Here is a 57,671-nt window from a genome sequence, read left to right as displayed (position 1 = left end):
CACGAAGAAGAAGAATGGATGGATTTGGTGTCTACTAAAATCGCCGATATTGGTGACTGGTTAACAGCAAAAGCCTTCGCAAATCTTACTCAATACCTGCGTACAGGTAATGAAGCACTTCAAGCAGAAATCCTCAAACTGACAATAGCGGCAGGCAGACAATATGCAACAGTCTGTGATTATCGCTCCTACGTTCTGCTCAACTCTATTGGCAAATATTTACAAAGTTTAATCGAGCATTCAACACAAAAGCTTGTTAGTGCTTATGTTGATGATATGAACGACGAATGGAAGCTTTACCTGCGCTTTCTGTCCACACTTGGTAAGTTTCCTATGATGTCAATGTGGAAATCACAGCAGAAAGCTTTGCAGGAGGGTTTACTAGAGGATAAATCTCTCGTTATTGCTATGCCAACAAGTGCAGGTAAGACTAAAACGGTTGAACTGGCAATTTACCATTCCTTGAAGGATAAGCCGGATAAAGTTTGTGCTTACGTTGTTCCGACAAGAGCTTTGGCGTATGAGGTAGAAAGTAGCTTATCGATAAGCTTATCCCGTGTTAATATAAATGTTTCTATCCTCTATGGCGGGTATGATTTTAGCCAATTGGAAGAGGATATTCTAAAAGATAACCAGGTGTTTGTTTTAACTCCTGAAAAATTAGATTTGCTCACCTGGAACAGCGAAGAGTTTAAAAGTAAGCTCGCACTTCTTATCATTGATGAAGCCCATGATTCAGCTGCTGCAAATCCTAGAAGTCTTAGACAGGAATTAATCTACTCAAGATTACTGGCTATTGCAGAAAAAAATCACGTTAGAGTAATTGGAATTTCAGCGGTTATTAACAATGCTGGTGATTTTGCTAAATGGCTCTCTGGAAACGAAAAGAATGTTGTCAAAATAGATTGGAGACCAACAAAACAACGATTGGGCTTCTTTGAATGGAGTCAAACTACAAGAGCAAAAGTTTGTTATTTGCCTCAAATGGGAGATTATCCATCTGATAACTTCTTCGTGCTATTGCCTTTCTTAAAATCAGGATGCAGTATAAAGAAGCCAAATGGCAAATTTCATCAGCAAAGTGTTGTTGTTGCAGCGCATTTGGCTATATATTATACGCAAACTGGCTCTACCTTAGTTTTTACAACAACCAAACCAATTGTTGAAACTATTACTGAGTGTTTAATCTCGCTTTTGCAAAAGCAGCCTTTAGCAGTTTCACCAGAAATACAACAAATTGTAAATGAATGTACTGAACTGCTTGGCTCTGAGCATTTACTTGTAAAAGCTGTTACTCTCGGATTTTGCTATCACCATGCCGAACTCCCTAATGTTGTTAGGCGGCGTATCGAGAATGCAGTGCGCGATAACATCATTCCACTCATTGTTTCTACAACCACGTTGTCACAAGGCGTTAATCTTCCAATCAAGAATGTAATTGTGCATTCTTTGTCAATGCACAATAAGATTAGCATGGCTCAGTATGCCAATGCTGTCGGGCGTGCAGGTCGGGCAGGCTCTGAGACAGAAGGACATATTATCTTTTGTGACAAGAAAGATTTAGAACTGGTTGAGCAGGAAGCGCCAACAGAAGTATCAGAAAGTTTTATTGTTTCGGGTATAAGGCATTTAGCACAGTCTAGGTTATTCTCGCTTGAGACCACTGAGGATTTTCTCTTACTGTGGGCATTGGCTTCAACAAGCCAGTTCAGACAGGCTGGTAATGAATATGAAAATTGGACACAGCAAAAGAAAACTTTAGCAAGCAAGAAGCAGAGAGAAATTTTATCTTATTTAGATTCGCAACTTCTAGCATGGATTCTAGAATCCTGTCTTGATGAAGTTGATGAGGAAAAAATTGAATTCATTTTTAAGAAGCTGCTGTGTCATGTGCAGTCTCTAAATATAGAGGATGTATTGTTTGCATTTAAGACTGCACTGAAAACAAGAGCAATTTTGCTCAAAGATGAAGTAAAAGATATTCAACAGCGTAAGTTATTTAACCTGACAGGATTAAGCGTAGTTAGTAATCAAGTGATAACAGCTTATGCACAAAAACTGGTGGGATAAATTGATAGCTATACAGATGTAAATGACTTGCCTATCACTTTTTGGCAGGATTCTTATGATGTATTTAAAAAACTCCCAGAACTAACAGAAAGTTTAAATCGTGACAGCATTGATCCACTCATAGGATGGCTTCAGGGTAAAGAATATAAAGAATTAGCCGATTTATATTTCGATGGTAAAACAGAAATTGTTGTCAAAAAACTGGAGAAAGTGACTCATGCTTTTTCTTGGGGATTTAACTCACTTATCAGGCATCTTACTTTTTACCTGAATCGTCAAAAAACACCTAAAGTTTTCAATAACCTAACCTCATTTGTAACTCATGGTGTGTCAACTACAGCAGCAGTCTATGCAATGAGTTTAGGCGTATATGACCGCCAGTTTGCTATTAGTATAAGCAAAGCTTATCAAATGATTCATCCTGAAACAGAATATTCAACTTTTAAGGAATGGCTGTTCAATCTAGACTTCGGACAATGGGTTGAAGTTCTTCAAGTGCATACGGGAAGTAGTCGAAAAATAGAAGAGTGTTTTGATAATATCCAAAATAAACAGCAAACACTACAATCTAACCAGAAAACTTTTGATTGTACATTTATTGATGTTGACAACTCTCTAAATATGGATGACTCAATTGAGCTAGACGAACTGCTTATTATTGAGTTTGATGACCATTTGTGGATTACAACCTATGATTATCAAAAATATTGGCAGTTGTCTGGAGTAAACATTGATAAACTCAAGCAGTTCAATAGACAGATGCAAGATATAATTGTGCAACAAATTGATTTCCAATAGTCAACAGCCAAAATTTCAGTACATTAACGGTGTTTAATTGTAGCGATCTGCCCAACTAAGCTGCTCTGTCCTGTGAATACAAATACTGCTGAAACCCGATAAATACTTCACTGATATTCGTAACGCTTCCTAGTTCTTCAACGGCATCACGAACAGTATGATATTTCAACTCTAACAGTTGAGGTAATTTAGTGCGATCAAGTTCTCCTACCCCAGCTTTGATGTATTGCTCCAGTACAAAATTGAGAAATTCTTGCTGTTTGCCGAGATATTGCCAGAAGATTAAGGACTTGTGAGCTAGGACACGCTCTCGGCGGCTAATGGGTGGAGAGGCATAGGCGATATAAGCTAGGACATCATATAGATCGCTTTTCTCGGCATCAATTAGGCGGCTAATTTCTGTGAGTTGTTCTTCCCCGTAGCTTTTCTCTGCCAGCCCTTCTAATAAAGCTCTACGGGTGTCAGGGCGACTCCAGATTGCTCTTAATTCGTTTTCATCAATAGTTCAGGAATTTCACCAAACAGACGTTGCACAAATTCTGTAGCGCTCATGGGTTTACCGTCTGGACTCCAAAAGGTGGTAGACATCTGATGCTGAAAGAAACGTTCTTTGCCATCAGCGAGTTTGATTTTGATTTTTTGAGGGCGGCGTTCTTCTGGTGTTTCCACGCTACCTTTGTTAGTGTCTTTTATGAAACCTTTGGTTGTATCTGTACCTCCAGGCTTTTTGATTACTACAGGTTCTTGGGGTTCGCCATCCCATTCAGGATCGTTGAAGTGTTCGTAAGCTTTGACAAAATCATAAATAGTGAAGTAGTCTTTCCCCTCAAATAGGCGAGTGACCGCGACCAATTATTTGCTTAAATTCAATCATCGAGTTGATGGGACGCATCAGCACAATGTTACGAACGTTTCGGGCATCAACCCCAGTGGAAAGCTTTTGAGAAGTGGTGAGAATGGTGGGAATAGTTTTCTCGTTGTCTTGAAAGGTGCTGAGGTGCTGTTCGCCTAGTTTCCCATCATCAGCGGTAACGCGGACACAGTAATTAGGGTTACTGCTAATCTTCATTTGGTTGATTAAATCCCGCACAGCTAAAGCGTGGGGTTGGTTGGCGCAAAACACCAAAGTTTTTTGATTCTGGTCAATTTCTTCCATGAACAGTTGCACTCGGTAACGTTCGCGCTCTGCAATTTCAATGATGCGGTTGAAGTCGGCTTCAGTGTAGGTTCTGCCTTCGTCTACCGCACCTTCGATTAATTCATCTTCGGTGGTGTAAATATATTCATCTAGGGTAGTTTCGATTTGCCTGACTTTAAAGGGAGTAAGAAACCCGTCGTTAATGCCGTCTTTGAGGGCGTACTTATAAACTGGCTCACCGAAGTAGGCGTAAGTGTCTGCGTTGTTTTCTCGTTTGGGAGTAGCAGTGAGTCCCAGTTGTACTGCTGGGGAAAAGTATTCTAAAATGCCCCGCCATGTGCTTTCGTCACTGGCTCCGCCTCGGTGACATTCATCAATGATGATGAAGTCAAAGAAGTTGGGGGGATAGTCGCTGAATTTGGGCGTAGGATTGCCAGCCTCGTCCCGTCCAGTCATAAAAGTCTGGAAAATCGTAAAAAAGATACTGCCATTTTTGGGAACTCGACCACGTTTTTTGATAGCTTCAGGGTCGATGCGGACAAGAGCATCATCGGGGAAGGCAGAGAAAGAGTTATAGGCTTGATTGGTTAAGATATTGCGAATCCAGTTTTTTTGCCAACAGGATCGCAGCTAGGTTTGTGATTGTCCAACCATGTGCTGTTGGTTTAATTAACTGTTGGCTCTGCAATCTTTCTAGGACAGCATCGCGGGTAGTTGGATAGGGAATTTTTAGCAGTTCAAAGTATGTTTGGCTATCTAGGAGGGCGATTACATCGTCCGGGCTAGCGTCACATCGAGCAGGTTGGCAAAACCAATCTTGTTGGTCTTCTGCAAAAATTTTCTTGAGTACATCTGGTGTCATCGGGCGTAAATCTTCACCAGATCGCATCAAGTATGCACCATCAAAGGTATATGCTTGTCCTAAAGGACGAGGTGGTATTTCAAAGACTAACACTCGACCATTGGGATGGGCTAATTCTGTTACGTCTACGCGGAATCCGAGTTTTTCTACAATACGGGATTTAATTTCATTCAGGGAAGTCTGTGATGGAAAAGCTTGGGAACCTACAATTTGACATTGCATAGTTTGTGAAATTTCGACTCATTAGAAGATGGAATAAGAAATCTCGGTTTAGTTGTCCATTATTAGGTAGTAATGGATAAACATCTGCACTACAAAGCCCACTAAATTCTGGTCTACAAGATTTCATCAAGTAAGGGCGAATTTTACTATACAGAACCATAGTTTCATCAAACAGAAATTTTCCAGATTTCAGTTGTTCTTCTCTTGCAGTTTTAACCTCTATTAGTTCGCCAGTCATGGAAATCATATTACCTGCACCAACGTGGGGTAGATCAAGGAAATCTGGTTGGCGAGGATCAACGAGTTTAGATGTGATGCTGCAAATATCCTCTAACTTCTTTTCTTCCCATCCGTCGGCTTTCTGGGTAAAGATGGCGTTTAGATAGCTTTCAAATAGTTCGCGGGAGTTGGCGAGGTTTTTTTCGGTGTTTGCGATCGCTCTATCAATCCCCTCAAACGTCTCATCCAAAATCGCCACAATCCGCTTTTGTTCAGTGATACAAGGAACAAGAATTTTGTTAGCCAATATCCTGTTAGGAGCAGTATGCCGAACCATTGTCCCTGTAGCTGTTTCTTTAATTTTGTCGGCAAAAAATCTTGTGCGCAAGAAGTAATAAAGGAACAAGCACCATCGTAAATGCGATCGCCAATCTTCGGCTTCACCACCCGAATCATTGCGCGAATCAACGGACGCGGTGTGTAATATTCCCCACCATTACTTCCTTGAGCATTTCTTGGAAATAATCGTTTTTAGTCTTTCCCTCCTTTTTGTCGTATATTCTCTAATTTATTGGTACTGAATTCCCATGCACATCACTGTAATACAGCGTGATTAAATTTATTCCTTTGATGCTCTTATGATGTTTCCCGGACCAAAAATAACTGATTAATTCTGCATTGTTTGGGTCAATAGACAATTTTTCTACTACTGTATCATCAACATTTAAAATCCCCCCTACTATATTTATGATTTCCTTGACTGTATCGAATAAATCTTTCGGTTCGTATCTCTCTCTAAGCAAGAATCTGTTCACACTCTCATGTGACAGGTTTTCTAATATCTCTGCTAATCTACTACATCCCCCATGTTTTGGTTCTGATAGCAGAAACAGGGTGTAGTGTTCCAGATTGCATTGTGCTGTCGAGGGTTTGCTAATTTCTCTGATTATCTGACTATCTGCTAAGTAGATGATACTTTTGATCAATCCACTTTTTTACTACTTTGTCAATGCGTAAGTCCTAAGTGCCTAAAATATTAAAATAATCTTTTTCATCTAAGATTCGTGGGGCGCTATCTATTAGAGAATTAATAATTTTTTGAGTGGCAAATAACTCCTCTTCAGTCTTGATATGACGAAGCAAAAATGCTTTCATTAGCTTAATGTAGGTAGGTCGTTTATTTAAACCAAGGGTCATTTTTTATTTGTCAGTATCGTACTTATACCATTTAAAGCAATGTATGAGTAATGATTCTAGAATTCCCTGCTTTCCTGAATTAATGAGGGATAGCGATTTTAATTTACTAGATAAGTGTCAATATAGGCTTATATGGAAGCGAAAAAATCAAGTACAACGAATTAACGATGACAGAAGCTAAAAACGTAATAGGTGGAAATTTAGAAGTCTGCTGCACTTCTCCCATAACTGGGTTTTACCGCGACGGTTTTTGTCGCACCGGTGGTCAGGATTTCGGGTCGCACGTCGTATGTGCCGAAGTGACATCAGAATTTCTGGAGTTCACCAAATCCCAAGGGAACGACCTGAGTACACCTGTCCCTGATTTTAATTTTCCTGGACTAAAGCCTGGCGATCGCTGGTGTTTATGTGCTTCTCGCTGGCAAGAAGCTCTTGATGCTGGCGTTGCTCCACCCGTGATCCTCTCTGCAACCCATGCTAGAGCTTTGGAAATGGTTTCTTTAGACGAATTGAAAAAACATGCTTTAACTTAGTCTTGATTGGGCATAGGGCATTGAGGCTGAGTTATTCTGTCCTCTTGTCCCCCCACTCCCCATTCCCCAATTCCAAATCAACCCACTGGAACTTCCACAGGTAGCTTTAATACATCGGCAACCATAGCAATCAATTTATTGGGGTCAATTGGCTTAGATAAATGCTGCTGAAACCCTGCTCTTAGCGCTTCTAGGCGGTCTTCCTCTCGCGTGTACGCTGTTAAAGCGATCGCTGGGATACGTCCGCCTTTTTCTGGTTCTAAAGAGCGCAGTTTCCGAATCAGCGTATAGCCATCTTGCTCTGACATGCCGATGTCGCTAATCAAAATATCTGGTTTTGCTTGTTCAAGTACTGTTAACGCTTCATCAACTGATGCTACCGCAGTGGCAAACGCCCCATATTCCTCAAACATAAAACTGAGAAAGTTACGGGTGTCTGCTTCATCATCTACAACTAAAACTCTTAATCCAACCAGGGGTGTCGATGCTACAGAGGAAGAAATTTCTCCTGTAGCTTCTCTACTCCCCCTACTAGCTTTATTGTCTTGTAGGAGTGGTAGCCTTACAGTAAAGGTTGCTCCTTGTCCAGTGCCTAAACTTTCCGCAACTATTGTACCCTTGTGCAGGTCTACTAAATGACGAACGATCGCTAGTCCTAATCCTAGTCCATTGTGTGATCGGGTTGTGGTGCTGTCTGCTTGCCGGAAACGCTCAAATACTTTGGGCAAAAACTCAGAACTGATGCCAATCCCTGTATCGATAACTTGAATTTGGGCGTATTTGTGAGTTGTTTGTTGTTCTTCACCACAGACTACTGAGAGATTCACATCTACCCTGCCACCCTTCTGGGTAAACTTAATGGCATTAGTTAGTAGGTTCCAGACGACTTGCTGTAAACGAGCTGGATCGCCATAAACTGACCCGACCGAAGTATCCAAAACAGTATTTAATTTTATCTCTTTTGGTTCTGCTAGGGGACGCACTGCCTCTAAGGCTGCCTCCGTTACTGTGAGCAGATTTACCGCAGATACATTTAACCGCAACTGACCACGGATAATCCGGGATACGTCTAAGATATCTTCTATTAGTTGCATCTGAGATATGGCGTTGCGTTCAATGGCTTCGAGGGCGCGGGAAGTGGCTTTTTCGTCAAGTTTCTTAGAGCGGAGAATTTTTGACCAGCCCAGCATTGAGGTTAGGGGTGTGCGGAGTTCGTGGGAGAGAACGGCGAGAAACTCATCTTTCATCCGATTTGCTGCTTCTGCTTCGACTCTTGCTGTCTGTTCTCGAATCACTTGGGCGCGGACTTCTTCTGCTTGTTTGCGTTCAGTAATATCTTCGAGAGTACCTACATATCCCAGCAATTCTCCTTGACCGGAAAGCATGGGTGATGAGCGAACTTGAACCCAACGGACGATGCCATGAGCAGTTTGAAAGCGAAACTCTTCTGAGTAATCACGACCTTCACAAATGTAGTTAGACCAACTGGCGATTGCTCGTTCTCTATCTTCTGGATGAACAGATTCTAACCATTTTTTTTGTAAACTCTCTGCCGCTTTCAAGCCACAAATTATCTGATAACGAGGATTAGTATATCGACATCCTCCTTCAGTATCAATTTCAAAAATACCAACGGGTGAACAGGTACTTAGCGATCGCAATCGTTCTTCGCTTTGCCTGAGTTCTGCATTGACAGTTACCAGTTGCGCTGCTTGTTGCTTGACGGCTTCTGTTTTCTTAAATAATTCTACAAATACTGTTACCTTAGAAGTCAAAATATTGGGATCTAATGGTTTGAGTAAATAATCAACTGCACCCAAGGCATAACCTTTAAACAACATTTGGTCGCTGGTGCTAAAGGCAGTGAGAAAGATTATTGGAGTGTGACGCGATCGCCCTCGATTGCGAATCAAAGTTGCAGTTTCAAAGCCATCCATCCCTGGCATTTGCACATCTAGCAAAATCACTGCAAAGTCTTGATGTAGCAGACACCTCAAAGCTTCTTCGCCAGAAGTAGCTCTTACCAGATTCTCTCCAAGTTTTTCTAGAATTGCTTCTAGTGCTAGCAAATTTTCTAGTTTATCATCCACTAGGAGGATGTTTACTTTGGGTTCCATCTGCATGGGTTTATTTCCGTAATTAATCACAAAGCTTGACCATTTGGGAAGCAATGTTTGAGAGTGTCAAAATCCAGTCTACTGCAACAGCAGAAATTGCTGCTTCTGGCATAACATCGCTCTGAGCTGTGGCAGGTTCTTGTACGATAGTAAGTCCTCCCCGCGCTTTTATTTTCTTTAGACCTTGCATACCATCTTGGTTTGCTCCTGTCAATATTACACCAATAACTTCCTCACTGTAGACATCGGCTGCTGACTCAAATAGCACATCGATAGATGGTCTGGCATAAGAAACAGGCTCATCAGTCGAAAGAGCAAAATGACCTGCTTCAACCAACAAGTGATAATCTGCTGGAGCTATGTAGATATGTCCTGGTAGTATTTCGTCTTTGTCTTCCACTTCACGAATCGGCAATGAAGTATATTCTTGTAATAACTCCTGAAGTGTGTTGTTAGACTCCTTATGACGGTGTTGCACGATCGCGATCGGCACTAGAAAGTCTGCTGGTAAATTACCAAGGAGAATTTTTAAGGCTGATAATCCACCCAAAGAAGTACCAATTACCACAATTTTAAACGCCACTTATTTAGTCCTCACATCTATAGAATGTGGGTTTGAATCTTAGTGTGACTTAATGCTTTATAAAAACCTTTCTGCATTCTCCAGTTCCACCACAGCTACTAACTTACCTTGATTTGCTTCTATCCCAACTCTTGAATAGTATATAATTTTGTCAGTTATATTACAATTAAAAATTTTCTGATTGTGAAATACTTTACAGACAAATATTATATTTAGAGGTTTTTCAAAACTTACTTAATGCTAAAAACGCTACATTATAAAAATGTTTTTTTGATAATTGCTAACTTTTAAAATTTTAATTATTATTGTTTTGACAATTCATAAAAATTTACTTAAGCTAAAAGATAGGTTAAGCAAATCAACAAACTACAGCAATTTGGTTTAGCTATATCAAAAATTGCTGTTACAGACTATTGGTATGAGGAAATTAATCACAACCGTAAGAATTCAGAATAGTTAAAAAATCAGGAGAGCATTTGATGAATAAATATACCAATTATTCTAGATTCCTGAGAAATTTTGACTCCTGACTGGAGCTTCGGAATCTTCAGCTTTGCTCCTGGGTGCTGAATTCTTATTCGCAACCAAGGTCATTCTCTAAAGGCAGGTTTACTAAATTTGTCTACAAAAAGCTAAGACATGATTAAGCGTATTACACCGGGCACATATTGAACAGATTCCGGTCAATTATGGATAGATACTTATAGTGATTTTAGTGAGTATCTATCAATCATGGAAGTTTGACTAACGATTTTGGATTAAGGTCTTCTGGTTTATATCTTGTTAGGGACCGGATAATTCTAAAATCCAAAATTGGGCAATCCAAAATTGATTGACCACAGTGCAGTATATATGTCCAGGAGAATACAATGCTTGAGTATTTTACATCTTTGAACGACCACAATTTGCCCTATCCAGATACGGTTCATCCCATCGTTGTCCACTTCGTAATTGCGATGGTATTGTTTTCCTTTTTCTGTGATGTAGTTGGCTATTTTACTGGTAAATCCAGTCTTTTTGAGGTGAGTTGGTGGAACATGTTAGTAGCCACGATCGCCATCTTCGTTGCGATTATTTTTGGTCAGTTTGAAGCGGGATTAGCACAGCCTTACAGCCTAGCGAAATCAGTACTAAATTTGCATACGCTAATTGGTTGGTCGCTTTCGGGAATCATCACAGCAATTACAGCTTGGCGCTATGTAATTCGTGCCCGCAACCCGCAAAAAGTATCAATTTATTATTTGGGAGCTGGACTAGTTTTAACCTTGATAGTTGGCTTGCAAATATATCTCGGAGATGAACTTGTTTGGGTGTATGGATTGCATACAGTACCAGTTGTGGAAGCAGTAAAGGATGGTCTGTTGCGATGAACTCAGAATTAATCGATCAATTGAACGGCTCTCTAGGCGCAAACGGATTACCTTACACAATTCCCATTCATCCTAACTTAGTCCATTTGACCATAGGTTTGTTCATCATTGGGATGACATTTGATATTGTCGGTGTTCTATTCCCCTTTGAAAAATGGGTCTTCAAATTTTTGGCAATTACTGTGGAACGTGACAACTTATTTAATGTTGGCTGGTATAACATGCTAGCTGCCAGCATCATCACATTTTTCACAGTGGCAGCAGGCTTTTACGAAATGCTGTTAGCAACACCACCAGCTGATATGAAAAGTGCCTGGGGATTGCAGGCAATGGAAACTATGCTTTGGCATGGTGTGGGTGGTGTGTTCTTATTAACGCTGATTGTTGGCATGACCATTTGGAGAGGATGGCAGCGCTTCGTTTGGGGCAAACAAGAATATAAACAGACAGATAGAGAAGTGCAATGGCTCTATCTAGTCGCGGGTATAGCAATCATATTGATTATGTACGTCCACGGGACATTAGGGGCGCAAATGGCTACCGAGTTTGGCATACACAATACAGCAGATAATTTGCTGCGATCGCACCAAAACCTCAACACAACACTCAAATAGTCATTTGTCAATTGTCCTACCCTGCGGGAAGCCGCAGAAGCGTCTATGTCATTTGTTTAAAGTTACTAACCATCGACCAATGACCAATGACTAATGACTAATGACCAATGACTAATAACCAATGACCAATGACTAATGACCATGAAAATCCAGAAGATTTTAAATATTTTGACGCTGCTTACAGGCGCGATCGCAGTGACTGTTACGAGTCTCTGGATCGGGAAGCAGGCTTACTTTTGGCTTCCCCCCCAAGCAGCAGCCGAATCTCAATTAATTGATGATTTGATTAGCTTCTTAGTAACCCTGGGTGCTTTCATCTTTTTGGGAGTAACAAGTACTCTGATGTATTCTGTTATTTTCCATCGGGCAATCAAAGATGACTTCACTGACGGCCCCCCAATTGATGGCAATGTGGCAGTGGAAGTCGTCTGGACAGCAATCCCAATTCTGTTAGTGTTTTGGATTGCAGGTTACAGCTACCAAGTTTACGAACAAATGGGGATTCAAGGCCCATCGGAATTAGTTCACCTGCATAATCCGCTAGCAATACAATCGGCTCATGCAGAACCAGCTAACGCCTTAACTGAACCTGTAGAAAAAATCGACGTACTAGCTAAACAGTGGGCGTGGGTTTTTCATTACCCAGAAAGAGATATTACCAGTACCGAATTGCATTTACCTAGTGATCGCCGAGTGCGTTTAGCGCTGAAATCGCAAGACGTTCTCCACGGCTTCTATATACCTGCATTTCGCCTCAAGCAGGATATTATTCCCAACCATGCGATCGACTTTGAATTTACTCCCATCCGCCTTGGTCAATACCGATTGACCGATTCTCAATATAGCGGTACATACTTTGCGACGATGCAGGCCAATGTGGTTGTCGAATCTCCTGAAGATTATCAGCACTGGCTAGCACAAGTTGCAACCCAAAAGCCATCCTTAGCAAATAATCAGGCAGCTTCTGAGTATGCCCAAACATCCAATCAATCAGTCCAAACTGGTTGGGTTACAGTTCCACCTGCTGCACCTTTTCTAGTCAATTCACCTGGTTGAAAGGAAACTAACCATGACTAATGTTCCTATTGAAGGCATTCTTTTTCCTAATGAGAAGCCTAGCCACGAATCTACGAGTAACTGGAAAGAATACTTCAGCTTTAGTACTGACCACAAGGTAATTGGTATCCAGTATCTTGTTACCTCCTTCTTCTTTTTTCTCATCGGCGGTATTTTTGCAATGGTGATGCGGGGAGAACTGCTAACACCCGAATCAGATTTAGTCGATCGCACCGTCTACAACGGCATGTTTACCATGCACGGCACTGTGATGCTGTTTTTGTGGACATTTCCCTCACTGGTTGGTTTTGCCAACTATTTAGTGCCCCTGATGATTGGGGCGCGAGATATGGCATTTCCCCGCCTCAACGCCGTCGCCTTTTGGATGGTGCCAGTAGTCGGAATTATCATGATGGGTAGCTTCTTTGTGCCTGGTGGCCCAGCCCAAGCCGGCTGGTGGTCTTACCCGCCAGTCAGTCTCCAGAATCCCACAGGTAACTTGATTAATGGTCAAGTACTCTGGCTCTTAGCTGTGGCAATATCCGGCGTATCCTCAATTATGGGGGCAGTGAACTTTGTCACCACAATCGTGAAGATGCGGGCCCCAGGAATGGGCTTCTTCAAAATGCCCATGTTTGTCTGGGGAGTATTTAGCGCCCAGATTATCCAACTATTCGGACTACCTGCATTGACAGCTGGTGCAGTGATGCTGTTACTCGACCTCACAGTTGGCACGAGCTTTTTTGATCCAGCCAAGGGTGGGAATCCAGTGATGTTCCAGCATTACTTCTGGTTCTACTCCCACCCCGCCGTTTACGTGATTATTTTGCCCGTCTTTGCGATTTTCTCAGAAATCTTCCCGGTTTATTCACGTAAACCTCTATTTGGTTACAAAGTTGTTGCCATTTCATCCATCTTGATTGCAGGAGTGAGCGCCATTGTTTGGGTACACCACATGTACGTCAGTGGTACATCAGGCTGGATGCGGTTGATTTTCATGCTGACAACAATGTGCGTGTCTGTACCTACTGGTATCAAGGTATTCGCTTGGGTGGCGACCATCTGGGGAGGTAAACTGCGACTGCACACACCGATGCTGTTCGCTCTAGGTGCATTGATCATGTTTGTCTTCGCAGGAATCACAGGCATCATGCTTTCCTCCGTGCCAGTTGATGTCCACGTTAACAATACCTACTTTGTGGTGGGACATTTCCACTACGTCCTCTACGGCACTGTGACGATGGGCTTGTATGCTGCAATCTACCACTGGTTCCCCAAAATGACTGGGCGAATGTACTCCGAAAGCTGGGGTAAAATCCACTTCTGGTTAGCCTTCATTGGCACCAACCTCAACTTTTTGCCCATGCACCCCTTGGGATTACAAGGGATGTTACGCCGAGTTGCTTCCTACGCCCCAGAGTATCAATTCTGGAATGTCATCGCTAGCCTGGGCGGATTTCTCTTAGGAATGTCCACCTTACCCTTCATATTCAACATGGTGATTTCTTGGATGCAAGGCGAGAAAGCACCTAATAATCCTTGGCGGGCAATTGGACTAGAGTGGATGGTTTCTTCACCGCCCCCAGTAGAAAACTTTGAAGAAATCCCTATCATCATCTCTGAACCCTACGGCTACGGTAAATCTGAACCATTGACAGCTAACCTCCCAGAATAACCCAGGCTATCCTACCGTGTACACACAAATCTTTTAGAGTTACTCTGTAACTTAGGGTAAGTTAATTTTTGCAGGTCGATACAACAAACTTGCAAGTCGATACAGCAAACTTGCAAGTCGATACAGCAAACTTGCAAGTCGATGCAACAAACTTGCAAGTCAATACAACAAACTTGCAAGTCAATGCAATAAAAGTAAGGTCAAAAGACTTGTATATACACCATAGCGCAACAAGCTACGTTTCCTTTGCGTTTTAAATTCAACAGGTTGCAGCTAGGAGTCCCCCACCATACATAAAAAGTGGTGAGGAACAGTAGTTGCTCCACGCAGGTGAACCCTTGTCCCCACACTACCACACTGATGCTGCTCTGGGACTGGGGACACAATGACTGCGCTCAGTACATCACTGGGTACTGGGAAAAGTTTTTGAAAATTTAGTGCTGGGTAATGAGCAACTACTATAATTTTCGATTTGACACCCTATCCCTAATACTTCGGCTTACCTCGACTTTGCTCGGCATAAGTCGCGGTTCCTGAGCGTAGTCGAAGGGCAGTACAAGTCCCTAATCCCTAGTAAAAATTCCCCTTTACCCCTCACCCTAAAAGCAAAACTCCACACACAATGGACAGTTATATCAATTCCGATGAATTGCACCACGCAAGCGCAGAACATACCCACGACGAAGAAGGCAACAAGATGTTTGGCTTCATTGTCTTCTTACTGTCTGAAAGCGTCATTTTCTTGAGTTTTTTCGCCGGATATGCCATCTATAAAACAACAACCCCTAACTGGCTACCAGCTGGTGTTTCTGGGCTAGAAGTAAAAGAACCGACAATCAACACAATAATTCTTGTCGCCAGTAGCTTTGTAATTTACCTAGCCGAACGCGCCCTTCAACGCCATGACTTAGTGAAATTTCGCCTGTTTCTCTTAGCAACAATGGCGATGGGAACTTACTTTTTGGTTGGACAGGCGATTGAATGGAACAGCCTCGCTTTTGGCTTCACATCCGGGGTATTTGGTGGGACGTTTTACCTACTAACAGGTTTCCACGGTTTGCACGTTCTCACAGGTATTCTGTTGCAGTTGATTATTTTGGTACGTTCTTTCATACCTGGTAACTACAACACAGGTCACTACGGCGTCAACGCGACTTCGTTATTTTGGCACTTCGTCGATGTTATCTGGATTATTTTGTTTATCCTAATCTACGTTTGGCAGTAAATGAGAATGAGGGAGAAATATACTCCCTCAGACCATTTCCCTTTAAACTAAATAACTTGTATTGGGTACGATCGCAAAGAAGGCATACTCATACCAAGCAGTCCAAATGAAACTGCGAATCCATCGCTGGCGCTTTTCTAGACTCAATTCATATTCAAACGCCCCACGAGATACATCAATGGAAGATAGGTGAGAATTACAACCACAGCCGTGTTGATAAGTAAAACCGTATTGAGAAGCAATACTTTGCACCTTCATCTGAATTGCAAACACTTTACCTGCATGGAGTATGGCATCCCAAGCACGTTTGTGTTCGATATCGCGCTGATCAAATCTTAAAGCGCGTTCTTCAAAAATATGATCGCGGTAAATTGGTGCTAGATGCACATGATAGAAGCTGGCGGGTAGTTCATAGCCAAACTCGTTGAATAAATCTATGCCAATGCGAGCGACTTTTACTTCATCAGCATATTCTGTGCCCTTTGACTCCACATCACGGAGAATTTCTGCAAAGTTTGGATAGCTGTGTTTGAGAAAGTCTTGTCCAAAAAATTCTAGGGTTTCCCACGCCAGTTGTGTAAATAGCTGAGAGAATGACGGTATTAAGTGAGCTAATTGGGGGCGATCGCTAAATAAATCAACATCACCATGCTCTAATTTATATAGGAACAGCTGTGCCATCTCAACATAACTCTGGGGATCAGAAAGTCCGACACTCGTGCTTCCTCTAGCAATGTCTTGCCATGTAGAAGGTAGTTGAGAAACGTGAACCGCATTTTCTCCAGCAATGACTGCAACAGGAGGACATTCAAGAAGCTGCATCGACAATCTCCTTTAAGACTTCAATGTGTAATTTACCTTAAGCAAGCGCTGTATCTATCTTCTGAACACAATTAAAAATGTTTGACAGACTGTCTTTTGACAGCGACAGTAACCTTACTCATAATATTTTTTTTATAAAATACTTAGTGCTATTTAAAATACACTTTTAGTTAGATTCTCTCTATTTTTATGGTTAAATCCACTTAAATCAACGTGAGTTCGACGAGTCACATAGATAGTGTCCGTCTAGTTTGTCAAATCAAAAGACCTCTCCCTATTTTTACTACGCAAAATCTCTCTCTCCAAGTTGGAGATAAATACCTACTTATATTTTAATTACCAGCTATTTTCTTATATAGTTTGTCCTCTTTAACTATTTCTTCATAGTTCTGTTCATAAGGGGTGAATCTGATAGATTCTTGCTTTCCTAAACCCAGAATACCAAAGGTGCAAAGGCTATTATAAAACAGTTCGTGTACCCGGTTTTTAAGTACCTGATTGAAATAGATTAAGACATTACGACAAAGGATAACATTAAATTCATTAAAAGAGCTATCAGTTGCTAAATTATGCTGGGCGAAAACAACGTTTTCTCTTAGAGATGCTCGAAATATAGCGTTATCATAAGCTGCTGTATAATATTCTGAGAAAGATTTTTTGCCGCCTGCTTTCAGATAAAGTTGAGTATATTCTTGCATCAGTTTCAAGGAGAAAATCCCATTTTTGGCATTTTGTAATACTTTCTCATTAGTATCAGTAGCATATATGCGGCAACGATGGTAAAGCCCTTCTTCTTGTAATAAAATTGCCATTGAGTAGACTTCTTCGCCAGTCGAGCATCCAGCGTGCCAAATGCGAATAAATGGGTAGGTTTGCAAGAAGGGGATAACTTGATTTCTAAAGGTGTGATAAAAGCTGGGATCACGAAACATTGATGTTACATTCACCGTCAGAGCAAGCAAAAATTTTTCCAAATAGGCACGGTTGTGGAGTAAGCGTTCTTGCAATGCAGAAATATTTCCTAACCCCTCTAATTCCATGAAGCCCTGAATGCGGCGCTTGAGTGAGGAAAGAGCATAATCACGAAAGTCATAACCGTAGTACTGATACACACCTTCCAAAAGCAGATGTATTTCTATATCCTCCAAGGTAGGCTTGGGCAAAGTCATAGTACGAATTAGCATATATGTTGAGCCAGTTATTTAAATATGCTGGCAATACAACGAGTTAAGCTGGTTGGAGTTAGCCAAACAAATATTTTCCAAAATACTTGATAGATAAAAAATTATTCGCATTCTAAAGTGGTAGGATTTTAATAACCCAAATAAATCTTACGCCTAAAACAGCTTGCTGAATATATTAAATTTGATAATGGTGCTATTTATCGGTTTCAGTTTCACCTAGTAGCTGTTATTCCTAAAGCAGCGATCGCTATTATTGAAATTCCAACTAGCCATCTTACCTGATAGCGCAAATTTTTAATCTCTTGGCTCAGATTTTCTCTCTGTGGTATGGGATATGGTTGAAGTTCTGCAACTTCAACAGCTACTTGTTGGGGTTTCTTTTGAACACTTTCAAAAGTCACCTGTGTATGTAGCCAATTAGTAATTAGTTGAGGACAGTTTTTCTTAAACCAATTTAAAGCCAAAGTTCTAAAAACTGGTTTAGACATTCGCGCAATTAATTTCATCACCTTGTTTAGGGGTTTCACGCGAAGCTTTTGGTTGATCAGATTGACTGAGCCAACATCATAGAGACAATCCAGAATTAGTTTTACAGTGGCTTCTTCACTGTTAATCAAGTTTTGCAGTAAAAGCAGAACATCATGCATACGCTCTGCTTCTATAGCTTTTTCTGTCAAGGTTTCTGGAGAACTTACCGAAGAACTTACGGTTGTATTTAGGGCGTTTCGTCTTACTATTGTCATGTTAGTAACATAGCAGTTATAATAATTTAAGTACACCTGTCTACTGGGAGAAAGATTTTTTATCTAGAGAAAGAATCTAAAAGCCAAATTTTTTTCGTGAGACACATGATTATATGGTGTCTGTAAAAGGGTTATTTGTCTAGTTTCCTCAAAACTTTTATCTAATTCTGAGTAATTGAACCATAACTAAGAAGTAGAAGCTGCTAGATTCAATGGGAGCATCGATTTTGAATAAGAATTTAGCCCTGAGGAGTTAGAAGTCATAATTTATCAAAAGTTCAATATGATTGGAATATTCATTTATTAAATCTCCATCTGATTCTTTAACTATTCTGGCTCCTGAATTCTAACGTTTTGAAAAACATATCTTCATTTTTTATTTAGATGCTAATACGTCAATTTGTGCAACAACCCGTTCTAATTCGTCAATGATTACAGTGGTTCCAGTCTTTCTGAAAGCATCCACAAGCGCACGATAATACCAAAGAGTTCCTTCTTTACCTCCCTGAAAACGTTCCCAAAGTGATTCGCCCAAAACACGATAATCTTTGAGAATAGATTGGGCGTTGTAAAGTTTATCTGCTAATGAGACGAGCACTACTGATGGGGAAGCGTTAGGAATATGAGCAATATATGCCTCCTTACGCTGTCGCCAAGGCGGTTTTGGAGTTGTATCAGCATCAGTACAACCATTTACAATTGCTGTTACATTGTCACCAAAGCGACGGTGAATTTCTTCCCGTGTTGCAGCGCCACCTTGATCTTCGATCGCATCGTGTAACAGAGCTGCGATCGCTTCATCTTCATTTGCTCCATATTCTAAGGCAATACTGGTAACACCTAATAAATGGGCAACATAAGGAATACCTGAACCTTTACGAATTTGGTTAGCGTGCAGTTGGGTGGCGTAGGTAAGGGCTGTGGTAAAGCGTTCTGAGAGCATTGTTTTGAAAGAATAAAACAGCTTATAGTCAAATATTGCCTTGGTGTTAATGTCAATTTTATAACAAACTGTTCCAGACACAGAAAACGCAAAGCAGGAGACGGGTGTAGAAGTAATTGAATCTCAACCTAAAATTAAAATAATCTATCAAGTTTGCTATCGCATCATCATGACCAGCGAAAAATAATGGTGCAATCTTTGTATACTGTCACTGATAAAGAATTAATGCTAATGAGTTCGCAAAACCCAGAACTGCGGTTTGAACGCAATGCTAATGGAATGTTAGAAACTATGCCCCTGACTGGTGGAATTTCTGGTAATCAAGAAATAAAAGCAGGAGCTTATTTGTTGAATTGGGTAGAAAGTCAGGATTTAGGTGAAGTTTTTAGTTCAAGTACAGGTTTTAGATTAGCAAATACGGCAGTAGCAGCTTGTCGTTAGACATCGCCAGATGCTGCTTTTGTGAGTAAAGGACGCTTACCAGAAGGTTGGGATCAGCAAGAAGACAAATTTATCAACTTAGCACCCGACTTTGTAATTGAAATTCGTTCTAAAAATGATAGCTTGGCAAAACTCAAAGCCAAGATAGAAGAATATATTGCTAATGGTGTTAAATTAGGATGGTTAATTGATAGTAAAAATCAACAAGCTTTAGTTTATCGCCAGGATGGATCAATTACTCAATATCCCGCTACGGCAATATTAAGCGGTGAAGATGTTGTGCCTGGGTTGATGCTACCGTTGAAAAAATTATTGTAAAAGCAATGCCTGCGATGGTCACTGAGCTTCTTGTACTGAACGCAGTCTAAGTATGTCAAAGTACTGGCTACACCTACCCACTTTATACTCATTTGATATGAGGATGCGCCACGCCAAACAAAAATTTGATGCTAAAGTATGCTGAGAATTTTTTTATTAAACAGATTTTAGCGAAAGTTCATAAATAAACAACTTAACTACTAAATACTATATATTCAATCTTTCTTTTGAGTGATATCTGACAAAAAGACGTTTTGCATCTACTGTTTAAAAAATTTGGTTAGAAAAGGAAAACTATCAATCATAAATAATATAATTATCCTTTTAGATAGACAGCATTTAAATTTATATTCCATCGTCAGATAGATAAAAATATTATATTATCTACTTAAATTGATTAAAGAAAATAATATTTTATTTGGGAGTTAATTTAAATGGCAGACAATCCTGGATTAGGAGAGCAAGCACTCAATAAAGCAGCAGAAATAGGATTATCTAGCCAATTAGATGAAGTTGAAAATTTAGATGTAGACATCAAAACAGACCCACTGAAACTAGTTCAGGGTGAGGTAGATGAAGTCAGGATTGAAGGCGAAGGTTTGGTTATGCAGAAAGACCTCCGCATGGAGGAATTAAAAATGCAAATGAATACTGTTGCCATCAATCCTCTGAGTGTGGCTTTTGGCAAAATTGAACTCACCAAACCTACTGAAGCTAAGGCACAGGTTGTATTAACCGAAGCTGATATTAATCGGGCCTTCAACTCAGAATATGTGCGATCGCAACTGCAAAGCCAAAAAATCCACGTTAACGGGCAACTCACTACTATTGAACCCCAACATGTAGAATTTCGACTACCTGGCGATGGTAAAATAGCACTAAATGCCAGCATAAAATTAGTAGAAACTGGAGAAAATCAGCAAGTTGCTTTTTCCGCAGTTCCTAAAATCAGTGGCAATGGAAAAACTGTTGATTTGGAAAATGTCGAGTATGGCGAAAGTGAAGAGATATCGCCAGAGTTGACCAAAGCTTTGATAGATCAAACTAGCGAAATTCTAAATTTGAGTAACTTCGATTTAGAAGGAATGAGTCTGCAAGTTAACCAACTAAAAGTAGAAGTAGGTAAATTAACCCTACAAGCTGAAGCTTATGTTGAAAAAATTCCTTCAGCTTAAAAATAGAACACTAATAAATTCAGGATACTAAATAATGGAAACTACAGACAGAACGCAAACAAGTTCAACACCTTTTCCCAATATTCCACCAGTTATTGAAAGTAACGACAGTGAGTATGTCGATAGTGGTGTACCTAGCACAGTTGCGATCGCAGGACATCCCCTACATCCCTTAAGTGTAATCTTTCCCATCGCCTTTTTAGCCGCCGCTTTGGGAAGTGACTTTGGCTACTGGCTAACTCGTGATTTCTTTTGGGCTAGGGCTTCGCTATGGTTAATCGGACTTGGATTAGCTGGAGGCTTACTTGCTGCTGCTATTGGTCTGAGCGACTTTTTTAGAATTGAACGAGTTCGCAAGCGCACCGCAGGTTGGGCGCATTTAATACTTAACGTTTCTATCCTAGTTTTATCACTCGTCAACTTTCTCCTGCGTTGGGGCGACGCTGAATCCCGAATAGTACCTTGGGGACTGTTAATTTCCCTCATTGTCGGTACATTGACTAGCGCTTCCGGCTGGTTTGGTGCCGAACTCTCCTATCGTCATAAAATCGGTGTAGTGGGTGCTGGTAGTAAAAGATATCCATAACGAAGTAATTTGTAATTCAAATCAAAAATTACGAATTATTAAGAAATAGCATTGCAGAGGCTAAAATTTTCGTTAGTCTTTAACCTTGAGAAAATGCTCCAACATCGTAAACAGACAATATTTATTATTCTTTCTCTGCTCATCGTTATACCGATGGGCTTTTTGTTTAAGTACTACACTGGGCCTGCCCATCAATGGTTTAATGACTATGGAGCAGCGATATTTTATGAAATATTTTGGTGTCTATTCGCATTTTGGTTTTTCAGAAGTCGGGCGGCGATAATCCAAATTCCTATATGGGTTTTTGTCATTACCTGTATACTAGAATTCTTGCAACTTTGGCATCCACCACTATTAGAGGAGATTCGTGCCACCTTGATAGGTAAATTGTTACTTGGTACTACCTTTGCTTGGTGGGATTTTCCTCATTATGTATTGGGTTCTGTTTTAGGCTGGTTGTGGCTGCGACAACTACAGAAAATAGGTTATGCAAAAAAAAGTCAAGGTTAAACCTAATTCAAAACAGCAAAAAATTGAAGAACAACCTGATGGCAGTTTGACTGTGTATTTAAAATCGCCCCCAGTTGATGGTAAGGCTAATGAAGAATTAATTAAACTATTAGCAAATAAATTTAATATAGCCAAATCTGATATCAGAATTAAGTCAGGTTTGTCCTCTCGACAAAAGCTTATAGAAATTGATACAGACTAATAGTTGCTGCTTAGTAATACCTTATTGGAAAACTCTGCCTCCTGCTCAATGTGAGGCAATATCTCACCCAATACATCCTCTACCAGAGCCAAGAAATGAGAGACACAAAAAAGCCAAATCGAATTTTTATGCTTGTGTAATACTGATATACCTTGATTGAGCTTTAACTCTTTCTATCCAAGCTTGGATAGCAGGAAATTGTGTTAAATCAAACCCACCTTCATCAGCTACATGAGTGTACGCGAACAAGGCGATATCAGCAACTGTATAACGCTCTCCTACAAAAAAAGTGTGAGAAGTTAAGTGTTTTTCCATCAGGCTAAGTGCTGCATAACCTGGTTCACGTTTTTGCTTTATAGCTTCACTATATTCTTCAGTTTTACCTAAAATAGAAATCCAAAATCTTGATGTAGCAATAAAAGGTTCATGACTATACTGTTCAAAACATAACCATTGCAGTACTTGCGCTCGTAAAAAGCGGTCATAGGGTAAAAATTCTGTACCTTCACTTAGATATACCAAGATGGCATTTGATTCTGCCAGATATTTCCCTGGCTCGATTTCAATAATAGGTATCTTCCCGTTGGGATTTTTCCTTAAAAATTCTAGTGTTCGAGTCTCGTCTTTTAAAATGTTAAGCTCTACCCTTTCAAAAGGCATACCTAGTTGTGTCAATAAAAGACGTATCTTATAACCATTACCAGAAGGTAAAAAATCGTACAGACGCAGTAGTTCCATGCTAAAATGCAGTTAGGAATATGTTGATAATTAGAGGTTCAAAATACAATATCTTACCAAAATTTTCTCCCAAAACCGGATGATTTTTTTGAAGATTTAGCTTAGAAGGACTCATGAAATTATCTGAGAAAATAAAAAACATTATGCATTTATAGATTGAAATATTTAATTTAGTCAGTGGTCGAGAATAAAAGTATGTGTGGAAGATTTACTCTAAATCAGTCAGCAGAAGCATTAGCTCAAGTTTTTCATGTCGAGCCAGTTCTGGATTTAACAGGCGGATATAACATCGCACCTACGCAAATGGTGACAACAGTGTTACAAAATTTTGAAAGCGAAGAGCGAGAATTTAAGCAGTTGTATTGGGGATTAATTCCGTCATGGGCAAAAGATGCAGGGATGGGGGCAAAGCTGATTAACGCTAGGGCTGAAACTGTTGCCGAAAAACCCGCTTTTCGTTCAGCTTTTAAGCATCGACGCTGTTTAGTGATAGCTGATGGCTTTTATGAGTGGCAACGGCAACAAGGCAAAAAGCAGCCATTTTATTTTCGCCTTCAAGATGGGCAACCCTTCGGCTTTGCAGGTTTGTGGGAGAAATGGCGTTCGCCTGCTAACGAAGAAATAATTTCTTGTACAATTTTGACAACGGCAGCTAACGAATTACTCCAACCTATCCACTCGCGGATGCCAGTGATTCTAGAGCCAGAAGATTACGATTTATGGCTAGATTCCCAAGTGCAAACGCCCCAAACCCTACAGGAGTTATTGCGTCCCTATCTGGCGTCAGCAATGACTGCGTATCCAGTTAGTACCTTGGTAAACAATTCTCGGCATAATAGTCCAGAGTGCATCATTCCACTCAGTGAGAAGAATGCCCCCACAAATCAGTTAAATTAGCTATTAAGTGGACTGGGGATTAGACAAAGAAGGAAGAGTTTTTCCAATACCTAATACCCAGTCCCCAATACTTCGGCTTCTCTACGAGACGCACTCGCGTTCGCTCAGTACAAGTCCCCAATCTCCAATCCCCAGAGACAAATATGCCAAGAACACAAAAGAACGATAATTTTGTTGACAAATCCTTTACAGTGATGGCGGATATTATCCTGAAGATCCTGCCAACCAATAAAAAAGCTAAAGAAGCGTTTGTTTATTATCGAGATGGCATGTCAGCCCAAGCAGAAGGGGAATATGCTGAAGCATTGGAATATTATGAAGAAGCTTTAACATTAGAGGAAGATACCAACGATCGCGGCTATATTCTCTACAATATGGGGCTAATCTATGCCAGTAACGGCGACCACAACAAAGCTTTAGAACTGTATCACCAGGCAATTGAGTTAAACCCACGTATGCCCCAAGCTTTGAACAACATTGCCGTGATTTATCACTACCAAGGCGAAAAAGAGAAAGAAGCTGGAGATAACGAGGCTGGCGAAGCACTCTTTGACCAAGCAGCAGACTATTGGATACGAGCTATTCGCATGGCTCCCAATAACTACATCGAAGCTCAAAACTGGCTAAAAACCACCGGGCGATCGCAAATGGACGTATTCTTCTAAAAGTGATGGGTTAGGAATTATGAATCATTCACTCCTAACTCCTGTACAGACGCGTTAATCGCGTCTCTCCTAACTCCTGTACAGAAGCGATTAATCGCGTCTCTCCTAACTAAAAAATATGATTGACCAAGAACAAGTTCATAAAGTAGCTAATCTTGCTCGTTTAGAATTGACTCCCGAAGAAGAGAAACAATTTACTACTCAGTTAGGAAGTATTCTCGATTATATTCAACAGTTGGATGAACTCGATGTTAGCAATGTGTCCCCAACAACGCGAGCAATCGATGTCAGCAATATCACACGAGAGGACGAATTGCAACCCTATCCTGACCGAGAAAGCATCCTCAACAGTGCGCCCGAACAAGAAGGCGAATTTTTCAAAGTTCCAAAAATCCTCAACGCTCAATAGTCAGCCCCAACTCTTGGAGACACTGTGTTTCGACTCCGTTTAATATAAATTCGCATTCGAGTAAGTCAACTCCTTCCTTACGGGACGCTGCGCGAATGGGAAAGTCAAAAGTTAACACTAAGCGGAGTCGAAGTGTCAAAAGTTTTAGATTCTTTACCGTGCCAATTTTAGATTAAACAGTTAAAAATTATTTCGGTTCATGCCCCGCCGCTTGCGATACCCTAAGCAAGCTGTTGGCTGGGCGGAACAATCCAAAATCGTTCGACTGAGCGAAGTCGAAGTCCAAAATTTAAAATCCAAAATTGTTTGACTGTTAACTAATAATTAAGGAGATTATTATGGGCTTGGGAATTCTTAAGGATGGTCAGTGGATATCTCAAAGGGATCAAGAAGACTCAGAAGGTAAATTTGTCCGTCCATCAACTACTTTCCGCAACCACATTACATCTGATGGTTCTAGTGGGTTGAAAGCTGAAGCAGGGCGTTATCATCTGTATATTTCTTGGGCTTGCCCTTGGGCGTGTCGCACCGCCATTATCCGCCAATTGAAAGGACTTCAAGATGTCATTGGGTTATCAGTAGTTGCAGCAGAAATTGATCAAAATAGCTGGGAATTTGGTGATGAACCGGGGTGTATTCCCGATACAGTCAACGGTACTCAATATCTTTGGCAACTTTATCTCAAAGCTGACCCTAACTATAGCGGCCGGGTGACAGTTCCAGTTTTATGGGATATCCAAAATGGGACAATTGTTAATAATGAATCTCGCGAAATCATTCGCATGTTTGATATAGAATTCAATGCTTTCGCTAAACAAAATATTAACTTTTATCCTGAACATTTACAAAAGGTAATTGACGAGACGATTGATAAAATTTATCAACCAATCAATAATGGTGTCTACCGGGCGGGATTTGCTACCACTCAGTCGGCTTATGATGAAGCGGTAACAGAATTATTCACCGCTCTCGACTACTGGGAAAAAATATTGGCAAATCAACGTTATCTTTGCGGAAATCAAATTACTGAGGCGGACTGGTGTATGTTCACTACTCTGTTTCGTTTCGATGTAGTTTATTATGTGCATTTCAAATGCAACTTACGCAGAATTGTAGATTATCCGAATCTCTGGAATTATCTCAAAGAACTTTACCAACTGCCGGGAGTCAAAGAGACTTGCAATCTTGACCACATCAAACGGCATTATTACAGAAGCCATCCCCAAGTTAACCCAACTCGCATCGTTCCAAAAGGCCCACTGATTAATTTTGATGCACCCCATAACCGGGATAAAATATTTACTTAATTGTTTTGTTTGCTTCTCGCGTCATTCATTGATGAATATTACATGCAACCCAGAACTTAGTGCAATTCATCTGAGGTAAAAAATTTCAAAGCGTTAATTTTTACAAAATCTACGTCTTCAAGTATAAATACTCAAAATTACATTAATTCGATAAAGTTTAGAGGATATTTGAAAAGTCCTTTTGTCGAGTTTGAAAACAACTAGCAGTGCTGTGGGGTTATTCTTGTAAAAGAAGTTACAAAATTTTCGTTAGAGTGCCCAACATTAGAAGATGGTGAAGATCCCTAGTCAGCCGGATATGACCCCGTAAACATACTCAAAAGGGAGCCGTTGAATAATTAACTGGTGAGAAAGGTCTTCCTTCGTGAGTTTCTACGGTTATAACAGAAGGCGACATTAGGATACACTGGCTTTTGAATACACCAGAAGTTCAGCAGCAACAAACAAAATTGCTGCTGGTGACTTGCTGCCTAGTATCCTATTGCTTTTTGCTGTATGAAACTTACTCAAATCTACGGTGAGTCTCTCTCAAGAAGGTATCTTAGCATCTAAAAAGACTCCCACTGTTTTGAGGCTATAGCCTTAGAATATTTACAAGCTTTACTTACGAATTAGCTCTTTCTAAAGAAAGAAAGTACCATATTTACTGTCTAAGCTGACATTCTACCTGTTTCTATTGGTATCTGTATAGCTTAACAAATCAACGGATTCATTAATATTAAGCCTGTTTTACTATTTAGTTTCTTACCCCGACTTATTAGACAGTTAGAGTGTTCATTTCACTTTGTTCAATAGCTTTTAGCCCTTATCGCTCCCATGCTGACCCATCACCGCAAGCCCGTGTGCTTATCACTTATTTCCACTGACCTACCAATCTGGTCTGTTGTGGAAACTGCCGCGACATTGTATCAAAAAGATACTGATAGATTCCATTTGCTGCTAACCGCACCGCCTGTAATTAGCTGTGAAGTAGAGAGTGTCGTTAGTCCAGAGGATACACTTCCCCAAAGTAAGAGCAAAGCCTACGCCCCTAATAGTCCCAGAATTTTGTGGCTGGAGATTTCCCCTTATCGGGTCATCATGACTATGCAAGGTAACGCTCAAGTGAGTTATCGTCACTTTTGGGAACGGGGCGTTTATGGCATTAGTCGCTACTGGTTGCCAAATGAGTCATTGCAACCTAACAATCCGATTCGTTTACGAAATTTTACTAGTAGCCTAACTCTCAACGGACATCCCTTACCAGAGCATTTGCGACTGGAATATGAATTATGGGCAGAAAAAGTCCAATTAGGATGCTACATACTGAATTTGGAAATTAAACATTGATGGTTATGGGGAGTAGGGAGTAAGGAAAAGTTTTCCTGATACTCAATTCCCCATGCCCCATGCCCAATTCCAAATCCTTTTCAACCAAAATAACTGGGTTGGTTTCCAGGTTTCCATTTAATATTGCAACCAACACTCGGCTTTTGGTGGCTTGTAACGGGTTTATCAGCCAGCACTGCTTCAATGGCTGCGCGTAAATCTGCGCCTGTTACGGGTTTACCATTACTGGGGCGACTATCATCTAATTGTCCGCGATAAACAAGTTGGCGATCGCTATTAAATACAAAAAAATCAGGTGTGCAAGCTGCTGTGTACACCTTTGCCGTTTCCTGACTCTCGTCGTAGCATAAGGTAAAATTAAACCCTTGTTCTGTGGCAAATGCTTGTAACGACTCTGGCGCATCATCTGGGTAATTTTTTGCATCGTTAGCACTGATGGCAACGATCGCTAAATCACTTGTAAAATAATCTCTTCCTAATTGCACTAATTCTTGTTGAACGTGCTTCACAAATGGGCAATGCCGACAAATAAACATTACCAACAGCGCTTTTTTACCTGCAAAGGTGGAAAGTGAAGTTGCCTTTCCAGATACTACTTCCGGTAGATTAAAATCTGGTGCTTTTGTGCCTAGTGGCAACATAGTTGAAGCAGTTAAAGCCATAGTTTACCCAATATTTTTTCGCTGATAACGGCTTTTGCTATCAGTATATTTTTACTCTAGCATTAAAGTTTTCCATAAATTAAGAGACGGTAAATTTACCGTCTCTTAATTTTGCTGAGAGTTACGTTATAGGAATCAGTTTTTACAGACTTGTCAAAACACCAACAATGCCGTGTCCAGTCAATACTTCTAAAGCTATCAGAGAGACAAAACCAATCATTGCTAAACGACCATTGAGCAGTTCTGCAAAAGGAGTGAAGCCTGTACGATCGCCTTGCTCATCTATATAAACCCTTGGCTCGATCGCAAAGTTGTTCAGTTTGCCTTGGTCGTCAATTATAGCAGTGTTTGTACGCATGGATTTTTCCCTGTTTTTTCTTTATGTAAATAACTGTAACAAATTTATTAATATTTGTAAAGTATCTTAACCTGCTCAAGTAGAAGTCCCAGCCAGAGATATGATCGTGGATTGAGTTTAAAGCTATGTATAACAAACAGGCTCCGCTCCTTGTGCGTAAGCAATCTTAGTCACGGTAGTTTCTCATGGGGGAAACTTCCAAGACCCAACTACCTCACCAATCCATTCCCAAAAACTAATGCATCGATTTCGAGTAGAGGTTATTGCCAAAACACCAAACCCGCAGCAGGTGATTTATGCTGCGATGCACCAGGACTATACTGATGGGTTCGTGTTTGATGAGCGCGACTCCTGGCCCTCAGAGTCACAAAGCGGCGAAGTTATTGTTAAGCGACTTTTAGCGGGTGAGAGGGGACACTATGGGCCTCTAGAGCATCCCCAGATTGTTTTCAACTGTGGCTACTTTCCCCACAGTGTGATGCAGCAGGCGCGTACTCATCGTGTAGGCGTATCATTTGATGTTCAGTCTTTTAGATACACAGGCAACCAATTTATTAATGTAGTAGAAGGTCAGAAAGACATAGAAGATGTTTTTTACCTGCGTCCCGTTGGTTATTACACTGATAGACAAGGCAAAAAGTACCACTATTCACTAGAGCAACGAGCAGCAGATTTGGAGTGGTGTTTGGAAGCAGCTAAACGATATCAAGTTGATTTTGAAGCTGGGATGTCTGAAGAACATGCAAGAGGTAAAGTGCCTTTTGATTATCGCCAGCATTTTGTAGTTAGTTTCAATTTAAGGTCTTTCTTGCATTTTTGTGACTTGAGAAATAAGAAAGACGCTCAACTTGAAATTCAAAAGTTATGTGAAATGATGTGGCCTCATTTTGAAGATTGGGCACCTGCGATCGCACAATGGTATGAAAAGCAGCGTCTAGGTAAAGCAAGATTAGCACCTTAGATATTGGCGCCTCAGCCTCCTTATACTGTTATCCCCTTATGGCTACGCGTCTTGACATTTCGAATTTTGTGTTGGATTGAGAGCGATCGCTCCAACTCCTGCCTTAGAGATAGAATGTGATGAAGGTTTAGACTATCTCTAAATATAGTCATTTACAGGACGATGGATATTGAAAAAGTTCTATGCGATCGCGCTCCGATTTATTTCGTTTGATCCAGATCTTATGAGTGGTACTCCTGTGTTTGTTGAAACACGACTTCCATTGCAGACTTTTTTCGATTATCTAGAAGGTGAAGCCAGTTTAACTGATTAATTCTGTTTGATAGAGTAAGGTTACTAAATATAACAGTATAATATATGACAGGTTTTTAAGCTCGACAAAAAGATGAGTGTTATTCCGTTTATATTGGATGGTAGTAACAGAACTGTAGTGGAAACTGCGGAAGAGTATGAAAAAGCTGGTGGTCTTGAAGGAAACGTAATATTTATACAGAATCTTGATGCCAAACAAATTCGTAATACAGACTCTAGTAATGTAACTTACGATTTAAAAGTTGGCGATGAATATAGAGATCATAGAGAATCAGGTAAAACAGATTTATTAGATAATGGTAGAATATCTCTACAACCAGGATCTACTGTAATTATTGAGACGGCTGAAACTTTTAAATTACCTAAATCTAGATTTGGTCATATAGTTCCAAAAGTCTCTCTTTTACAAGATGGTTTATCTAATACCTCATCAAAAATAGATCCTGGATACGACGGAAAACTTTCCATCACAGTTTTCAATTTAGGCAAAAGAACCGTTCAACTTAAAAAAGGACAAGTATTTTGTACCCTTTACATACTTGATGTCCAACAGGGAGCTATTCCATATAAGAAACCTTCTAAAAGAATTGCTGGAAACACTAGAAAGGGTTTATTCAGTGAACTTAGAGATTTTATTGAGACAAATCAGACGTATTTTACTATTATCCTAACTATTGCAACTGTACTTTTAACACTAGTTCAAATTTTACAGCCTATTTTACAGCAACAAGCACTACAAACATCTCCCACACAAAACAGAGATAAAACTAAGTGATTCTTTCTCACCTAAATATATTTATTGCTATTAATTTAGTGTGACATTTACTGTAGCCCATAGCTTTTAAACAGTTTATTAAAAAGTTTAAATTAACCGTTTAAAAATTTTATAACTCAAATGTCTAATTTTGAAATTCAAACCCGAGCAATAGTGACTACATCTGGCTGGTCTTGATACTTTCCTTGACGTGCTTCATAATTTACATCACAAGGTGCTCCTTCCAAGAAGATTAACTGTACTATTCCTTCATTAGCGTAAATGCGGCAATCAGCGCTAGAAGCGTTAGATAACTCTAGTGTCAAGTAACCACGCCAAGCAGCTTCGGCTGGAGTTACATTTGCAATTATTCCACAACGAGCATAAGTACTCTTGCCTATACAAATTACTGTAATATTATCTGGTATTTCTAGCCTTTCAAGGGCAACTCCAAGCCCATAGGAGTGGGCTGGAAGAATAAAGTAGCTGCCGTTTACATCTGTGTGAAGTTTAGTTGATAGCAAGTTTTCAGGATTAAAGTTCTTGGGATCAACTACAGTTCCTGGAATATGCCTAAATATACGGAAATCTACTGGTGATAGGCGTATGTCATAGCCAAAGCTACCAAGACCAAACGAAATGACAGGTAGTTCCTCACTATGACGGATTAAACTTGGCTCAAAGGGCAATATCATACCCTTTTGAGCTTTTTCTTTAATCCAATTATCGTTTTTAATCACAGGTTCACAGACTAATTTACACGGAATTACGATATTAGCACAAACTGGGTATTTGGTGTTAAGGTCGATAACTCCGGCGGATTTCTGTAATTTGATCTGCTACATCTAAGAGAGATTTTGGCATCTCTGGCCCTGTGAGAATGATATCGACGTGGGGAGGGCGTTTGGCCAGAAACGCTAAAACTTCCGTTTCAGCAATTAAACCAAAGTTAATCGCTAAACTTAACTCATCTAAGACAACGAGAGAATACTTACTCTCACCCACTACCTGTTGTGTATACTGCCACAGCTTTTGTAAGGCTTGATTTTCCTTATCGTCTAAATGTGGTGTATCAATACAACGAGGCAAATCACAACGAATCCAATCTAAATTTTGTCCTAGTTGTATAGGTCGATCCTGTCCTTGACGAATACCTCCTTTGAGGAACTGCACTATTAATACTGGCGTTCCTTGCCCAGCTATCCTCAGTGCTTGAGCCATAACGCTCGTAAAAAAGTTGCGGTGGGAGCTAGTGAAAACTTGTACTAGCCCTTCCACTAGATATGGTAAGGTAAGGGGTGAATTTATACTTGGAGTTTCTAGTTGGGCAACCATAGGGTAAAGTTCAAAAAATTACAATAATTTAAATGTTTGTGCTGGCGGTACTTGTTACAAATCTGCCTGTATAATCTATCTGTTTTTTACAATTGTGGTAAATTTGGCAAATTGCATTCTTAGTCAAACACTAGGTTTGTGCTGAAGTCAAGAGTTCTGTTGATTTAGATTTTCGTCTTTTATATGAAAGGATTTGTAACAATGAAAACATTAAATTTACAGTTCCAATTATTTAAAAAAGCTAAGTAGAACGTCTGAAAATCGCTGAATGTTAGATTTATCGGTTGTTTGGGCAAAACAGACTTAGCAAGTAGTGAATTTGACAGGATGAGGAGTAAATTGTTGTGAGATTGGTGATTCTGGGAGGTTCAGGATCGGGTAAAAGCATTCAAGCACAAAGGCTTTGTAGATACTTTGATATTCCAATGATTTCTACAGGCGAGATTTTACGAGAAGCGATATCTGGCGATAAGCTCCTTTCGGAGTTGCAATGGTCGGAAGCTGACCCCCGGACTTCTCTTTCGGTTTACGCTAGCTTGAGTGAACTAGGTTACCACGCCCAGCCCTATATGCAAAAAGGGGAATTGGTTCCAGATGAAATGATCGTTGAATTGATCCAAATTCGCCTCAGACAACCAGATATTAACTACGATTGGGTCTTAGAGGGCTATCCCCGTACTGCCTTCCAAGCTGAAGAATTAGATTTTTTATTGGATAATTTAGAGCAAAAGCTAGATTGGGCAATTTATCTCCAAGTCCCAGAAGCTGTAATGGTTAGCCGATCCTTGGGGCGATCGCTACCAGATGACCAACCAGAAATCGTGCAACGCCGTGTAGAATTATTCTACGATCGCACCATTCCCATCCTAGAATATTACGACCGTCGTCGTCGCCTATTAACCATCAACGGCGACCAGTCACCAGATATGGTACTGCAAAATATTTTGACTTTGCTTTCAGTTCCTTAGAAGAGGGAATGGGGCAGGGGAAGCAGGGGAGACAAGAGTATAAGGGGACAATAAGAATAACTGTGCCCCAATCCTCAATCCCCAATCCCCAGTAACACTAAGGTAATCTTAAGGCAGTATTATAAAACTTGAGGCAACTCCAATGGCTTGGCAGCGTCCTGACGGTCGTCTTGCTTACGAACTACGTCCGATCAGCTTTTACCCCAATTTCACCCGCTTTGCCCCCGGTTCTGTTCTCGCAAGATGCGGTGATACTCAAGTCCTTTGTACTGTTAGCGTTAATAAGGGAGTTCCTAAGTTTCTCGAAGGAACTAGTAAAGGTTGGTTAACTGCTGAGTACCGGATGTTACCATCTGCTACTCAAAAACGGCAAGAAAGAGAATTATTGAAATTATCTGGACGGACGCAAGAAATTCAACGTTTAATTGGCCGTAGTTTACGCGCAGCAGTGGATTTTGAGGCGCTGGGAGAATACACGCTGACTGTGGATGCTGATGTGCTGCAAGCAGACGCTGGAACTCGAACAACAGCCATTACAGGCTCTTTTGTGGCGTTGGCTCATGCAATTTCTAAATTATTGGAAGAGGGCCTGCTGGAGCGATCGCCTCTGTGTGGACAAGTAGCAGCCGTTTCCGTAGGATTACTGTATGGAGAGCCATTTTTGGATCTGAATTATATCGAAGATGTGGCTGCAACAGTAGATTTTAACGTGGTGATGAATCAACACCTGGGAATCATTGAAGTGCAGGGAACAGCCGAAGAAGGCAGCTTTAGCCGGACTCAGTTGAATCAACTGCTAGATGTCGCCCAAAAAGGAATTCAGGAATTGTTAATCGCCCAGCGCGAAGCGATCACAGACTGGGAAACGCTGTTTGTGGCAGATTGATAATATGTCATTACCTAGTGCAAAATGAAGTGATTAATTAGTTTTATTAATTTTTAATAAGAATTAATAAATGTATCCTTTATGGCGTTAATCAACAAAGTATCAAGTAACTGGGTGTAAATAAAAATAATCATAAGAGCCATTAGTAGTTAGTACAACTGACTAGTGACAATTTACCGTTAAAGGTGATAAGCGTCTATGTTTTCCCAGCCTACCTAATCCATGATGTTAAATGTTTCAAAAGTTAAAAAGGAGGACTGTAATAAGTTCGGTATTGTATTGCCAGAAGCCAGCAATATAATGATGAAGCCATGAACAAAACCGTTGAAGTTTTACCGGATCAATCGGCGCTGGTTGCACGAGCGCTAGAATTAATTCTGTCGAAGTTAGAAACTGCCATTGAGCAACGGGGGCGGTTTAGCATCGCCTTATCTGGCGGCAGCACACCTAAACCGTTATACGAAGCGATCGCTAATCAAAAACTGCCTTGGGATAAAATTCATATATTCTGGGGAGATGAGCGTTACGTACCACCAGATCACCCCGATAGCAATGAACTGATGACGCGTCGGGCGTGGCTAGATCATGTTGATATCCCGGCAGCTAACATTCATGCTGTACCAACCTTGGAAGCGAATCCAGAAGTGGCTGCTGCTAAGTATGAACAACAGCTTAAAGAATTTTTCAATTCTTCTGGAGTGGAGTTTCCCTCGTTGGATGTAATATTGTTAGGAATGGGTGATGATGCACATACCGCATCTTTGTTTCCCCACACAGAAGCTCTCAAAGTACGCGATCGCCTAGTTACCGTGGGTAACAAAGACGAAAACCCCAGGATAAGTTTCACATACCCCTTCATCAACGCTGCGAGCAGCGTGATTTTTCTGGTTGCTGGTGCTAATAAACGACCAGCTTTGGCGCAAGTCTTTGCACCTGTAGCCGATGACTTCACTTACCCATCCCGCTTAATTCGGCCCCAAGGAGAACTTTGGTGGCTGCTAGATGCGGCAGCAGGTTTGGAACTTCAACATTAAACTTAGGAATTAGGCATTGGGCAAAGAGGCAAAGGGGCGGGGTGCAGGGTGCAAGGGGGAGAATGAAATTTACCTCTTTCCCCTCGTCTGCTCCCTGCCCCCTGCCCCCTGTGTAAGAGTGTCCAATTCATCGTTCCATCAGCAGTAATTGCTAAAATCTAAAGCTAGGGCCGCCCTCTGCTTGCCAGTCCTACCTATATTTATGATGATCTTGAACAAAGGCTAAATATTGATGATCGTCTGCCCTAATTGCAATCATCCCAACCCTGATGGCGCTGTCCAGTGTGAAGCTTGCTATACACCGTTACCTGCGACTACTAACTGTCCCAGTTGTAGGGCAACTGTGCAGGCAGATGCTGCATTCTGTGGTCAGTGTGGCTATAACCTTCACTCTGCAGGAGTTCCACACGTTCATCCTACGGCAGTTGTAACAGTTACTCCTAATGTTCCTGTGGAAGTACCGCCGTTAGTTCCACCTGATCCCCTGCTAGAACTTTTACAACCAGATGCTTTGGGAATAAGTGGTTCTACTAACTCCCATCCCCCCGTCTCATCTTTACCTGCAACAGAGGTGGCAGCTTTGCCAGAGGTACCTGTGGCAGAAAGCAGCCCTCCAGAACCAGCGCCAACGATCGCAGCTCAACCCGTAGTCTCTGGACAAACTATTCCTACTCCACCACCGTTGGAACCAGCGCCAGCCCCTGAAGCTGAAGTACAAGAGCCACCAGCAGCACTAGCACCAACTGCAACTGTCGCCAGAACGCAATTGCAGCAGATTACAGCACGGTTAATCCACGTTCAAAGCGATCGCTTAATTGAATTGCCGCAAAATCTCTCTGTGGTTCATATCGGCAAGCCCAATGACCGGATTCCCCCAGATATAGATGTTTCAGGATTTGCCAATTCAGAAATTGTCTCGCGGATTCATGCAGATATTCGTGTCGAGGGAGATGCTCATTATGTAGAGGATGTAGGAAGCTCCAATGGCACTTACATTAATAATTTGCCACTTTTACCAGGGAATCGTCATCGCTTGCGACCAGGCGATCGCATCAGCTTGGGTAAAGGAGACTTAATGACATTCCTCTTTCAACTTGCTTAACTGATTCTCGATCAATTGTGACATCAGTCTTGCGAATTTCAGATTTTGAATTTTGGATTTTAGATTGAAAAATAATCTAAAATCCAAAATTGAATGCCCCACGAATTAATCGGGGGATAATCTAAAATCTAAAATCTAAAATCTAAAATCTAAAATCTAAAATCTAAAATTGAGTGACTTATGAGGGAATCAAGCAAAAATTTTGAACCCTTGCTTACCAGAGAAGCCCCGCCAGTTGTTGAACGCATGGGGCTAACCTGGCTAGTTGCAGCAGCGATCGCAACTGCTTTACTGTGGCAAATACCAGGAGGGGATTATATCTTATACCCATTTACGATCTTGGCAACTTGGTTTCATGAAATGGGTCACGGCTTAATGGCACTCCTATTAGGGGGACAGTTTCAGAAATTGCAGATTTTTAGCAATGGTTCCGGTGTCGCAACTTATCGCATCCAGTCGTCATTGGCCCCAATTGGCCCGGCAATAGTCGCAGCCGCAGGCCCAATGGGGCCGCCTCTTGCCGGTGCAGGTTTGATTCTAGCTTCCCGCAGTTTTACATCAACAACCCTCTGTTTAAAAATATTAGGAAGTTTTTTGCTATTTTCCACATTAATTTGGGTACGTTCCTGGTTTGGATTGGTGGCAATTCCCTTGCTGGGTTTAATAATCTTGGGTATCGCCCTGAAAGCACCTCGTTGGGCACAAGGGTTTGTCATTCAATTTCTGGGTGTACAAGCTTGTGTGAGTACATACCATCAACTTGATTATCTATTTAGTAGTTCTGCTGGTCCCCTTGGACTTTCTGATACAGCGCAAATGCAGCGATATTTGCTTTTACCTTACTGGTTTTGGGGCGGGTTAATGGCGATCGCATCTTTGGTGATTTTAGTCCAAAGTCTCCGCGTTGCCTATCGTTCGGAGTAATGAGTAAGAAGCACCATCAAAAGGCAATTGAATCTTTAGCTCAAAGAATTACTGAACATCAAGAAAAGATTAGACTTGAATCAGAGAAGAGTTTTCCTGACGAAGGTTTGATTAAGCATTGGAAAAAGAGATTCGTGCTTTTGACAAGGCAATCCAACAAGCGCGTAAAAGATTAGGACAATAAAAATGCAGATTAGCGATCGCCCTCTTGCAGTCACGAATTCAACCCTCAGTACCTTGATTGCTGAATTAGGTACAGAGTGCCTGAGAGTACAAGCCTTAATTAACCAGTTACAGTTACCTAGTTTAACTGCTAACCAACAAGCTGAAATTCTCGCACAACTCCTAGCTGCTGCGGTTCATCTGCATAATCATTGTGACGAAGATTTTCAGACACTAATTACTGAGGAAATGGAGAATTTGCCTGATGATCGGGATTGACTAGTGATTTTGGTCCAAAGTTATTGCGATCGCCAAGCATTACCTAAGCTGACACTTGAGCGCGAATTTCATTAACACAAGCACGACCCTTTTCAATATCAGCAATATTAGCAAAAGTTGTTTCTGCAATATTGTGGAGAGCTTCTGCTGTAAAAAAGGCTTGATGTCCGGTAATGAGTACATTGGGGAACGTCGTCAGACGCTGGAAAATATCATCTTGAATAATTGCACCAGACAAATCCTCAAAGAACAATTCCGATTCTTGTTCGTAGACATCCACACCTAGATAGCCAATCTTACCAGACTTCAATCCCTCAATCACTGCTTGGGTATCTATCAGCGCTCCTCGGCTAGTATTAATTAGCATCACACCTGGCTTAATCTGTTCTATAGCCTCAGCGTTAATCAAGTGATGCGTTTCCAGAGTCAGAGGGCAATGTAAGGAGATAATATCCGAGTTGGCAAATAGCTCAGGTAGCTCAACATACTTTCCACCTAGCGCCTCCAATTCTGGATTGCGATAAACGTCATAGGCGAGTATATGACAGCCAAACCCCTTCATAATCTGTCCTAAAATCAGACCGATTTTGCCGGTGCCGACAATCCCCACTGTGCGCTCATGCAAATTAAATCCTAACAGTCCATCTAGGGAAAAATTGCCTTCTCGGACACGGTTATAGGCCCGATGGATTTTGCGATTCAGGCTTAAAATCAATCCCACAGCATGTTCTGCTACCCCATAAGGTGAATAGGCGGGAACACGCACAACGGTAATTCCTAAGTCTGCTGCGGCTTGTAAGTCTACATTGTTAAACCCTGCACAACGGAGAACAACCAGCCGAGTTCCCCGTGAGGCGAGAAGTTTTAAAGTTGGCGCGTCAACTTGGTCATGCACAAATACGCAAACTGCCGGAAATCCGGCAGCGAGGATAGCTGTATCCCGATTTAAACGAGGTTCAAAAAACACTAACTCGTGTTGAGTGGGAGAATTTGCAGCTGACAAAAACTTCCGATCATAGACTTTTGTACTGAAGACTGCTACTTTCATGCAAAACCTCAAACTGTATGCTGCACAATGTTCGACTACATAATACCTTGGCAGTTACAGAAGCGATGTCTACGACGAGCCTAGCTGCGGCATCTTTGAACATTGTCAATTTTATCGGTGAGTACTAAACTTAGACCTTTCACTTAAAAATCAAGTGTTAATCATGCTTCATACTCAATAAGTAATTAAGGTATATTACTAATTTTTGGCTGCTCGAAGTAGCCATACATCACTTGAGAAACTTGACGAATAAAATCCCTAGCTCTAATGTCATTATTCGGTCTTCGCACGAAAATTCCTGCTAAATAACGCTTACCTGATGGCGTTTCAATGATACCCGCATCACCTAGTACAAACCGCAGAGTACCTGTTTTATGGGCAATATTTGCACCATAACCTAAGCCAGATGGAAGCAAACTTTTATTGTGACAACGAATCATAATACCTAAAACTTGGGATTGACTTATATTAGAAATTAACTGATTATTTGTAATCAAAGCTGACAGTCTTACCAAGTCTTTTGCACTAGTTTTATTAGTTCCTTGAAAATCTCCTAACATATTGTGAATTACAGTGCTTTGCAACCCCCAGCTGCGAAACTTTTGATTTAATTTAGATGTACCGCCTAAACGGTCGATAATCATATTTGTAGCAGTGTTATCGCTAATAGTCATCATCTTGGTTGCAGTTTGCAAGAGACTAAGCTTAGTTCCCACTCGTTGATACTGCATATCTCCAGAACCGCCAGTGACATGCTTCCGGCGCATCACCAAAGTTTCGCCTAGTTTGATTCTCCCTGCATCTACTTCTTGAAACAAAGCAATCAAAATTGGATACTTAATTGTGCTAGCAGCAGAAAAAGCTTTATCACCATTAACACTAAAATAATCCCCTGTTTCTAAGTCCATAAAAAAGATTCCGGGAGTGAGGAATCTATAGCGAGCTATTAATGCTTTAATAGGAATTTTTAGTTCTGATATCTCGCGTCCTAAAGGAACTATGCCAGTAAAGTTAGAAGTATTTATTGGTTTAACAGGATCGCTTAGAGGAACCGGAGGAATAAATTTAAGTTTTGGTAGTTGTAAATTATATTGATTTGCGCTCCAGTTATTTGCGTTGCCAACTTGATTCGTATTGGGATTCGCTTTTACTGGGGACGATAGTAAAAGAATACTTGTAAGGCTCAGTAAGAACCAGCGTAGTTTCATGCAGTGGTGTGAGGATGTGTTGGATTTATTTACAGAGATTTTCCGAAGAAGTTAATCAAATCCGGATTGATTGACATATTAATCATTAAGATATCCGATGTCAAGAGATATTAATAAGAGATTGTCTTAAATATTGTCAATAATAATTTTGATAAAAAAGTACAAAGTAGGATATAGAAAACATGCTTATCTTACATAAACTATTTATGTAATTATACAAACACGAAGAGATGATGATTGCGTTTGTAATTTTTATAGCAATGATTTATACATGGTAATTATAATAAAAAAAGCATCCGCAGTGGAAGCAATTAAAAAGTAAAAACTGAAGACTACAAAACGACTAATAGTCATTGGCTATTGAGGATTTTCTACTGTTCTAAAATTTATACATAAGACTTACCTGCATCAGGTTGAGTGTTTGTTTCAGGAGTCATCTTGGTTAACCTGATGAATAGATAACGGTAAATCGCCAAATAGATAGGACATCTCTGGATGTCATTGATTCGCTGGGTAGTTGGGGCAACCGCGATCGCAGGAAATGTCTTGAGCTTAGACGTTGGCGTTCCCAAAGCATCCCGTTACGCAGATAAAACGATAATGTTATAGTAGTATAGGAAATATGGTAAAATTTACCTTACTTCACGGCATTTGAATACTCAAGTGTGTGAATGATATAGCTGGAGAGGTGTCCGAGCGGTTCATGGTGACGCACTCGAAATGCGTTTTGGGGAAACCCAACGGGGGTTCGAATCCCCCCCTCTCCGTTTAAAATGATTGTCGAAGAACTAGACAAACAGATGATATTTGGCTTTATTTACGGTATGTATGTATATTTGCAAGTAAGGGCACACAATCTGCTCCCCTAAATATATATGTAACGGATGTTGTGTGAAGCGAGACTATATTTCCGTATTTACTTCCTCACATATTGTCCAAACTACATTAAAATATACACAGAATCTACAAATTTTTGGTATACACTAATGCCATCGTGTGAGGAGTGAACGATGGCAAATCCCAGCATGAGGAAAGTGCCCTCATTTATTTTTATCAGTGTCTGTTTATATCTAGGTATTAGTATAGGAGTCGTTATCCGGCTTGGGCAATCACAGCGATTAAACGCTGCGACTACACCTACTGAACCTGTATCATTACAATTAGCTATTCCTATTACCCCATCAATAACAGAAGGAAAAACCTTTCCAGATACTATTACTATCAAAGCCGTTGGAGATATTATTCCCGGCACTAATTTTCCTAACTATAGATTACCCCAGTTTCGAGATCAATTATTACCAAAATCAGTGAGAACTTACTTGCAAGGATCTGATATCTTGTTTGGTAACTTTGAAAGTAGCTTAACTAATTATCCCTACACTGCCAAAGATATTAGTCGGGGACAAGTCTTTGCTTTTCGCTCCCCACCTGGATATGCTCGGCTATTTGCTGAGGCTGGTTTTAATGTGTTTAATATGGCGAATAACCATGCAATGGACTTCGGCCCGGTAGGGTTCAAAGATACAAAGAAAAATCTTGAGGCTGTGGGTATTGCAACATTAGGTCATAAAAATCAAATTCTTTATCTGCAAGCTAACAATATCCCTGTGGCAATGGTCGGGTTTTCTCCTTATGAAATGTATAATTCTATCAATAATTTAGGAGCAGCCCAAGCACTTATAGCCAAAGCGAAAAACAAGGCTAAAATTGTAATAGTATCGATGCACGCTGGAGCCGAAGGAACGGGGGCACTACATGTTAAGAATCAGACAGAGTTTTTTTATGGAGAAAACCGAGGGAATTCGATCAAATTTGCTCGAAACATGATTGATGCAGGAGCAGATTTAGTACTAGGACATGGCCCTCATGTTCCGAGAGCGATGGAAATTTATAAGGGAAAAATCATCGCCTATTCTTTAGGAAACTTTCTGGGATATCGAACTTTATCTACAAATGCCCAGACGGGTGATTCTATGATTTTAGAAGTTAAACTTAACTCTGCGGGAAATTTGGTATCAAGTAAAATTATCCCCGTGCGGATGAATGGGCAGGGAATCCCTCAAATTGATCGGTATTTTAAAACTGTAAAACTTATGCGTTCTTTGAATAATCAAGCTTTTCCCAAAAACCCGGTGAAGATTAATAAGAAAGGAGAAGTTGTTGTACAGAAGAGTAAGTAAGCCATTTAGCTAAAGATGAAACAAGAAAGAAAAAACTGCTCTTGTATTGGCAAGAGGCGTTAAATTTTAGATTGAAAAAAAAATCTAAAATCTAAAATCTAAATTTTACTAATTATTGTCATCTTGTAGCTTTTCCTGAGATTTCTGATCATTCTGAGGTTGACTATCAATCGGTGTATTTTGCTTTTCCACTGTTGGTACTACTACAGCAGAAGGATCTGAATGTTTGGATTCTGTCCGTGGTGCTGTTGGTATAACCACAGGATTTGATGGAATCACTAGTTGAGGAGAAGCAGAATTCTGATTGGAGGCGGGTGAGCTATTTTTTGGCAATGGTCTAGGGGAAGCACTACGAGATGAACGAATAGCCCGTAGTTTTTCGACTAGCGAGGGCGTAGGAGAAATGCTAGGTGAAGGTGCCGATTGCTCAAGATTGCCGCGTTGTGATTTTTGTGTAGGGCTGCTGGGTGTTTCTTCTGGGGAAGAACGACGATTACGTCGGCGCTGCTTGGAATTAGAAACAGGTGCTGATTCGGTTTTTGAGGTGGTGTTAGTTTCTTCACGACTCTCTAAGTTAGGAACTTTCGCAGGTGGTTCTTGAGTTGGCTGTTCAAAAAGCGGTTTTGCAGTTGGCTGGGGCTGAGATTTGGGTAAGATGCTAGTGATGCCAAAACCTGCTGTAGCAGCGACCAGGGCTACACCTATACCTATGAATATTTGAGATGATCCTAGTTTTTTTGCCAGTACATTTTCTTTGGCGATGCCTGGGTTGGGGTACGCTAATGCAGATAGTTTATCAAGGCGATTTTGGGCAGTTTTTCCAAGTAAAGTTACTGCCTGCTGGGCAGATAAATTGATAGTTGGCACTGCATAAGTGGATAAGCCTTGCGGTGTCATATTCACCCCATTTCCAGGTAGCAGTTGTAACCACTCAGCAACTGTAGCTGGCCGAAAACGAGACTCCACCGCCATACCACGCATTACGGCCTGGTTGACAGCAGCACTCAAGTGTGGTTGCAGTTCGCGGGGGGAAGGCATCTGCTCGCGATCGCGCAATAATGCGGGCATAGGAACTTGGGCTGTCAACAGTGCATATAAGGTTGCTGCTAAACCATAAACATCCGTGGCCGGTGTGCGCGGCGCTTGCGTCAAATACTGCTCAATTGGAGAATAACCCTCAGAAACCAGACCCGTGTGAGTCTGCCTGACACTGCCATTAAATTCTCTAGCAATACCAAAATCAATCAGTACTACTTCTTGAGTTCCTTCACGAAGAATAATATTATCTGGTTTGACATCTCGATGTAACAAACCATTATTATGCACTACCTGCAAGGCTGCGCCAATTTGCCGGATGTAATGAATTGCTGTGGCTTCAGGCAACGGTATCCCTGGTAATACAAATGCGTCTCCCAAGGTTTCGCCCGGAATGTATTCCATCACCATGTAAGGCAGTCCAGCTTCAACAAAAAAATCGCTAACTCGGACTATATTTGGGTGAATACACGTAGCTAATCGTCTGGCTTCATCTTGGAATTGGCGCTCAAATTTTGCAAAATCAGGATGTTGTCGCAACCGTTCATTGATGGTTTTCATCACCACCTCATGACCTAAGTAGTGATGCGTAGCTTTAAACGTAATGCCAAAGCCACCCCGCCCTATTTCTTGAATTAGGGTATATTTTCCATCCTGCAAAATTGTGCCTGCTAACATAGAGAGTCCTGAGTCTTGAGTGAGCAGATAACTAGCGAGTCCTGAGTCTTGAGAGATTTCCAAAAATTTTCCCATATTTTCTTAGAGGGCAGAGTTTTGCCTGTCTATCTTACGGGATGATTTAGTTGTTGGAATTCCCTAAACGGGAAAAACCTCCCTAACATCACAACAGTTTTATCTTTTTCATAGGATAACGCGAGAGTCAAGAAATCCTAAAGTAGGAAACAGACTCAAGCTGTGTTCCACGTCCGTGATGTTAGGGAGGAAGCACGACTTGACACGTTACTTGCTACAACCCTAAGGAGCAACCACCTTAGATTACTTAAAATTTTTTATATACAGCAATTTGTAGTTAATAGACCATAGTAGGGGCGCACATTTATGCGACCTTAAAATAATTTAACTTTCAAAAGGTCTATTCCATTAAATTAAAAAACGCTGTATCATTTAGTATTCCTATATAATTAATTTTATTGATAGCAAATAACAATCTAAACAATAGCTAACAATGAATTCAGACACTATAATAAATGCCCAACTGCAAAACTGGGAAAATTTTTGCAGTCATATTGGAGACTGGCATGGAACTTGGAACGTTTACAATTTGGAGGGTGAATTAATTCGCTCTCATCAATGTATCAGAAGCTTCCACTTAAACAGTGACGGAAGTGAAATGAATCATCAGAATTATTCAACTTATGCTGATGGAACAAACAAATTAGAAACCTATGGCCCACATAAAAAACCTCAGATAAGATCGCTTCATTTAAACAATAGTTTTTCATGGGGTTCTCAAGAAGTAAAATCTGGCTCAGTGTTCTTTTTTGAGACTGGTTTTAAGCATAAAGATAGGCGTAGGAGTGCAGTTGCCAGATACAACGAAAATGGTACTTTAGATATTCTGATAATTTCTGAACACTTGGGAGGTAGAGGCGATGAATCTCCTTTACCTCTTGCAAATAAATTAACTGGTTGGCAAGGAATAATAACCGAAATGACACCTGACTGTATAGTATCACCCACAGTTCCAACTTCATGGATACAATTAGAAGATTTAAATAATAATTATCTTACCTTGCGTTTGAAAGATGGCGTATCAATCAGTATCCCAAAATATATAGAGAGTGAAACAAAATTTTTTCTGGCGACAGAATGGCTAGTAAATCCTACTTTATTGCTGCGAGGTATTCGCCATTTTAACATATCTGGGTTTACAAGCTTTACCTTAGAAGTATTCAATCGCTGATCGCAAACAGAGAAAAATTCTCTTAAAATCGCTGCCCGATGCCTAAATGCACCTTCAGTAGATCACAAATTTTCATAAACTGACGTAATAATGAGGGTTTCAGCGCTCGCAAAGAAGGAGACAAACAGCTTTAGTTTAAGAGCGATCGCTTTGAGGTAACTAACCGGATCGGCTAAAATGTTGATTAATAGGTTCTTTTATGGTGTGCAAGTGTTTTGATGGAATGCTGATGTGGCAGGGCTTTTAAAAAACTTTGTGATCTACTGAAATTTGCAAACCGTAATTTTGAACAAATTTGGATTGCTGATGGGTCAACCCTAGAAGCATTATTTCGGAAGTTGAAAAGCCTGGAAGACTTGAAAACAGGACACATGAAAATAAAAAGCAGAGTATAGAAGACCATATTGTCAGTTTAAATCAACCACACATTCGTCCGATTATCAAAGGTAAAGCCGGGAAAACAGTAGAAGAGGGTTATAAAATTTCACGAAATGCTTGATCCAAATGATTTGTCTCTAACTTTTTTCCCCTATTCCCTGTTCCCTGCTCCCTTGCTGCCTATTTGTATCAATCTTAAAGTGAAATGGTATTACTGTTGGAGAACTGGTATTAGTCGGCTTCGGAGGTGGTTTTGGCGTATCAACTTGGAGCAAAAACGCACGTTTGACTGATTGACCTTGTTCGGTTTCAGCCGTGAGGATAATTTGAGAAAGATTTGTGGTTGCTTTAAATGTCCTAGAACCACTGGTTGGTACATCACCTAAAGGTTCAAGTTTAACTTTGACACTATCCCCCTGTACCTGCCAGTTGAGAGTCACAACTTGTCCAACTTTCAAGAATATTGAGGGATTCGTCTCTGAACTTTGATTATTGAGCGTAAAGTTTATAACTCGAAGGGGTGTTGCCTTTAACTGGACTTGAATTGCTTTGGAAAGTGGCGATTGTTTTTGACTTCCACTAGACACAGGTTGAAGGCTAATCGCATAGTCGCCTGGTTTAGCCGGAAGCCCTATATCCACATTGGAACAACTTAATGTCTCGTTGACTGGAGGTTGACATTGCTTAGTTAGTTCCAAAGGAATTTGTTTTTGAAAATCATAAGTTTTGAAAAGCGTTGGTTTACCGTCTTTGAGTTGACCTATAACCTGAAGCTGACCGAGTTGGCTAAAGTTCTTGATGTTCCAACTAAGGGTTAAGGGTTTCCCTTTTTCGAGTTGAGACTGGCGTGCTGCAATGCTCATCACCTGCGGTAATGGCTTAGGTTGAATTACAACATTCAGTTTTTGCTCAATAGGCTTTTGGGCTGATTTTGCTTTAATCTGAAGTTGGAAGGTGTATTCTCCCGCCAGCCGGGCACCTGTATCGACGTTAGTGCAGGTTAAATTGCGATCGCGAATTTGGCAATAACGGTTCAGTTCTGTCGGTAAGCCTTGACGAAAGTCGTAAACTTGGGGACTGTTGGCAGTTTGATCTTTAGTTGAAGAAACCACTAGCTCAGCAAGCCGAGCAGAATTCAAAATTGTCCAGTTTAGGCGTACCCTGCCTCCCTCGGTATAACTAGCGCTATCCGGTTTGAATTCTGTTAGGATTGGTGGAGGAACAGGTTTAAAGAATACAAACCAAATCAAAAAGCCGAGTCCCGACAATGCACCAACCCCTGCCAGCAGCCACAGCAGAAGCTGCCACCAAGGACGTGCTTTCCAGATTAACAACCCCATCGGTAAATTTTCTGGCGTCGGTAATGCTTGAAGGTCTTGAACATTCACTTGAAACGGTAGATCTAAGCCAAACCCAAAGAGGGGACGGCGCCATTTCTGCTTAGGATAAACGGTTAGACTAATCGTCGCTGTTTCGCCAATCAACAAATTGACAGAAGACGGACTGCAAACATAGTAGCACAACTCCATTTCATCTCGGCTGCTAGCACTTACGGCCAATTCTCGAATTGAATTTCCATGATTTGTTAGTATGAGTCGATACTGGCCCGGACTGTGACTGACTTTTCCAAGAATAGTCTCCAGTTCAACACTCAGGTGAAGTTTTGGCTTTACCTCTAAATAGACCAGATCCAAAAAGACCTGCTCTGGGGCATTATCTGAAATGAGCTGTAGAGTTGGTGAATAATGACCAGCCGGCATGTCTATGGGATAATGGAGTTCAATGATGATTTCGCCTTGGCCTCCAGGATTAAGCTCCAAACCATCGGTACTGGAAACGACGCCTAACTCACTCAGTTCATTGCTAGGATATTGAATCGTGAACCACGTTTTATCTAAGTCAAGACAATAGAGCCGAAACCGATCCACTCGACTAGAGTGGTTGTTCACGATTACTGATAGCCTCTGGTGCTGGTTGGGCTGAATTAATAAAGGCTGAACAGGACTAGTTGCTGGGCTAATTGAAAAGGTAAGCTTTTGTGACTGTATAACAGCCTGCTCTTTGACTAGAACTTCAAGACTGCCTGGGTAATGAATCGGAGTATCTTCTGGATAATGCTCTGGGGCATCTACTACTACCGTATAGGGATAACTTCCTGGTAGAGCGTCTAAGGGAATCTCAAAGACCAGGCTGACTTCACAAGCCTGTTGGGAGTCGAGGGCGACCCGCTTTCTTGCAGATAAACACCATCCCAGCAAGGTTTGAGCCATCGGATCGATAAATACATCAATCGCGGCTCCCTGCTCACCTTGATTAATCAGACTGATGTCAAGAGTAACGCTCTCCCCTGGGAAACCCTCTAGGCGGGTAGAAGGATTCAGGATAACTTTGAGTGGTGTTATGAGATTCAACATCTTTACAGCGTTTTTAATAAAGGACTATGGCGTTGCTGAAATGTAATGGTAGTTACGCAATAAAAGAATAAAATTTTCAGAATGCAGCTTTATAGAAATTAGAAAAAATGGTTGTCGCCGTGGTAAAATCTGCTTTTTGATTCAACTTAGTAGTTTTCTTCCAACTAATTCCTGCCGCATCAAACAAATCACGCCCCAACTCTTGGAGACGCTACGCGTAGCTTGCTTAAGAGCAGGGGTACGGGAAGTCAAAAATCAAAAGTCAAAAGTTATAATAACTCCGTTTTAATTCATAAGTTACATCATATTAAAACGCTAATTTATACTCAATTTCGCCAAGCTCCCAACTATCTTTCGTTTACAGCCAACTTAATATTTCTTGTTGCTGTTCAACATTCAAATAGCTCTATAATCCATTATTTTAAAAAGGATTATAGAGTAAACTAAAATACAGACCATTTTCTTGTAACGTTCTCTCGTTTGAGTTAACAGATACTAAAGGAATACCCCAGTCAAGACGAACGGTGAAGCGATCGCCTTGTGACCAACGCAACCCTAGACCAACAGAGGCTAGAGTATTAGGGTCGGGATTATTTCTACCAGAACTGTTCCAGCCAACACCAAAATCTACAAACGGCACAACTTGTAAAGTGCTATTTATCTGGGGTAAGCGCAGAATTGGAACTTGAACTTCCGCAGAAACAAAAGTGCCATTATCCGTCAGCAGATAATCTTGACGGTAGCCGCGAATGCTATCCTGCCCACCTAAGCCAAATTGCTCTATAGGCAAAAGTGTTCTAGATGCAAGTTGCGTATTTAAACGAAGTAATAATAAAGTTTCAGGAGCTAAAAGCCTTGCCCACTGCGCTTGCCCTTGCCAAGCAAAAAAACGGCTATCAGGAGCATCTTGATTAACCGTGGCATCCAACACATCTATGCCCAAACTGAATTGAGAGCGTAGGGCGATGACTTCCCGACTGTTACGATTCGTCCATTCTTGAAAAAATCGCAACGCAGATACCCTAGTGCGTCCCTCTTCATCAGCACCAGGCGAAAGTTCAGAGGCAAGAACCCCTTCTCTCTGTAATAAGGACGAGATATCACTTTCGCGTCGGGAAGCTGTTAACCCCAGAGCGAATTCTTGTGTGGAAGTTTGGACTATTGGTTGGCGAAATGTCAGTTCGTAGTAGCGAGAAGCCGAGTCGATATCTAAAAAGTCGAAAGGAGGCTCAATCACATGACTCGACGTAGTGCCATAGTTTAAGCTCAGAGTTCCATTGCGGGGATTGAGAGGCAATGTGTAACTAGCATCAAAGGAATTGCTGCCATCAGTATTGGTGTAGCCTAAACTCAGATCATCTCCCAATCCGAGTAAGTTAGCTTCATTCAATCGTAATCCGCGTCGAAAACTGCCAACACTGGGCGATCGCCCATTATCAAGAATTATTTGCCCACTAAAGGTTTTTGCCTCACTGATTTTAACTTCCAAAAGACTTGTACCCGTTTGCGATCCGGCTAAGAGTTCAGCAGTCACGTTTTTAATCAAAGGATTGAGTTGCAAAAGTTGCAGGGCTTCTAATAGACGCTGGCGATTCAGAGGTGGTGATGTGGCAATCGCTAGTCGGCTGCGGACATAATTCGGATTCAACCGCCGAGTCCCAGTTACCTGAATATCTTCTAATTTACCTTCCACCACCTGAATTTTCACAACACCGGATTGGATTGTTTGGGGTGGAATCAAAGCACCAGAAGTAATGTAACCATTTTTGACGTATAGCTCAGTGATTTTAGAACGTGCTTGATAAATTTCGGTCAGCGAGATTGGTCGTTTGGTAAATTCAGCAGTGGCTTGGGCTAACTCTTGGGGACTGAAGACTGTGCTACCAATAACTTCAAACCGCTCAACAACAATAGTGGCAGGAAAATTACCAGAGGGTGGTTGTTGTGGTGTGGGAGTTGGGGCAGAGGGTGGAAATAGTTCTGCTGGTGGGGGAAGTGGCTGTGGCACTTGAGGTGAGGGAAGTGGTGAAGGTGTAGTGGGTGGTTGGATATCCTGTGGTGGTGGAATTTGTTGTGATAGGATAAAATTACTAGTTAGTGATTTTGTAGTATCAACAGCCTCAGCTTTCAGTAGACTTAAAGATGTACTGCCCAGTAGTAGAAGCATACTCAGTGGGAAACAGGACATGATCAGATTTGGGGGATATTTATCAATCATCGCACTGGACTATTTTTGTCAATAACTTTTATTCATCTGGGTTAAAGCGATAAAGACGAACTTGTGCATCATCGGAGCCACTGGCAATCCAAACCCCCTGCTCTTTAGCAATCAAGTCTAAAGAAGTAATCCTGCTGGGTAGGGTTGCGATCTGCTTCGGTTTTTGAGTCAGATCAGGAGTGACCTTTGCAGTCAGACGCCAGGCCAGGATCTGACCATCATCGCCTGCACTCACGAGCCATCGTCGATCTGGAGTAAATACAATGTTGCGAACTGATGTTTTTGAAACCTGCCACCTCGCCCGTTGTTCGCAGCTTTGCTGAGGGAGCTGATCTTTAGGCGACCCCTTTGGCGTTGCTTTCTGACATTGACTTAAGTCCCAAAGAGTAACGTAACCATCAGAATCAGAGGCTGCGAGGATGGAAGTATTGGGTGCAAAGTTGACATCCCAGAAAAAGTCGTTTTCTCCGCGATTTTGAGCATTCTCTGAAAGTCTTAGCTGCCAAGGTTGCAAGTTGGCGACATCCCACAAGACAAGCCGCTTAAACTGTCCGGCACTTACAAGGATCTTTTCATCTGGACTGAGTGCTAAAGACCAGGCTTGATATGCAAAGCGATCGGGCACCTTCAAAACCTTAGCAGGCTTTGAGTCAAAACGAATATCCCTCGGTCTTTGCCAACTCCGAATGGTTCCGCTCCCATAGCTGGTATATAGCGTCAGAGAGTTGCGAGTAAACATCAAGTCCAGAATGCGATCGCTTGTTTGGTCGTTGGGGTCTTTGAGCGTATAAAGTCCCTTCCCAGTGTTGATATCCCAGACCTGAACGGTTCCATTTTCTAGACCTGCAAAGACCTGATTATTTTTCACCGGAATTAATGCTAGCGACCGGATTGCTTGCTGAGTAATCGCCAGAAGTCCCTTGGAAGAGTTAGGTTGAGTATCGGTGCAGGTTTTGGCTAACGTCCCCTTACTCAAGGTACCTTGGGGGGTTAGCGTTCCCCAATCTGTTACGCCCCAAGTCCGAACTGAACAATCGTCTGAAGCACTTATTACCAGTGGCGATCTGCCACTCGTGCCACTGAGTCGCACGGCATTAACACCAGCTAGATGAGTAATCGGCTTTGGTATAAATATAGCGGCTGCGATCATTGAGAGCAATGCCAGCAATAACCATAAGGGTACAATTGGGAAAACCTTTAAAAATAAAATCTGGGTTGCTGGATCGGTACTCCCTAATCTTGGGTCTGATAGCCAAGGCTTGAGTTCAAACTTTAGTTTTCGCGACCAGCCAATCCAGGGACGACGCGGAGAGATGGTTAGGTTTGTAGAAGTTATTTCTCCCAATGGCAGAATCGGTTTTTCTGGACTAACCTGAATTTGGCATCCTTTCGCGTCTTGACCTCGGACTTCCAGATCGAGCGTTTGCAATAGATTACTATTGTTCTTAAACATCAATTGGAAGGTACCGCTACGCGATCGCCAATTCGGGAGCCAAGGTCTTTTAGCCGGGATACACTGCTGCTGAGGCTGGACTTCAAACTCCATGAACCCAACGGGCAGAACTTCTAAAATTCCTTGTGCTTCAACAGTAGAACTCAGATGATTTTTGGCAATTATCATAAAGGGATAATCGCGACTTACAACTCGATCTGCTCTAGGAGGCTGACATTGGAAAATTGCTGTTATCTCTTCATTTGCGGGAATTTCTATATACCGTTCAGAGCTACCAACTAGCCAGGACGACTCAAGTTCTGTACACTGCAAGCGTACTTGGTAAGACTGCGACCCCACATTCTTGACAGTTACGGGAATATCCACGACGTTACGCGGATAAACTTGAAACCGCTTGGTGGGTAATCCGATCCGCAGTAGGTTTAATTCACGGCTAGGTTCTAACGTTAACCGTAGAACTAATCGTCGTTCTTCAGAGAGCTGGGGCGAAAAAACCCGCACCATTAGATTGATGATCCCAACGAAATCAGGGATGGGAGAATCTAAAATCTTAACTTGAAAATCAGTGCGATCGCCCGGTGATTTCGCCGCAGATACATCTGGAGAAAGGTGATACCAGTTACTCTGCTCACCTGCTCCCGCCGCTTTAATTTCAAGTTGAAACGACGCAAACTGATTGCTGCGGTTGATCACCGAAACACCAAAAGAAACCGATGGGCCACCGGGGCGAAAGACTACATTTTGTGCAGTCAGGCTAGCATCGATAATTGAGCTGGCAAGCATAGGAAAGAGAAGTATTTGGGCTGTTTTAATATTGAATAACAACTTTGATTGGAATAGATCCGACTTCTGTCTAATTCACTCTGGGTCGTTTTGTCATTTTTTAGTCTAAATACCAATAATCATCTCAAAGGCTGCATATTCTGATTTCAGCGATCCCAATGAGTAATACAGAAGTCGTAAGTTCGGCTTTAGCTCTAAGTCGTTAGTTACGTTTGCTCACAAACATCGCTAATAATACCAATTTAAAAAAAGAATGCGACAGATACATACGGACACACCTTTGTTATGTCTAGCTTTCTTAATTTTGAATTTTGTTAGCGTAGCGTAAAGCCTTCGGCATGGCTTCTCTACGAGACGCTACGCGAACGCTTAGAGCGAGTCCTCGTTCGCTTTTAGCGTCTCGTAGAGAGCGTCATTTTGAATTTTGAATTGGTATAACTATCTCTTGTCAAAATTTTATGATCAATATTCATCTGGATAAGTTTTTTTCATTTCTTGATTTTAAACAGGCTGTTTAGTAAAAATCTCTGGTCATACTTTTGTTATAAATTTGTCATAAATGCGTCAACTTAATATGAAATCATTAAGGGTTATGTTTTATTGCTTTTGTGAGTTGGGTTATCGCCCTGCCTGGTTGACAGGCTTGCTTTCTCAGCATTCCATCACCTACAAGTATGTACCTGCACCCCTGGTAACTACAATTTTCTGCTTTGGCTGCTATGAAAAGCCAAGCTTTGAAATGTCCCCCCACCAGGAATCTATCGTAGCTTCTTTGAGTGGGTACAAAATTTTCAACAGAATTACGAAATTGAGATGACATCGCTTGAAGTCATAATTATCAGTCACAACATAAACCGACTGCATTCACTGAACTTCTTACTTTACTAACTCCAAGTAAGAAATCTTGAAAACGACCAAATGATTAAGGGAACAATGCGATTTTGTGAGATCGGGTTTTAATTTTTAGTTACAAAGGTAGATTCTCAATAAAAGCAGCTATATTGCTGCGATGCTTCCGGCAGGCTATGCCTACGCACTATTAAATAGGTGATTTATAACTTCTAATTTTTTAGCACCTGACAAAATCGCATTGCTCCTTGTGGGAAGCTGATCGTCAACAACAAGCTTTCCTAGCTTACCATCTGATTCACTCTTTGCGACACAACCTTTTTTGCAACAGAACCAGAAGTAGAGCATATAATTTGGAGGAAAGTATGGATAGTCTCACAGATAAACCAGGCATAGGTCTCAAACTCTTAAAAAATCTGAGTCCTCAGTCAGAAAAGGGGACTCCCCAGTATTACACTCGAAAATTAAAGTATTTCTTGCAGCTACAGATCGATCAATTGGCAGCTCAATCGCAGATTCAATGGGTGAGAGTGGTTTATCAAGATCCGCAGATGTCCGATCGCCAACAAGTTCTTGAAGCCTCTCAAATGCCTTTTTCTATTGCGAAAGAGACTCTAGCTTACTTACAAACCGAAGGTTGGCTAGCTAATGTTTCATCCGCTCTAGCGCTAAAGCCGATTGATTCAGAGACAATAGAAAAAGGCTTCTATTATTGTCATTTTGGTGAATCAAGTCAGCCTAATCAATATTTATTATTATTTGTTAATGGGCCTTTGTCTCATACTCATCGGCAATTTATCAAGCGAACGGCTGCCAGTATCGGTGAATATTTAGACGAACATCAACAAAACTGGCAACACCGCCAGAAGATTCAAATTTTAGAACATCTTGTTCAACGAGTGGGGCATCAGTTACGTCATCCTTTGGGTTTAATTAGTCTCTATGCTCATAACCTTAGTCATCTTTTGCCTAGTAGTAAGGAGCAAGAACAAGCTTCAGTCATTTGCAAAACTGCTCACAGCTTAAATCAAACTCTCACTGAAATCCTGCAGTGTGCAAGTAGTAAAAAGTTGCAGATTGTACCGCAAGATATCTGTAGTCTCGTCCATAAAACGCTGGAAGAATTTCAAGGCTGGATTTCGGAGAAAAATCTTCAAGTATGTTGCGGCGATCGCCCACTTATTTTGAAACTCGATCCACTTCAAATCAAACAGGCTATCAGCAATTTATTGAGTAACGCCATCCATTTTAGTCCTCAAGGGGCAAAAATTTTCATTGATTGGCAAGAGCAGCAGGGTGAGGTTTTGCTCACCTTGAGAGATGAAGGTCCGGGTCTTTCCTCAGAGGATTTACAGAAGCTGTTTAAGCCTTTCTATACCTGCCGTTCGGAGGGAACAGGTTTAGGATTAGCCATTGCCCAAAAAGTTGTACTCGATCACGGAGGGAAACTATGGGCAAGAAATGCACCCAAAAAAGGTGCAGAATTTTCGATCAGCCTCCCTCGATTAATTCCATCTATTGACTTATCAGAGGACAACGCTGCATGTTAACCCAAGTAGAAACAACCAAAACCCTATCGACGCTTTTAGTCGATGACGATTGTCAATTTCGGGCCGGAATCAGAACCCTTCTAAGCTTCTCCCAGATTCAGGATCAAACAATTAACGTGATTGGGGAAGCGAATCGTCCGGCTCTGGCTTTATCCCTTATCGAGCAGCATACTCCCGACCTTATTCTGATTGACATGGAATTAATTGAGGGAGATGGTCTTTCCCTATTACAGCAGCTCCAAAACAGCAATGCATCGAGTAAAACCCTTGTTCTATCGGGTCATCAAGAAGACTACTGGATCTATCAAGCTATGCAGTTGGGGGCAGATGGCTATGTATTTAAGGGTCAGGTTTCACAGCAGTTGCTAGATGCGATCACCACTATTATGCAGGACCAAATCTATTTACCACCTGAAGTTGCCACTAGCTTCTTTAGAAAATTCCAAAAAACCCAAGCCTCATTACCCTCACAGATCGGTCAGCCCTGCAACCTGTCCGACAGAGAACGCGATGTTTTATATTGGCTAGTTCAAGGAGCCTCAAACGATGAAATTGGGAAGCAACTCTACATTTCAGTCGCTACTGTTAAGACGCATCTCACTAATATTTTTCTGAAGCTACAGGTAACAAGTCGGACACAAGCTATTGTGGCAGCCATCAAGATGAATCTGGTTCAGTCGTGAATGTCACTAAGATAAGGCAGGAGGCAAGATAGCGCAGCGTAAAGCCTTCTCTTCGAGAGGCTTTGCCAACGGCATGGCTTCTCTACGAGACGCTACGCGAACGCTTAGAGCGAGTCCGCGAGCGTCGGCAGAAGGGAATATTCTAAAATGCACTTTTAAGCTTGTAGTAAAAGGATTTTATAACTCGCAAGACAGCCCTCTGCCTCCTGTCTCACCCTAATAAAGAGCTAAACAAGCGTGCCATTCGGTTGAGTGATTTTGGTTTAGCCTTAACTACCGAGAAGATTCTATGCCTATTGTTGATTCTAATGTGCTAGCTAAATTCTATCGATGTACCCAAAATGCGCCTCTGGGCTGTCGAAAGCCGATAGAAACTACTGAGAAGATACCGGGTGCCAAGTTTTGTCTGGAATGCGGATTCCCTACTACATTGCCAGTTCAGACTGAACTCCGGGGCAGGTTAGGCACCTATCGCATTTCTGAAATACTTAGGTCTCAAGGAATGGGACGGCTTTACAGAGGAACTCAGACCAGCAATGGTCAATCTGTTGTAGTAAAAGAGTATTTACTGCCTAAGCAATGTTTTAATGCTGTGGAAGCACAACAGTGTAGAACAGCCTTGGGTCAAGTGGTCAAGGGCAATTTGACCACCCCGAAGGGTCGGGAGTTTCGCTTGGTCAGTCCATCAGAGACCATTGCAGATCCATTTAGCGATCGCGTCTATCTTATTTTTTCAGGCGAAATCGCAACACTTCCTACCCTGAGGCAGGTTTTGAGAGAGACAGGAGCCTTTTCTGCATTACGAGTGCGACAAGTCCTAGATCAAATACTGCAATCGCTACATTTCCTCCATAGTCAGCCATCAAGTTTGGCATCTGAAGCAATAGGTTTAGGAACTGCTCATGGGAACTTGGGGCTTGACAGCCTGGTCATCAGTGATAGCGGCTATGTCTATGCCTGCGATCTGGCATCATGGGAGCAGCTTTTTATCCCTGCCCCGCGACAGGTGCTGTTACCAGAACAAGACTTAATCGATCTCGGATCGGTCGCGTTTGCTCTCTGGACGGCCCAAGCGATTCACTCTGGTTCTGACGCACCGCTAAATCCACACGAGGCTCAACATTGGCCCCAGGACGATCCGCACCTGAAAGATTTTCTGCATCGTTTACTAGGGTTAGACACCCCCTTCAACTCTGCGGCAGAGGCGCGTCAGGCTTTGATTAAATTGCCTAAACCTGAAAGCTCTGTTGCTGGTTTTCATGGAAATCTTAGTCCAGAGTCTCCAGCGAAACCGAAATCTCGAAAGTATTGGCTTTTGAGTTTACTCGCTTTGCCTCTATTAGGAGGGCTATTGTGGTTGCTATTGCCCCGATTCATGTCAAATTCTAATGCAGAGACAACTAGCTTTAAGCATCTTTTGCCATCGTTTGCAGATATTAATGGGATTCAGCCAGGACAGTATCCCTATACGGGAGAAGCGCTGGGAACTTGGACAATAGTTTTGGACAAGAAGCCCACAAGCGATCGCAAAATTAGAGCGTTGCTGACTCAGCCCAAGTTGGATATGGCAGCTATTTTTAACTACCGAACTTATGCCCCTCAACGGTCTCCCCTTCAGGAAGTTCTCGAAGCCAACGCCAAGGCAAATTTTGCGATCATCAGTTTATCAACCCCACTGCCCGAAGGGTTAATTCAGGAAACGATCGCCTACGATGGTCTTTTAGTCTATGTACCTGCCTATAAAAGTCAAAATTTACCAAGTGCATTGCAAGGTAAGATTAGTCTTGCTCAATTGCAGCAAATTTTTACAGGACAACTTACCAACTGGAAACAGCTAGGTGCAAATTTTCCTGACCTGCCGATCAAACCCTATCGACCGAGGGAACCTGAAGCATTACGCCTGTTCCAACAAAAAGTTTTGGGCAACGATCCGAGTCTAATTGCCCAATTTAATAAGCTTGAGCAACGTTCGACCTTTGATACCTTGCGCTCCATCGCAGTTGGAGAAAAGCAGGTGCAAAAAACTGAAGCTGGCTCAATTAGTTTTGGACTATTGACCCAAACCTGGGATCAATGCAAGATTTATCCCCTAGCTATTGCCCAGGAAAATGTAGATCCAGTACAGCCCCTGCTAAGAGAAACCACCAACGGCACAATACAACCTATTTCTCCATCAGACAATCTATGTCTAGAGAAAAAGCCCTTACTTAATATATCAGCTTTTCATAAAGCAACCTATCCACTCAGCACGCCGTTAATTATT

50 protein-coding genes, 1 tRNA gene and 3 pseudogenes (2 of these 54 cut by a window edge) are annotated in these 57,671 nt (G+C 41.4%); 33 read left to right on the top strand and 21 right to left on the bottom strand.

Going from position 1 to position 57,671, the window contains the following annotated elements; all coding sequences use genetic code 11:
* Both V7L20_RS20785 and V7L20_RS20780 read left to right on the top strand, forming a co-directional pair.
* A protein-coding gene (locus V7L20_RS20785) for a Hachiman antiphage defense system protein HamA (RefSeq protein WP_334745900.1) crosses the window boundary here: on the top strand, positions 1-2,070 show its 3' portion. 1,338 nt of this gene lie to the left of the window's left edge; only the last 2,070 of its 3,408 coding nucleotides appear in the window; its start codon lies off the left edge, out of view; it ends in the stop codon at positions 2,068-2,070.
* 27 nt (positions 2,071-2,097) lie between these two features.
* On the top strand, positions 2,098-2,868 hold the full coding sequence (locus V7L20_RS20780; protein WP_334745899.1) for a hypothetical protein: 771 nt from the start codon (positions 2,098-2,100) through the stop codon (positions 2,866-2,868).
* A 55-nt stretch (positions 2,869-2,923) separates the two neighbouring features.
* On the opposite strand, the pseudogene hsdR reads toward V7L20_RS20780, so the two are convergent.
* The 4 genes and pseudogenes from hsdR to V7L20_RS20750 all read right to left on the bottom strand — a co-directional run.
* Positions 2,924-4,606 (bottom strand): annotated as a pseudogene (gene hsdR / locus V7L20_RS32785) (EcoAI/FtnUII family type I restriction enzme subunit R); the annotation flags it as partial.
* Complete coding sequence (locus tag V7L20_RS20760) at positions 4,578-5,090, bottom strand: hypothetical protein (protein ID WP_334745897.1); 513 nt, start codon at positions 5,088-5,090, stop codon at positions 4,578-4,580. The gene V7L20_RS20760 and the pseudogene hsdR, both read right to left, overlap by 29 nt.
* Positions 5,035-5,646 carry a restriction endonuclease subunit S gene (locus V7L20_RS20755; RefSeq protein ID WP_334746042.1) on the bottom strand — a complete coding sequence of 204 codons (612 nt, stop codon included), beginning with the start codon at positions 5,644-5,646 and terminating at the stop codon, positions 5,035-5,037. The genes V7L20_RS20760 and V7L20_RS20755 overlap by 56 nt, the downstream gene beginning before the upstream one ends.
* 142 nt (positions 5,647-5,788) lie before the next feature.
* Positions 5,789-6,256: pseudogene (locus V7L20_RS20750) on the bottom strand (IS701 family transposase); the annotation flags it as partial.
* 417 nt (positions 6,257-6,673) lie between these two features.
* Between V7L20_RS20750 and V7L20_RS20745 the strand changes: the two are divergent.
* Entirely contained in the window at positions 6,674-7,039 is a 366-nt protein-coding gene (locus tag V7L20_RS20745) for a DUF2237 family protein (RefSeq protein ID WP_334745896.1), read from the top strand.
* Positions 7,040-7,116: 77 nt separating this feature from the next.
* Here the strand turns inward: V7L20_RS20745 and V7L20_RS20740 are convergent, their stop codons facing one another.
* Positions 7,117-9,162, bottom strand: coding sequence for a hybrid sensor histidine kinase/response regulator (locus V7L20_RS20740; RefSeq protein ID WP_334745895.1), 2,046 nt, complete (start codon positions 9,160-9,162; stop codon positions 7,117-7,119).
* Positions 9,163-9,178: 16 nt separating this feature from the next.
* On the bottom strand, positions 9,179-9,739 hold the full coding sequence (locus V7L20_RS20735; RefSeq protein WP_334745894.1) for a chemotaxis protein CheB: 561 nt from the start codon (positions 9,737-9,739) through the stop codon (positions 9,179-9,181).
* Between the two features lie 869 nt (positions 9,740-10,608).
* On the opposite strand from V7L20_RS20735, the gene V7L20_RS20730 reads away from it, so the two are divergent.
* The 5 genes from V7L20_RS20730 (at position 10,609) to V7L20_RS20710 (ending at position 15,679) form a co-directional block, all read left to right on the top strand.
* The gene (locus V7L20_RS20730; RefSeq protein ID WP_334745893.1) at positions 10,609-11,109 is read left to right on the top strand and encodes a DUF2231 domain-containing protein; all 501 of its coding nucleotides are present in this window, start codon (positions 10,609-10,611) and stop codon (positions 11,107-11,109) included.
* Positions 11,106-11,723: a DUF2231 domain-containing protein gene (locus tag V7L20_RS20725; protein ID WP_334746028.1), complete on the top strand. Its 618-nt coding sequence runs from the start codon at positions 11,106-11,108 to the stop codon at positions 11,721-11,723. Before V7L20_RS20730 ends, V7L20_RS20725 begins: the two co-directional genes overlap by 4 nt.
* A gap of 141 nt (positions 11,724-11,864) precedes the next feature.
* Positions 11,865-12,779 carry a cytochrome c oxidase subunit II gene (locus V7L20_RS20720; RefSeq protein ID WP_334746027.1) on the top strand — a complete coding sequence of 305 codons (915 nt, stop codon included), beginning with the start codon at positions 11,865-11,867 and terminating at the stop codon, positions 12,777-12,779.
* A gap of 13 nt (positions 12,780-12,792) precedes the next feature.
* A complete protein-coding gene (gene ctaD, locus V7L20_RS20715; RefSeq protein WP_334745892.1) occupies positions 12,793-14,454 on the top strand; it encodes a cytochrome c oxidase subunit I in 1,662 nt (553 codons plus the stop codon).
* A 622-nt stretch (positions 14,455-15,076) separates the two neighbouring features.
* The gene (locus V7L20_RS20710; RefSeq protein ID WP_334745891.1) at positions 15,077-15,679 is read left to right on the top strand and encodes a cytochrome c oxidase subunit 3; all 603 of its coding nucleotides are present in this window, start codon (positions 15,077-15,079) and stop codon (positions 15,677-15,679) included.
* 42 nt (positions 15,680-15,721) lie between these two features.
* Here the strand turns inward: V7L20_RS20710 and V7L20_RS20705 are convergent, their stop codons facing one another.
* The 4 genes from V7L20_RS20705 to V7L20_RS20690 all read right to left on the bottom strand — a co-directional run bounded on the left by V7L20_RS20705 (position 15,722) and on the right by V7L20_RS20690 (position 19,371).
* Positions 15,722-16,501, bottom strand: a complete 780-nt coding sequence (locus tag V7L20_RS20705) for a hypothetical protein (RefSeq protein WP_334745890.1) — start codon at positions 16,499-16,501, stop codon at positions 15,722-15,724.
* A gap of 332 nt (positions 16,502-16,833) precedes the next feature.
* Positions 16,834-17,670, bottom strand: a complete 837-nt coding sequence (locus tag V7L20_RS20700) for a CheR family methyltransferase (protein ID WP_334746026.1) — start codon at positions 17,668-17,670, stop codon at positions 16,834-16,836.
* A 227-nt stretch (positions 17,671-17,897) separates the two neighbouring features.
* On the bottom strand, positions 17,898-18,428 hold the full coding sequence (locus V7L20_RS20695) for a hypothetical protein (protein ID WP_334745889.1): 531 nt from the start codon (positions 18,426-18,428) through the stop codon (positions 17,898-17,900).
* Positions 18,429-18,804: 376 nt separating this feature from the next.
* Positions 18,805-19,371, bottom strand: a complete 567-nt coding sequence (locus V7L20_RS20690; protein ID WP_334746025.1) for an HD domain-containing protein — start codon at positions 19,369-19,371, stop codon at positions 18,805-18,807.
* 186 nt (positions 19,372-19,557) lie between these two features.
* Between V7L20_RS20690 and V7L20_RS20685 the strand changes: the two are divergent.
* The 5 genes and pseudogenes from V7L20_RS20685 to V7L20_RS20665 all read left to right on the top strand — a co-directional run bounded on the left by V7L20_RS20685 (position 19,558) and on the right by V7L20_RS20665 (position 22,603).
* A pseudogene (locus V7L20_RS20685) lies at positions 19,558-20,130 on the top strand (Uma2 family endonuclease).
* 434 nt (positions 20,131-20,564) lie between these two features.
* A complete protein-coding gene (locus tag V7L20_RS20680; RefSeq protein WP_334745888.1) occupies positions 20,565-21,305 on the top strand; it encodes an LmeA family phospholipid-binding protein in 741 nt (246 codons plus the stop codon).
* Between the two features lie 34 nt (positions 21,306-21,339).
* Positions 21,340-21,891 carry a DUF2231 domain-containing protein gene (locus tag V7L20_RS20675; RefSeq protein WP_334745887.1) on the top strand — a complete coding sequence of 184 codons (552 nt, stop codon included), beginning with the start codon at positions 21,340-21,342 and terminating at the stop codon, positions 21,889-21,891.
* Between the two features lie 93 nt (positions 21,892-21,984).
* Positions 21,985-22,401, top strand: a complete 417-nt coding sequence (locus V7L20_RS20670; RefSeq protein WP_334745886.1) for a ribosomal maturation YjgA family protein — start codon at positions 21,985-21,987, stop codon at positions 22,399-22,401.
* On the top strand, positions 22,379-22,603 hold the full coding sequence (locus V7L20_RS20665) for a DUF167 domain-containing protein (protein WP_334745885.1): 225 nt from the start codon (positions 22,379-22,381) through the stop codon (positions 22,601-22,603). The genes V7L20_RS20670 and V7L20_RS20665 overlap by 23 nt, the downstream gene beginning before the upstream one ends.
* Positions 22,604-22,729: 126 nt before the next feature.
* On the opposite strand, the gene V7L20_RS20660 is transcribed toward V7L20_RS20665, so the two are convergent.
* Positions 22,730-23,341 (bottom strand): glutathione S-transferase family protein, encoded by a 612-nt coding sequence (locus V7L20_RS20660; RefSeq protein WP_334745884.1) that lies wholly within the window; start codon positions 23,339-23,341, stop codon positions 22,730-22,732.
* Positions 23,342-23,536: 195 nt separating this feature from the next.
* Here V7L20_RS20660 and V7L20_RS20655 point away from each other — a divergent pair, with 195 nt between their 5' ends.
* The 5 genes from V7L20_RS20655 (at position 23,537) to V7L20_RS20635 (ending at position 27,948) form a co-directional block, all read left to right on the top strand.
* Positions 23,537-24,238, top strand: a complete 702-nt coding sequence (locus tag V7L20_RS20655; RefSeq protein ID WP_334745883.1) for an SOS response-associated peptidase — start codon at positions 23,537-23,539, stop codon at positions 24,236-24,238.
* Between the two features lie 143 nt (positions 24,239-24,381).
* Positions 24,382-24,903: a photosystem I assembly protein Ycf3 gene (locus tag V7L20_RS20650; RefSeq protein WP_229453397.1), complete on the top strand. Its 522-nt coding sequence runs from the start codon at positions 24,382-24,384 to the stop codon at positions 24,901-24,903.
* Positions 24,904-25,021: 118 nt separating this feature from the next.
* Positions 25,022-25,312 (top strand): Asp-tRNA(Asn)/Glu-tRNA(Gln) amidotransferase subunit GatC, encoded by a 291-nt coding sequence (gene gatC, locus V7L20_RS20645; RefSeq protein ID WP_334745882.1) that lies wholly within the window; start codon positions 25,022-25,024, stop codon positions 25,310-25,312.
* Between the two features lie 338 nt (positions 25,313-25,650).
* On the top strand, positions 25,651-26,619 hold the full coding sequence (locus V7L20_RS20640) for a glutathione S-transferase family protein (RefSeq protein ID WP_334745881.1): 969 nt from the start codon (positions 25,651-25,653) through the stop codon (positions 26,617-26,619).
* An 816-nt stretch (positions 26,620-27,435) separates the two neighbouring features.
* On the top strand, positions 27,436-27,948 hold the full coding sequence (locus V7L20_RS20635; RefSeq protein WP_334745880.1) for a hypothetical protein: 513 nt from the start codon (positions 27,436-27,438) through the stop codon (positions 27,946-27,948).
* An 80-nt stretch (positions 27,949-28,028) separates the two neighbouring features.
* Here the strand turns inward: V7L20_RS20635 and V7L20_RS20630 are convergent, their stop codons facing one another.
* Both V7L20_RS20630 and V7L20_RS20625 read right to left on the bottom strand, forming a co-directional pair.
* The gene (locus V7L20_RS20630; protein ID WP_334745879.1) at positions 28,029-28,610 is read right to left on the bottom strand and encodes a thioredoxin family protein; all 582 of its coding nucleotides are present in this window, start codon (positions 28,608-28,610) and stop codon (positions 28,029-28,031) included.
* Positions 28,611-28,752: 142 nt separating this feature from the next.
* Complete coding sequence (locus tag V7L20_RS20625) at positions 28,753-28,968, bottom strand: chlorophyll a/b-binding protein (RefSeq protein ID WP_273764267.1); 216 nt, start codon at positions 28,966-28,968, stop codon at positions 28,753-28,755.
* 238 nt (positions 28,969-29,206) lie between these two features.
* Here V7L20_RS20625 and thyX point away from each other — a divergent pair, with 238 nt between their 5' ends.
* The 3 genes from thyX (at position 29,207) to V7L20_RS20610 (ending at position 31,016) form a co-directional block, all read left to right on the top strand.
* Positions 29,207-29,929 carry an FAD-dependent thymidylate synthase gene (gene thyX, locus V7L20_RS20620; protein ID WP_334745878.1) on the top strand — a complete coding sequence of 241 codons (723 nt, stop codon included), beginning with the start codon at positions 29,207-29,209 and terminating at the stop codon, positions 29,927-29,929.
* A gap of 169 nt (positions 29,930-30,098) precedes the next feature.
* Positions 30,099-30,242, top strand: coding sequence for a DUF433 domain-containing protein (locus tag V7L20_RS20615; RefSeq protein WP_334745877.1), 144 nt, complete (start codon positions 30,099-30,101; stop codon positions 30,240-30,242).
* Between the two features lie 72 nt (positions 30,243-30,314).
* A complete protein-coding gene (locus tag V7L20_RS20610) occupies positions 30,315-31,016 on the top strand; it encodes a dCTP deaminase domain-containing protein (protein WP_334745876.1) in 702 nt (233 codons plus the stop codon).
* Positions 31,017-31,153: 137 nt separating this feature from the next.
* Here V7L20_RS20610 and dcd read toward each other — a convergent pair whose 3' ends face one another.
* Positions 31,154-31,735, bottom strand: coding sequence for a dCTP deaminase (gene dcd, locus V7L20_RS20605; RefSeq protein WP_334745875.1), 582 nt, complete (start codon positions 31,733-31,735; stop codon positions 31,154-31,156).
* Positions 31,736-31,793: 58 nt separating this feature from the next.
* The gene (locus tag V7L20_RS20600) at positions 31,794-32,330 is read right to left on the bottom strand and encodes a P-loop NTPase family protein (RefSeq protein WP_334745874.1); all 537 of its coding nucleotides are present in this window, start codon (positions 32,328-32,330) and stop codon (positions 31,794-31,796) included.
* A 344-nt stretch (positions 32,331-32,674) separates the two neighbouring features.
* Between V7L20_RS20600 and V7L20_RS20595 the strand changes: the two genes are divergently transcribed.
* From V7L20_RS20595 to V7L20_RS20570, 6 genes are all read left to right on the top strand, one after another.
* The gene (locus tag V7L20_RS20595) at positions 32,675-33,298 is read left to right on the top strand and encodes an adenylate kinase family protein (protein ID WP_334745873.1); all 624 of its coding nucleotides are present in this window, start codon (positions 32,675-32,677) and stop codon (positions 33,296-33,298) included.
* Between the two features lie 142 nt (positions 33,299-33,440).
* On the top strand, positions 33,441-34,184 hold the full coding sequence (rph, locus tag V7L20_RS20590) for a ribonuclease PH (protein ID WP_334745872.1): 744 nt from the start codon (positions 33,441-33,443) through the stop codon (positions 34,182-34,184).
* A 311-nt stretch (positions 34,185-34,495) separates the two neighbouring features.
* Positions 34,496-35,218 carry a 6-phosphogluconolactonase gene (gene pgl / locus V7L20_RS20585; RefSeq protein WP_334745871.1) on the top strand — a complete coding sequence of 241 codons (723 nt, stop codon included), beginning with the start codon at positions 34,496-34,498 and terminating at the stop codon, positions 35,216-35,218.
* A 232-nt stretch (positions 35,219-35,450) separates the two neighbouring features.
* Positions 35,451-36,320, top strand: a complete 870-nt coding sequence (locus V7L20_RS20580; protein WP_334745870.1) for an FHA domain-containing protein — start codon at positions 35,451-35,453, stop codon at positions 36,318-36,320.
* A 180-nt stretch (positions 36,321-36,500) separates the two neighbouring features.
* Entirely contained in the window at positions 36,501-37,244 is a 744-nt protein-coding gene (locus V7L20_RS20575; protein ID WP_334745869.1) for a M50 family metallopeptidase, read from the top strand.
* A 186-nt stretch (positions 37,245-37,430) separates the two neighbouring features.
* Positions 37,431-37,685 carry a hypothetical protein gene (locus V7L20_RS20570; protein ID WP_334745868.1) on the top strand — a complete coding sequence of 85 codons (255 nt, stop codon included), beginning with the start codon at positions 37,431-37,433 and terminating at the stop codon, positions 37,683-37,685.
* Positions 37,686-37,728: 43 nt separating this feature from the next.
* Here V7L20_RS20570 and V7L20_RS20565 read toward each other — a convergent pair whose 3' ends face one another.
* Together V7L20_RS20565 and V7L20_RS20560 are read right to left on the bottom strand one after the other, a co-directional pair.
* Positions 37,729-38,733, bottom strand: a complete 1,005-nt coding sequence (locus V7L20_RS20565; protein ID WP_334745867.1) for a 2-hydroxyacid dehydrogenase — start codon at positions 38,731-38,733, stop codon at positions 37,729-37,731.
* 185 nt (positions 38,734-38,918) lie between these two features.
* Positions 38,919-39,941, bottom strand: coding sequence for a serine hydrolase (locus tag V7L20_RS20560; RefSeq protein ID WP_334745866.1), 1,023 nt, complete (start codon positions 39,939-39,941; stop codon positions 38,919-38,921).
* Positions 39,942-40,623: 682 nt separating this feature from the next.
* On the opposite strand from V7L20_RS20560, the gene V7L20_RS20555 reads away from it, so the two are divergent.
* Positions 40,624-40,708, top strand: a tRNA-Ser gene (locus V7L20_RS20555).
* 243 nt (positions 40,709-40,951) lie between these two features.
* The gene (locus V7L20_RS20550) at positions 40,952-42,121 is read left to right on the top strand and encodes a CapA family protein (RefSeq protein WP_334745865.1); all 1,170 of its coding nucleotides are present in this window, start codon (positions 40,952-40,954) and stop codon (positions 42,119-42,121) included.
* 108 nt (positions 42,122-42,229) lie between these two features.
* On the opposite strand, the gene V7L20_RS20545 is transcribed toward V7L20_RS20550, so the two are convergent.
* Complete coding sequence (locus V7L20_RS20545) at positions 42,230-43,834, bottom strand: serine/threonine protein kinase (RefSeq protein WP_334746024.1); 1,605 nt, start codon at positions 43,832-43,834, stop codon at positions 42,230-42,232.
* A gap of 508 nt (positions 43,835-44,342) precedes the next feature.
* Here V7L20_RS20545 and V7L20_RS20540 point away from each other — a divergent pair.
* Positions 44,343-45,080 carry a DUF3598 family protein gene (locus V7L20_RS20540; protein WP_334745864.1) on the top strand — a complete coding sequence of 246 codons (738 nt, stop codon included), beginning with the start codon at positions 44,343-44,345 and terminating at the stop codon, positions 45,078-45,080.
* A 515-nt stretch (positions 45,081-45,595) separates the two neighbouring features.
* Here V7L20_RS20540 and V7L20_RS20535 read toward each other — a convergent pair.
* The 3 genes from V7L20_RS20535 to V7L20_RS20520 form a co-directional block, all read right to left on the bottom strand.
* Positions 45,596-47,872 (bottom strand): COG1470 family protein, encoded by a 2,277-nt coding sequence (locus tag V7L20_RS20535; RefSeq protein ID WP_334745863.1) that lies wholly within the window; start codon positions 47,870-47,872, stop codon positions 45,596-45,598.
* 421 nt (positions 47,873-48,293) lie between these two features.
* Entirely contained in the window at positions 48,294-50,060 is a 1,767-nt protein-coding gene (locus V7L20_RS20525) for a ShlB/FhaC/HecB family hemolysin secretion/activation protein (protein WP_334745862.1), read from the bottom strand.
* A 58-nt stretch (positions 50,061-50,118) separates the two neighbouring features.
* Positions 50,119-52,326, bottom strand: a complete 2,208-nt coding sequence (locus V7L20_RS20520; RefSeq protein WP_334745861.1) for a hypothetical protein — start codon at positions 52,324-52,326, stop codon at positions 50,119-50,121.
* 1,214 nt (positions 52,327-53,540) lie between these two features.
* On the opposite strand from V7L20_RS20520, the gene V7L20_RS20515 reads away from it, so the two are divergent.
* The 3 genes from V7L20_RS20515 to V7L20_RS20505 all read left to right on the top strand — a co-directional run.
* Positions 53,541-54,725, top strand: a complete 1,185-nt coding sequence (locus tag V7L20_RS20515) for a sensor histidine kinase (protein WP_334745860.1) — start codon at positions 53,541-53,543, stop codon at positions 54,723-54,725.
* Positions 54,719-55,408 (top strand): response regulator transcription factor, encoded by a 690-nt coding sequence (locus V7L20_RS20510; protein ID WP_334745859.1) that lies wholly within the window; start codon positions 54,719-54,721, stop codon positions 55,406-55,408. Before V7L20_RS20515 ends, V7L20_RS20510 begins: the two co-directional genes overlap by 7 nt.
* Positions 55,409-55,697: 289 nt before the next feature.
* Positions 55,698-57,671, top strand: partial view of a substrate-binding domain-containing protein gene (locus V7L20_RS20505; protein ID WP_334745858.1) — the 5' portion only. The gene runs 165 nt beyond the window's last position; the window shows 1,974 of its 2,139 coding nt (coding positions 1-1,974); it begins with the start codon at positions 55,698-55,700; its stop codon lies off the right edge, out of view.

Origin of the sequence: Nostoc sp. (assembly GCF_036916735.1) — a bacterium.
Classification (GTDB): domain Bacteria; phylum Cyanobacteriota; class Cyanobacteriia; order Cyanobacteriales; family Nostocaceae; genus Nostoc.
The sequence above is the reverse complement of the archived record's forward strand: the minus strand, read 5'-3'. Positions and strand labels throughout refer to the sequence as shown.

Coding starts and splice junctions, on each gene's coding strand:
- V7L20_RS20525 (WP_334745862.1), bottom strand. CDS start 50,060: ATGTCCTGTTTCCCACTGAGTATGCTTCTACTACTGGGCAGTACATCT.
- V7L20_RS20745 (WP_334745896.1), top strand. CDS start 6,674: ATGACAGAAGCTAAAAACGTAATAGGTGGAAATTTAGAAGTCTGCTGC.
- V7L20_RS20575 (WP_334745869.1), top strand. CDS start 36,501: ATGAGGGAATCAAGCAAAAATTTTGAACCCTTGCTTACCAGAGAAGCC.
- V7L20_RS20550 (WP_334745865.1), top strand. CDS start 40,952: ATGGCAAATCCCAGCATGAGGAAAGTGCCCTCATTTATTTTTATCAGT.
- V7L20_RS20650 (WP_229453397.1), top strand. CDS start 24,382: ATGCCAAGAACACAAAAGAACGATAATTTTGTTGACAAATCCTTTACA.
- V7L20_RS20720 (WP_334746027.1), top strand. CDS start 11,865: ATGAAAATCCAGAAGATTTTAAATATTTTGACGCTGCTTACAGGCGCG.
- V7L20_RS20700 (WP_334746026.1), bottom strand. CDS start 17,670: ATGACTTTGCCCAAGCCTACCTTGGAGGATATAGAAATACATCTGCTT.
- V7L20_RS20755 (WP_334746042.1), bottom strand. CDS start 5,646: ATGGTTCGGCATACTGCTCCTAACAGGATATTGGCTAACAAAATTCTT.
- V7L20_RS20535 (WP_334745863.1), bottom strand. CDS start 47,872: ATGTTGAATCTCATAACACCACTCAAAGTTATCCTGAATCCTTCTACC.
- thyX (WP_334745878.1), top strand. CDS start 29,207: ATGCATCGATTTCGAGTAGAGGTTATTGCCAAAACACCAAACCCGCAG.
- V7L20_RS20625 (WP_273764267.1), bottom strand. CDS start 28,968: ATGCGTACAAACACTGCTATAATTGACGACCAAGGCAAACTGAACAAC.
- V7L20_RS20680 (WP_334745888.1), top strand. CDS start 20,565: ATGGCAGACAATCCTGGATTAGGAGAGCAAGCACTCAATAAAGCAGCA.
- V7L20_RS20565 (WP_334745867.1), bottom strand. CDS start 38,733: ATGAAAGTAGCAGTCTTCAGTACAAAAGTCTATGATCGGAAGTTTTTG.
- V7L20_RS20610 (WP_334745876.1), top strand. CDS start 30,315: ATGAGTGTTATTCCGTTTATATTGGATGGTAGTAACAGAACTGTAGTG.
- pgl (WP_334745871.1), top strand. CDS start 34,496: ATGAACAAAACCGTTGAAGTTTTACCGGATCAATCGGCGCTGGTTGCA.
- V7L20_RS20515 (WP_334745860.1), top strand. CDS start 53,541: ATGGATAGTCTCACAGATAAACCAGGCATAGGTCTCAAACTCTTAAAA.
- V7L20_RS20630 (WP_334745879.1), bottom strand. CDS start 28,610: ATGGCTTTAACTGCTTCAACTATGTTGCCACTAGGCACAAAAGCACCA.
- V7L20_RS20580 (WP_334745870.1), top strand. CDS start 35,451: ATGATCGTCTGCCCTAATTGCAATCATCCCAACCCTGATGGCGCTGTC.
- V7L20_RS20660 (WP_334745884.1), bottom strand. CDS start 23,341: ATGGAACTACTGCGTCTGTACGATTTTTTACCTTCTGGTAATGGTTAT.
- V7L20_RS20570 (WP_334745868.1), top strand. CDS start 37,431: ATGCAGATTAGCGATCGCCCTCTTGCAGTCACGAATTCAACCCTCAGT.
- V7L20_RS20640 (WP_334745881.1), top strand. CDS start 25,651: ATGGGCTTGGGAATTCTTAAGGATGGTCAGTGGATATCTCAAAGGGAT.
- V7L20_RS20560 (WP_334745866.1), bottom strand. CDS start 39,941: ATGAAACTACGCTGGTTCTTACTGAGCCTTACAAGTATTCTTTTACTA.
- V7L20_RS20675 (WP_334745887.1), top strand. CDS start 21,340: ATGGAAACTACAGACAGAACGCAAACAAGTTCAACACCTTTTCCCAAT.
- V7L20_RS20670 (WP_334745886.1), top strand. CDS start 21,985: ATGCTCCAACATCGTAAACAGACAATATTTATTATTCTTTCTCTGCTC.
- V7L20_RS20690 (WP_334746025.1), bottom strand. CDS start 19,371: ATGCTCTCAGAACGCTTTACCACAGCCCTTACCTACGCCACCCAACTG.
- V7L20_RS20695 (WP_334745889.1), bottom strand. CDS start 18,428: ATGACAATAGTAAGACGAAACGCCCTAAATACAACCGTAAGTTCTTCG.
- V7L20_RS20635 (WP_334745880.1), top strand. CDS start 27,436: ATGCTGACCCATCACCGCAAGCCCGTGTGCTTATCACTTATTTCCACT.
- V7L20_RS20665 (WP_334745885.1), top strand. CDS start 22,379: ATGCAAAAAAAAGTCAAGGTTAAACCTAATTCAAAACAGCAAAAAATT.
- V7L20_RS20725 (WP_334746028.1), top strand. CDS start 11,106: ATGAACTCAGAATTAATCGATCAATTGAACGGCTCTCTAGGCGCAAAC.
- V7L20_RS20655 (WP_334745883.1), top strand. CDS start 23,537: ATGTGTGGAAGATTTACTCTAAATCAGTCAGCAGAAGCATTAGCTCAA.
- V7L20_RS20510 (WP_334745859.1), top strand. CDS start 54,719: ATGTTAACCCAAGTAGAAACAACCAAAACCCTATCGACGCTTTTAGTC.
- V7L20_RS20705 (WP_334745890.1), bottom strand. CDS start 16,501: ATGCAGCTTCTTGAATGTCCTCCTGTTGCAGTCATTGCTGGAGAAAAT.
- V7L20_RS20710 (WP_334745891.1), top strand. CDS start 15,077: ATGGACAGTTATATCAATTCCGATGAATTGCACCACGCAAGCGCAGAA.
- V7L20_RS20740 (WP_334745895.1), bottom strand. CDS start 9,162: ATGCAGATGGAACCCAAAGTAAACATCCTCCTAGTGGATGATAAACTA.
- V7L20_RS20730 (WP_334745893.1), top strand. CDS start 10,609: ATGCTTGAGTATTTTACATCTTTGAACGACCACAATTTGCCCTATCCA.
- V7L20_RS20760 (WP_334745897.1), bottom strand. CDS start 5,090: ATGCAATGTCAAATTGTAGGTTCCCAAGCTTTTCCATCACAGACTTCC.
- V7L20_RS20540 (WP_334745864.1), top strand. CDS start 44,343: ATGAATTCAGACACTATAATAAATGCCCAACTGCAAAACTGGGAAAAT.
- V7L20_RS20545 (WP_334746024.1), bottom strand. CDS start 43,834: ATGTTAGCAGGCACAATTTTGCAGGATGGAAAATATACCCTAATTCAA.
- V7L20_RS20520 (WP_334745861.1), bottom strand. CDS start 52,326: ATGCTTGCCAGCTCAATTATCGATGCTAGCCTGACTGCACAAAATGTA.
- ctaD (WP_334745892.1), top strand. CDS start 12,793: ATGACTAATGTTCCTATTGAAGGCATTCTTTTTCCTAATGAGAAGCCT.
- V7L20_RS20600 (WP_334745874.1), bottom strand. CDS start 32,330: ATGGTTGCCCAACTAGAAACTCCAAGTATAAATTCACCCCTTACCTTA.
- gatC (WP_334745882.1), top strand. CDS start 25,022: ATGATTGACCAAGAACAAGTTCATAAAGTAGCTAATCTTGCTCGTTTA.
- rph (WP_334745872.1), top strand. CDS start 33,441: ATGGCTTGGCAGCGTCCTGACGGTCGTCTTGCTTACGAACTACGTCCG.